Source organism: Actinoplanes sp. NBRC 101535, assembly GCF_030269225.1.
In the GTDB taxonomy this organism is placed as follows: Bacteria; Actinomycetota; Actinomycetes; order Mycobacteriales; family Micromonosporaceae; genus Actinoplanes; species Actinoplanes rectilineatus.
Genome location: NZ_BSSY01000025.1, coordinates 55,869 through 112,047, shown reverse-complemented (window position 1 = coordinate 112,047; position 56,179 = coordinate 55,869). Strand labels below are relative to the sequence as shown.

58 protein-coding genes (2 of these 58 only partly in view) are annotated in these 56,179 nt (G+C 70.5%); 27 read left to right on the top strand and 31 right to left on the bottom strand.

Translation table 11 applies throughout. From position 1 onward, the window contains the following. The 3 genes from QSK32_RS41390 to QSK32_RS41380 form a co-directional block, all read left to right on the top strand. Positions 1-298: the end of an IS1380 family transposase gene (locus tag QSK32_RS41390; protein ID WP_285475054.1), read on the top strand. 1,100 nt of this gene lie to the left of the window's left edge; the window shows 298 of its 1,398 coding nt (coding positions 1,101-1,398); its start codon lies beyond the left edge, outside the window; the stop codon is at positions 296-298. A gap of 581 nt (positions 299-879) precedes the next feature. Next, on the top strand, positions 880-1,980 hold the full coding sequence (locus tag QSK32_RS41385) for an LPXTG cell wall anchor domain-containing protein (RefSeq protein WP_285475053.1): 1,101 nt from the start codon (positions 880-882) through the stop codon (positions 1,978-1,980). 204 nt (positions 1,981-2,184) lie between these two features. Further along, positions 2,185-2,601, top strand: coding sequence for a hypothetical protein (locus QSK32_RS41380; protein WP_285475052.1), 417 nt, complete (start codon positions 2,185-2,187; stop codon positions 2,599-2,601). Positions 2,602-2,640: 39 nt separating this feature from the next. On the opposite strand, the gene QSK32_RS41375 is transcribed toward QSK32_RS41380, so the two are convergent. After that, positions 2,641-3,666 (bottom strand): ABC transporter permease, encoded by a 1,026-nt coding sequence (locus QSK32_RS41375; RefSeq protein ID WP_045743958.1) that lies wholly within the window; start codon positions 3,664-3,666, stop codon positions 2,641-2,643. An 89-nt stretch (positions 3,667-3,755) separates the two neighbouring features. On the opposite strand from QSK32_RS41375, the gene QSK32_RS41370 reads away from it, so the two are divergent. Next, on the top strand, positions 3,756-4,382 hold the full coding sequence (locus tag QSK32_RS41370) for a TetR/AcrR family transcriptional regulator (protein WP_285475051.1): 627 nt from the start codon (positions 3,756-3,758) through the stop codon (positions 4,380-4,382). Between the two features lie 93 nt (positions 4,383-4,475). Here QSK32_RS41370 and QSK32_RS41365 read toward each other — a convergent pair whose 3' ends face one another. The 5 genes from QSK32_RS41365 to QSK32_RS41345 all read right to left on the bottom strand — a co-directional run bounded on the left by QSK32_RS41365 (position 4,476) and on the right by QSK32_RS41345 (position 9,296). Next, on the bottom strand, positions 4,476-5,342 hold the full coding sequence (locus tag QSK32_RS41365; RefSeq protein WP_285475050.1) for a hypothetical protein: 867 nt from the start codon (positions 5,340-5,342) through the stop codon (positions 4,476-4,478). Then, complete coding sequence (locus tag QSK32_RS41360) at positions 5,339-6,667, bottom strand: hypothetical protein (RefSeq protein ID WP_285475049.1); 1,329 nt, start codon at positions 6,665-6,667, stop codon at positions 5,339-5,341. The genes QSK32_RS41365 and QSK32_RS41360 overlap by 4 nt, the downstream gene beginning before the upstream one ends. Then, the gene (locus QSK32_RS41355; protein WP_045743954.1) at positions 6,664-6,963 is read right to left on the bottom strand and encodes a DUF6403 family protein; all 300 of its coding nucleotides are present in this window, start codon (positions 6,961-6,963) and stop codon (positions 6,664-6,666) included. The genes QSK32_RS41360 and QSK32_RS41355 overlap by 4 nt, the downstream gene beginning before the upstream one ends. 99 nt (positions 6,964-7,062) lie before the next feature. Beyond that, positions 7,063-8,280: a sialidase family protein gene (locus QSK32_RS41350; protein ID WP_285475048.1), complete on the bottom strand. Its 1,218-nt coding sequence runs from the start codon at positions 8,278-8,280 to the stop codon at positions 7,063-7,065. A gap of 218 nt (positions 8,281-8,498) precedes the next feature. Then, positions 8,499-9,296 (bottom strand): SDR family NAD(P)-dependent oxidoreductase, encoded by a 798-nt coding sequence (locus tag QSK32_RS41345; protein ID WP_285475047.1) that lies wholly within the window; start codon positions 9,294-9,296, stop codon positions 8,499-8,501. Between the two features lie 81 nt (positions 9,297-9,377). Here QSK32_RS41345 and QSK32_RS41340 point away from each other — a divergent pair, with 81 nt between their 5' ends. Then, entirely contained in the window at positions 9,378-10,286 is a 909-nt protein-coding gene (locus tag QSK32_RS41340) for a LysR family transcriptional regulator (protein ID WP_285475046.1), read from the top strand. 40 nt (positions 10,287-10,326) lie between these two features. Here the strand turns inward: QSK32_RS41340 and QSK32_RS41335 are convergent, their stop codons facing one another. Further along, positions 10,327-10,476, bottom strand: a complete 150-nt coding sequence (locus tag QSK32_RS41335) for a hypothetical protein (protein WP_285475045.1) — start codon at positions 10,474-10,476, stop codon at positions 10,327-10,329. Between the two features lie 361 nt (positions 10,477-10,837). Between QSK32_RS41335 and QSK32_RS41330 the strand changes: the two genes are divergently transcribed. Next, positions 10,838-10,993: a hypothetical protein gene (locus QSK32_RS41330; RefSeq protein ID WP_285475044.1), complete on the top strand. Its 156-nt coding sequence runs from the start codon at positions 10,838-10,840 to the stop codon at positions 10,991-10,993. A gap of 738 nt (positions 10,994-11,731) precedes the next feature. Here the strand turns inward: QSK32_RS41330 and QSK32_RS41325 are convergent. Both QSK32_RS41325 and QSK32_RS41320 read right to left on the bottom strand, forming a co-directional pair. Continuing rightward, positions 11,732-12,178, bottom strand: a complete 447-nt coding sequence (locus QSK32_RS41325; protein ID WP_285475043.1) for a hypothetical protein — start codon at positions 12,176-12,178, stop codon at positions 11,732-11,734. A 207-nt stretch (positions 12,179-12,385) separates the two neighbouring features. Then, complete coding sequence (locus QSK32_RS41320) at positions 12,386-13,141, bottom strand: SDR family NAD(P)-dependent oxidoreductase (RefSeq protein ID WP_285475042.1); 756 nt, start codon at positions 13,139-13,141, stop codon at positions 12,386-12,388. Between the two features lie 49 nt (positions 13,142-13,190). On the opposite strand from QSK32_RS41320, the gene QSK32_RS41315 reads away from it, so the two are divergent. Next, positions 13,191-13,760, top strand: a complete 570-nt coding sequence (locus QSK32_RS41315; RefSeq protein ID WP_285475041.1) for a hypothetical protein — start codon at positions 13,191-13,193, stop codon at positions 13,758-13,760. A 269-nt stretch (positions 13,761-14,029) separates the two neighbouring features. Here the strand turns inward: QSK32_RS41315 and QSK32_RS41310 are convergent, their stop codons facing one another. Then, positions 14,030-14,926, bottom strand: coding sequence for an SCO6745 family protein (locus tag QSK32_RS41310; RefSeq protein ID WP_285475040.1), 897 nt, complete (start codon positions 14,924-14,926; stop codon positions 14,030-14,032). Positions 14,927-15,033: 107 nt separating this feature from the next. Here QSK32_RS41310 and QSK32_RS41305 point away from each other — a divergent pair, with 107 nt between their 5' ends. Next, positions 15,034-15,216, top strand: coding sequence for a hypothetical protein (locus QSK32_RS41305; protein WP_285475039.1), 183 nt, complete (start codon positions 15,034-15,036; stop codon positions 15,214-15,216). A 52-nt stretch (positions 15,217-15,268) separates the two neighbouring features. Beyond that, on the top strand, positions 15,269-15,703 hold the full coding sequence (locus tag QSK32_RS41300; RefSeq protein ID WP_045743973.1) for a PPOX class F420-dependent oxidoreductase: 435 nt from the start codon (positions 15,269-15,271) through the stop codon (positions 15,701-15,703). Here the strand turns inward: QSK32_RS41300 and QSK32_RS41295 are convergent. Beyond that, positions 15,678-16,304 (bottom strand): TetR/AcrR family transcriptional regulator C-terminal domain-containing protein, encoded by a 627-nt coding sequence (locus QSK32_RS41295; RefSeq protein WP_045743945.1) that lies wholly within the window; start codon positions 16,302-16,304, stop codon positions 15,678-15,680. The genes QSK32_RS41300 and QSK32_RS41295 overlap by 26 nt on opposite strands. A 198-nt stretch (positions 16,305-16,502) precedes the next feature. Here QSK32_RS41295 and QSK32_RS41290 point away from each other — a divergent pair, with 198 nt between their 5' ends. After that, positions 16,503-18,083, top strand: a complete 1,581-nt coding sequence (locus QSK32_RS41290) for a methyl-accepting chemotaxis protein (protein ID WP_285475038.1) — start codon at positions 16,503-16,505, stop codon at positions 18,081-18,083. Positions 18,084-18,140: 57 nt separating this feature from the next. On the opposite strand, the gene QSK32_RS41285 is transcribed toward QSK32_RS41290, so the two are convergent. Continuing rightward, positions 18,141-19,028: a helix-turn-helix domain-containing protein gene (locus QSK32_RS41285; RefSeq protein WP_285475037.1), complete on the bottom strand. Its 888-nt coding sequence runs from the start codon at positions 19,026-19,028 to the stop codon at positions 18,141-18,143. Positions 19,029-19,197: 169 nt separating this feature from the next. On the opposite strand from QSK32_RS41285, the gene QSK32_RS41280 reads away from it, so the two are divergent. From QSK32_RS41280 to QSK32_RS41270, 3 genes are read left to right on the top strand one after another with little or no spacing between them, the layout of a single operon-like run. Further along, a complete protein-coding gene (locus tag QSK32_RS41280) occupies positions 19,198-20,085 on the top strand; it encodes an MBL fold metallo-hydrolase (protein ID WP_285475036.1) in 888 nt (295 codons plus the stop codon). Beyond that, complete coding sequence (locus tag QSK32_RS41275; protein WP_285475035.1) at positions 20,082-21,464, top strand: carboxylesterase/lipase family protein; 1,383 nt, start codon at positions 20,082-20,084, stop codon at positions 21,462-21,464. The genes QSK32_RS41280 and QSK32_RS41275 overlap by 4 nt, the downstream gene beginning before the upstream one ends. Positions 21,465-21,467: 3 nt before the next feature. Further along, positions 21,468-22,187, top strand: coding sequence for a hypothetical protein (locus QSK32_RS41270; RefSeq protein WP_285475034.1), 720 nt, complete (start codon positions 21,468-21,470; stop codon positions 22,185-22,187). Positions 22,188-22,231: 44 nt separating this feature from the next. Here QSK32_RS41270 and QSK32_RS41265 read toward each other — a convergent pair whose 3' ends face one another. Continuing rightward, complete coding sequence (locus QSK32_RS41265; RefSeq protein ID WP_285475033.1) at positions 22,232-22,786, bottom strand: fasciclin domain-containing protein; 555 nt, start codon at positions 22,784-22,786, stop codon at positions 22,232-22,234. 603 nt (positions 22,787-23,389) lie between these two features. Here QSK32_RS41265 and QSK32_RS41260 point away from each other — a divergent pair. Further along, on the top strand, positions 23,390-25,750 hold the full coding sequence (locus tag QSK32_RS41260; protein WP_285475032.1) for an NACHT domain-containing protein: 2,361 nt from the start codon (positions 23,390-23,392) through the stop codon (positions 25,748-25,750). Positions 25,751-25,817: 67 nt separating this feature from the next. On the opposite strand, the gene QSK32_RS41255 is transcribed toward QSK32_RS41260, so the two are convergent. Beyond that, the gene (locus QSK32_RS41255) at positions 25,818-26,369 is read right to left on the bottom strand and encodes a hypothetical protein (protein ID WP_285475031.1); all 552 of its coding nucleotides are present in this window, start codon (positions 26,367-26,369) and stop codon (positions 25,818-25,820) included. Positions 26,370-26,681: 312 nt separating this feature from the next. On the opposite strand from QSK32_RS41255, the gene QSK32_RS41250 reads away from it, so the two are divergent. After that, positions 26,682-27,152: a hypothetical protein gene (locus QSK32_RS41250; protein WP_157411165.1), complete on the top strand. Its 471-nt coding sequence runs from the start codon at positions 26,682-26,684 to the stop codon at positions 27,150-27,152. Between the two features lie 280 nt (positions 27,153-27,432). On the opposite strand, the gene QSK32_RS41245 is transcribed toward QSK32_RS41250, so the two are convergent. The 6 genes from QSK32_RS41245 to QSK32_RS41220 form a co-directional block, all read right to left on the bottom strand. Then, on the bottom strand, positions 27,433-28,461 hold the full coding sequence (locus QSK32_RS41245; protein WP_285475030.1) for a 2-hydroxyacid dehydrogenase: 1,029 nt from the start codon (positions 28,459-28,461) through the stop codon (positions 27,433-27,435). A gap of 273 nt (positions 28,462-28,734) precedes the next feature. Continuing rightward, the gene (locus tag QSK32_RS41240; RefSeq protein ID WP_285475029.1) at positions 28,735-29,898 is read right to left on the bottom strand and encodes an ABC transporter substrate-binding protein; all 1,164 of its coding nucleotides are present in this window, start codon (positions 29,896-29,898) and stop codon (positions 28,735-28,737) included. Continuing rightward, positions 29,895-30,662 carry an ABC transporter ATP-binding protein gene (locus tag QSK32_RS41235; RefSeq protein WP_285475028.1) on the bottom strand — a complete coding sequence of 256 codons (768 nt, stop codon included), beginning with the start codon at positions 30,660-30,662 and terminating at the stop codon, positions 29,895-29,897. The genes QSK32_RS41240 and QSK32_RS41235 overlap by 4 nt, the downstream gene beginning before the upstream one ends. Further along, positions 30,655-31,419, bottom strand: a complete 765-nt coding sequence (locus QSK32_RS41230; RefSeq protein WP_045743934.1) for an ABC transporter ATP-binding protein — start codon at positions 31,417-31,419, stop codon at positions 30,655-30,657. The genes QSK32_RS41235 and QSK32_RS41230 overlap by 8 nt, the downstream gene beginning before the upstream one ends. Further along, entirely contained in the window at positions 31,416-32,423 is a 1,008-nt protein-coding gene (locus QSK32_RS41225; protein WP_045743933.1) for a branched-chain amino acid ABC transporter permease, read from the bottom strand. The genes QSK32_RS41230 and QSK32_RS41225 overlap by 4 nt, the downstream gene beginning before the upstream one ends. Continuing rightward, positions 32,420-33,283, bottom strand: coding sequence for a branched-chain amino acid ABC transporter permease (locus QSK32_RS41220; RefSeq protein WP_285475027.1), 864 nt, complete (start codon positions 33,281-33,283; stop codon positions 32,420-32,422). The genes QSK32_RS41225 and QSK32_RS41220 overlap by 4 nt, the downstream gene beginning before the upstream one ends. A 533-nt stretch (positions 33,284-33,816) precedes the next feature. On the opposite strand from QSK32_RS41220, the gene QSK32_RS41215 reads away from it, so the two are divergent. Next, on the top strand, positions 33,817-34,866 hold the full coding sequence (locus QSK32_RS41215; RefSeq protein ID WP_285475026.1) for a D-alanine--D-alanine ligase family protein: 1,050 nt from the start codon (positions 33,817-33,819) through the stop codon (positions 34,864-34,866). A gap of 172 nt (positions 34,867-35,038) precedes the next feature. On the opposite strand, the gene QSK32_RS41210 is transcribed toward QSK32_RS41215, so the two are convergent. Beyond that, positions 35,039-36,121 carry an esterase-like activity of phytase family protein gene (locus QSK32_RS41210; RefSeq protein ID WP_285475025.1) on the bottom strand — a complete coding sequence of 361 codons (1,083 nt, stop codon included), beginning with the start codon at positions 36,119-36,121 and terminating at the stop codon, positions 35,039-35,041. Between the two features lie 22 nt (positions 36,122-36,143). On the opposite strand from QSK32_RS41210, the gene QSK32_RS41205 reads away from it, so the two are divergent. The 9 genes from QSK32_RS41205 (at position 36,144) to QSK32_RS41165 (ending at position 44,779) form a co-directional block, all read left to right on the top strand. Further along, a complete protein-coding gene (locus tag QSK32_RS41205; RefSeq protein ID WP_285475024.1) occupies positions 36,144-36,317 on the top strand; it encodes a hypothetical protein in 174 nt (57 codons plus the stop codon). Between the two features lie 140 nt (positions 36,318-36,457). Further along, positions 36,458-40,138, top strand: a complete 3,681-nt coding sequence (locus QSK32_RS41200; RefSeq protein ID WP_285475023.1) for a S8 family serine peptidase — start codon at positions 36,458-36,460, stop codon at positions 40,136-40,138. Positions 40,139-40,196: 58 nt separating this feature from the next. Further along, the gene (locus QSK32_RS41195; protein ID WP_285475022.1) at positions 40,197-40,676 is read left to right on the top strand and encodes a DUF3421 domain-containing protein; all 480 of its coding nucleotides are present in this window, start codon (positions 40,197-40,199) and stop codon (positions 40,674-40,676) included. Between the two features lie 70 nt (positions 40,677-40,746). Continuing rightward, entirely contained in the window at positions 40,747-41,643 is an 897-nt protein-coding gene (locus tag QSK32_RS41190; protein ID WP_285475021.1) for an alpha/beta fold hydrolase, read from the top strand. A 277-nt stretch (positions 41,644-41,920) separates the two neighbouring features. Next, positions 41,921-42,292, top strand: coding sequence for a phage holin family protein (locus QSK32_RS41185; protein WP_285475020.1), 372 nt, complete (start codon positions 41,921-41,923; stop codon positions 42,290-42,292). Next, the gene (locus tag QSK32_RS41180; protein WP_045743926.1) at positions 42,289-42,558 is read left to right on the top strand and encodes a DUF4235 domain-containing protein; all 270 of its coding nucleotides are present in this window, start codon (positions 42,289-42,291) and stop codon (positions 42,556-42,558) included. The genes QSK32_RS41185 and QSK32_RS41180 overlap by 4 nt, the downstream gene beginning before the upstream one ends. Positions 42,559-42,699: 141 nt before the next feature. Continuing rightward, positions 42,700-43,185: a hypothetical protein gene (locus QSK32_RS41175; RefSeq protein ID WP_045743925.1), complete on the top strand. Its 486-nt coding sequence runs from the start codon at positions 42,700-42,702 to the stop codon at positions 43,183-43,185. 85 nt (positions 43,186-43,270) lie between these two features. Further along, entirely contained in the window at positions 43,271-44,152 is an 882-nt protein-coding gene (locus QSK32_RS41170) for an SDR family NAD(P)-dependent oxidoreductase (RefSeq protein ID WP_211275426.1), read from the top strand. Between the two features lie 18 nt (positions 44,153-44,170). Next, the gene (locus tag QSK32_RS41165; RefSeq protein ID WP_045743923.1) at positions 44,171-44,779 is read left to right on the top strand and encodes a TetR/AcrR family transcriptional regulator; all 609 of its coding nucleotides are present in this window, start codon (positions 44,171-44,173) and stop codon (positions 44,777-44,779) included. Positions 44,780-45,030: 251 nt separating this feature from the next. Here QSK32_RS41165 and QSK32_RS41160 read toward each other — a convergent pair whose 3' ends face one another. From QSK32_RS41160 to QSK32_RS41140, 5 genes are read right to left on the bottom strand one after another with little or no spacing between them, the layout of a single operon-like run. Next, positions 45,031-46,704 (bottom strand): serine/threonine-protein kinase, encoded by a 1,674-nt coding sequence (locus QSK32_RS41160; protein ID WP_285475019.1) that lies wholly within the window; start codon positions 46,702-46,704, stop codon positions 45,031-45,033. A 9-nt stretch (positions 46,705-46,713) separates the two neighbouring features. Then, positions 46,714-48,228 (bottom strand): serine/threonine-protein kinase, encoded by a 1,515-nt coding sequence (locus QSK32_RS41155; protein WP_285475018.1) that lies wholly within the window; start codon positions 48,226-48,228, stop codon positions 46,714-46,716. Positions 48,229-48,238: 10 nt separating this feature from the next. Continuing rightward, positions 48,239-48,484, bottom strand: coding sequence for a hypothetical protein (locus QSK32_RS41150; RefSeq protein WP_285475017.1), 246 nt, complete (start codon positions 48,482-48,484; stop codon positions 48,239-48,241). Then, positions 48,481-48,858, bottom strand: coding sequence for a DUF1622 domain-containing protein (locus tag QSK32_RS41145; RefSeq protein WP_045743921.1), 378 nt, complete (start codon positions 48,856-48,858; stop codon positions 48,481-48,483). Before QSK32_RS41145 ends, QSK32_RS41150 begins: the two co-directional genes overlap by 4 nt. A 50-nt stretch (positions 48,859-48,908) precedes the next feature. Then, complete coding sequence (locus tag QSK32_RS41140; protein ID WP_285475016.1) at positions 48,909-49,757, bottom strand: helix-turn-helix transcriptional regulator; 849 nt, start codon at positions 49,755-49,757, stop codon at positions 48,909-48,911. Positions 49,758-49,896: 139 nt separating this feature from the next. Here QSK32_RS41140 and QSK32_RS41135 point away from each other — a divergent pair, with 139 nt between their 5' ends. Then, positions 49,897-50,748, top strand: a complete 852-nt coding sequence (locus tag QSK32_RS41135) for an SDR family NAD(P)-dependent oxidoreductase (RefSeq protein WP_285475015.1) — start codon at positions 49,897-49,899, stop codon at positions 50,746-50,748. 6 nt (positions 50,749-50,754) lie between these two features. On the opposite strand, the gene QSK32_RS41130 is transcribed toward QSK32_RS41135, so the two are convergent. The 3 genes from QSK32_RS41130 to QSK32_RS41120 all read right to left on the bottom strand — a co-directional run bounded on the left by QSK32_RS41130 (position 50,755) and on the right by QSK32_RS41120 (position 54,199). Further along, on the bottom strand, positions 50,755-52,071 hold the full coding sequence (locus QSK32_RS41130) for a cation:proton antiporter (protein WP_285475014.1): 1,317 nt from the start codon (positions 52,069-52,071) through the stop codon (positions 50,755-50,757). 206 nt (positions 52,072-52,277) lie between these two features. Next, positions 52,278-53,672, bottom strand: a complete 1,395-nt coding sequence (locus tag QSK32_RS41125) for a metallophosphoesterase (RefSeq protein ID WP_285475013.1) — start codon at positions 53,670-53,672, stop codon at positions 52,278-52,280. Positions 53,673-53,770: 98 nt separating this feature from the next. After that, the gene (locus QSK32_RS41120; RefSeq protein WP_052720672.1) at positions 53,771-54,199 is read right to left on the bottom strand and encodes a MarR family winged helix-turn-helix transcriptional regulator; all 429 of its coding nucleotides are present in this window, start codon (positions 54,197-54,199) and stop codon (positions 53,771-53,773) included. 90 nt (positions 54,200-54,289) lie between these two features. On the opposite strand from QSK32_RS41120, the gene QSK32_RS41115 reads away from it, so the two are divergent. Next, positions 54,290-54,640, top strand: coding sequence for a DoxX family protein (locus tag QSK32_RS41115; RefSeq protein ID WP_045743917.1), 351 nt, complete (start codon positions 54,290-54,292; stop codon positions 54,638-54,640). A gap of 172 nt (positions 54,641-54,812) precedes the next feature. Here the strand turns inward: QSK32_RS41115 and QSK32_RS41110 are convergent, their stop codons facing one another. Next, on the bottom strand, positions 54,813-55,724 hold the full coding sequence (locus QSK32_RS41110; protein WP_285475012.1) for a dioxygenase family protein: 912 nt from the start codon (positions 55,722-55,724) through the stop codon (positions 54,813-54,815). Between the two features lie 93 nt (positions 55,725-55,817). Next, positions 55,818-56,179, bottom strand: the 3' portion of a protein-coding gene (locus QSK32_RS41105) for a YciI family protein (protein WP_045743915.1). It continues 184 nt past the right edge of the window; only the last 362 of its 546 coding nucleotides appear in the window; its start codon lies off the right edge, out of view; it ends in the stop codon at positions 55,818-55,820.

The following is a 56,179-nucleotide window of genomic DNA, read 5'->3' as shown; positions in this document are numbered from 1 at the left end:
CGGCAAGAACACCGGCTTCGGCCGGTTCCCGTCCCGGGTCTTCGCCATCAACCAGGCCTGGCTGCAACTCGCCCTGACCGGCATCGACCTACTCGCCTGGACCCAAACCCTGCTGCTGGACGGCGACCTGGCCACCGCCGAACCCAAGAAACTGCGCTACCGGCTGCTGCACGTCGCCGCCCGGATCACCCGCACCGCCCGCCGAACACGCCTCGCCATCGACGCAGGCTGGCCATGGACCGACGCCCTGAACAGCGCCTTCAACCGCCTCACCGCACTGCCGCAACCCACCGGCTGACCCTGCAGCCCGCGCTGCGACCAGCAACACGGAGGAACCCGGCCACGCGCCGGGCCCTCACCATGCCCACAAAACCGCAGCAAGAAGACGCATCGAATTCATCGAACGGCGGCTATGAATCGGCGTCTAAATGAAAGACCGAGGCTAAGGAGCACGAACGCCCGACACGGTAGCGCGGACATCAACACTCCCGGCCACGACGTCATGCCCCCGCTTCGACCGGCCTTCGACACGTCTGGTGGCGTGCGTCGCGTTCCTGCTCCCACCGCCACGTCGGCCGTCGCTGCCGCATCCGTCGAGGACAACGGCGACGGAACCGGCGAAGACGAACAGCCGGGGGTCTGCCGATCACCGGCAGTGCCACCGCCTCGATGGTGGCCGCGGGTGTTTTGCTCGTCGTGGGCGGGGCTGCGGCCCCGGTCACCAGCCAACGTCGGCGGGTTCTCTGATCAGCGGGCTTTCACGCGTACCCCAGGACGGGGTTGATCGGGGATGCATGGTGGTGATCTATGTCTGGACCGTGAAGAGGGTCCAACGGCTTCGGTAACAGCGGGTTGCGGGAGCGTGCCATACTCCCGCACATGACGTCACGGTTCCGCCACGAACGGTCCTTTGCCCTGCTCGCTGCGGCTGCCGTTGTTCTGATCGCCGCGCCGGCCGCGGCCGCGCCACCCGAGACCGTTGACATGCGCACCGCCGTCTCGGGACCGGCCGAAGTGGTCGCCGGGGAGATTCTCGGCATCGAGATCGGCACGACCGTTCCCGGGCCGCCGCCCCCGACCGGCGTCAAGCTGACCGTCACACTGCCCGAGGGTGTGGGCTACGAGGGTGAGGGCGGCGGATCCGGCCCGTGTTCGGGTGAGGCGGGTGGCCGGGTCGTCGTCTGCATCCCCGACCCGGAGGTGCCGGATCCGGGCAACCGGTCGTGGGGGCTCGGCGGGCGGGTCGCCGCGTCGGTGCCGGCCGGGACCACGCTCACCACCACGGTGGTGGTCTCCTCCGACAGCGAGGAGACGAACCCGGCCGACAACACGGCGCAGCTCGTCACCACTGTCGTCGACCGGGCCGCCGAGTCCCTCACGGTGACCGGTCCGGCCGATCCGATCGTTCCCGGACAGCCGTTCCGCGCCACGGTGAAGGCCCGCCACGGCGCCGGCCAGCCGCTGAAGAACTTCCACCTGATCACGTCGTTCGGTGACTGGTTCGAGGGCGGCCGGATCGTGAACCTTCCGGAGGTCGAGTGTTCGGCCGACCCGGGTTCGCTGCTGTGTGAGACCGGCAAGACCTTGGAGCCGAACAGCGAGCTGTCCTTCGAGTACGAGTTCCGCACCAGCGCCGACCCGAAGGACTATCCGGAGAGCGCCGTCACGCTGGGGTTCCGGAGTTACTCGTACAGCCAGGACTACACGGTCTCCGCGAGCACGCTGATCCATTTCGCCAAGGCGCCCGCCCCGTCGACGTCGGTGTCGGTGTCGCCGTCGGCTTCCCGGTCGGCATCGGCGTCACCGTCGCCGTCGCGTTCGGTTTCGGCCAGTCCCAGCGTCAGCCCGTCCGCGACCGGGACCGGTGGCGGTCTGCCGATCACCGGCAGTGCCACCGCCCCGCTGATGGCCGTCGGCGCGCTTCTCGTCGCCGCCGGCACCGGTGCGCTCCTGGCTACCCGGCGGCGCCGCACTTTCTGACAGCCCGCACCTCTGGCCGCCCGCGCCTCTGACCGGTAAGCCCGGAATCCGTTGCACCGCAACGGATTCCGGGCTTTTCGGTGTCTCCGCACATCGAGGAATCGGGGCCACTTCCGGGCGTTCTCATGATCTACGGTCTCGATCACAGCCGTTCAGTGTTCTGAATGGCCAGTTCGCCGATGGCAACATTGAGGGGACGACCACGTGCATACAAACATCAAGCGGGCAATCGGCGGTGTGACGGCGACCGTCACCGCGATCGGCCTCGCCACCGCTCTGGGAGCGACGCCCGCTCAGGCGCAGTCGAATGTAACCGCCTACAGCAACGCCCGGGGCGGATACACGAGCCAGGCCGCGGTAACGCGATTCACTGCCTACGGTGACAAGATCACCCTTTTCGACCAGGCGGCGGACGGCGCCGGCGTCCATGGGGACTGGTTCTACACCGACGTGAACGGCCGGGAGTACGAGCAGACCGATCTGTACTGGGGTGGCGGCGCGGGTACCTCCCACACCTGGGACTTCGATATCCCCGAGAACGTCATCGTGACCGTCATCGCCTGCATCAGGGACAACGGAGACATCATCGTTGTCACGTGCGACGTTCAGCACAGCAGTTGATACACCCCACGCTCTGAAGGACGGAGAATCTCTGCCTTCTCAGACCGCCAGGGGAACCGCGGTCTCCTTCGGCGCTTCGGCGGTGATGGCGGCCGCGGTGCGGCGGCTGCGGACTCCGCCGGCGACGCAAAGCGCCAGGCCGACGGCGAGCCAGGCTGCCAGCACGATGATCGCGTGGGCGCTGCCGTGGCCGTCGAAGAAGGCGACGGAACGCAGCAGCTGACCGCCGGCACCCGGGGGAAGCAGCTGGCCGAGGGCCCCGGACCAGCCGGGCAGCATCTCCGGGGCGGTCGCGCTGCCGGAGAGCGGGTTACCGATCAGCATCATGATCACGGCGCCGAGGCCCAGGCCCGGGTAGCCGAGCAGGGACTCCAGGCCGAGCAGGGTGAACGACGTGGCGGCGACGGTGAGGCTGATGGCGCCGACGTTGGTCAGGTAGGAGCCGTCCAGCGAGCCGAACCAGAACTGCAGGATGGCCGTGATGGCCAGGCCGCCGGCGACGGCGAAGGCCAGCGCTCCGACGATGCGGCGGCCGGTGCCGCGTACCAGCCGGGTCATCAGGACCGCGGTGAGCATGCCGCTCATGACCAGGGGCAGGGCGGCGGCGGCGAGTCCGGCGCCGCGCGGGTCGTCGGCAGGCAGGGCGGCCAGGTCGCGAACCGTGACGGTGGTGCCGGCGTCCGGTGCGGCCGCCTGGCTGAGGGCGGTGCCCACGCCCTGCAGGGTCTGTGCGACCGAGGCGCTGGCCGCGGAGGCGGTCAGGATCTGCGGGGCGCCGGTGCTGAGGTCGATCGCCCCGTAGACCTCCCGGTCGAGGATCAGTTGTTCGGCGGCGGCGGTGTCGGCGACGACGGTGACCTCGAAGGCGTCCGGCATCTTCGCCTCCAGCGCGGAGGTGACCTGCTCGACCGCGGCGGCCGGGCCGGCGACGGCGATCGGCACGTCGTGCACCGACGAGCGCACCGACGGCCAGGCGAACGCGGTGAGCAGCACGCTGATGATCACCGTCAGGAGGGCCGCGGCCCCGAACACCTTCGGCCAGGGCGTCGGATCGGTTTCGGTCATCACATCTCCTTAGGGAACGATCGTTCGTTTTTAGAATGCGCGCACCGGGCCTGCTTGTCAAGAACGATCGTTCGCTTTAGCGTCGGATCATGCCTCGCGTCTCTGAGCAATACCGGGCCGACCGCCGCACCGAGATCCTGGTCGCCGCCACCCGCCTGTTCGCCGTCAACGGGTTCCACAGCACCTCGATGGCCGACATCATCACCGAGTGCGGGCTGTCGGCCGGGGCGGTCTACCGCTACTTCAGCAGCAAGGAGGAGCTGATCGCGGCATCGGCGGAATCCGCGCTGTCAGCGGCGAACGAGACGTTCCAGGCGCTGCTCGCCGACGGCGCCACGCCATCTCCCGAGCAGGCGCTGACCGCGCTCATCGAGACGATCGACAAACGCATCGTCAACCATCGGGCCGACGGTGCCGACCTCACCCGCATCGGCGTCCAGGTGTGGGCCGAGGCCCTGCGCAGCCCGGCGCTCGCGGCCCAGGCGAACACGGTGTACCAGCAGCTGCGGGGCAACTTCGCGGAGGTGATCCGGCGCTGGCAGGCGGCCGGCCACACCCCCGCGGATCTCGTGCCGGAACACGCGGGCGGGGCCATGCTGAGCCTGGTGCAGGGCTTCATCCTGCAGCGCCTGCTGGTCGACGGCACCAGCACCGAGGCCTACCTGTCCGGCGTACGCGGTCTGCTGGCCTCCGCCTCCGCTGCTGACGCCACATGACGGCACCGCCACGCCACCGGACGCCGGGACACGGTGCCGGCCGCGTCCCACACCGCTGACGGTCGCGTGTCCGGCGGCCGTCAGCAGCGCCGGCTAACGCAGGGCCGCCAGCTGGGTGGCCCGGGCCGCCAGGCGATCGACCCGTTTGCGGGCTTCGGCGTCGTCGCCGGACTCCAGGTCGCCGAGGAGTGCGACGTAGTCGCCGGCCAGGGCGGCGTAGTGCGTCCGGAAACCGCGGCTGCCGGTGCGGTAACCGGCGTCCAGGTCGATGATCTGCTGGGCGACCGCGGACGCCGCCGCACTCAGGGCCACCCGGTCGTCGGTGGCGGCGTCCAGACGTTCGCGGCGGTCCAGCGCCGCCCGGGCGGCGCGACGGCCCGTCAGCCACAGCAGCAGCGAACCCAGCACGACGGCCGATACGGCGGCTCCGGCGATCAGGTAGCGCGGCAGGTACGGGTTGATGGTGCGCGGCCCGTCCGTGAGGAGTCCGGTCTTGACCAGACGGTCGTAGTTGACCGCGACGACCTTGACGGTGGACAGCGGGTCACCGCCGAACTGCTGGATGCCGGTGCCGATGGTGGCCTCGATCGTCATCAGTTCGCCACCGCCGGGGAACATCGCACAGCCGTACCGGTTCCAGCCGTCCCCCCGAGGGCGCAGCGCCAGGACCAGGACGCCGTCGGCGGCGCGTTCCAGCGAGTCGCAGACCGGAGCCGGATCGCTGGTGCTCTGGTCCAGGAAGAGCACGATGAGACGGCGATTGCCGATGATCTGCTCGGCGGCGGGGACGTCCAGGTCGACGCCGGGTGCGGCGTACACCGACGAGGTGCGCACCTGCCGGGCGATCGGGCCCTCGAACAGGCCGCCGGTCCACAACGCCCAGCCGGCCAGGACCAGGCACGCCAGCGAGGCCAGCGTGAACGGCGACACCACGGCCCGCACGATACGGCGCAGTCTCACGCGAGCCGCCCCCTCAGGTATTCGGCCGGCCGGTACCCGCGGTACGGCAGCAGGCGGGCGGCACGGTCCAGCTCGATCTCCGCGTTACGCAGCATGGCGCGTACGTGAGCATCGGGAAGATCGGCGTCGACGGCGTCCCGCGCGGCGGTGAGGCTGACCAGCGCCCGGGCCAGCGGGGTCTCGCTGCGCTGATCCGCGAGTGCGGACATCTCCACCGCGAGGGCGGTCAGCGCGGCGAGCTGGGCGAGCGTCCCGGGAATCAGGCGGGCGACCTGCGGACCGGCCGGGAGCAGGATCGGCCGCGCCGAGATCACCACGAACAGCAGCACACACAGCACGAAGATCCACGGCAGGGCGGGCAGGGCGACCCGCAGCGGATCCGGCGGCTGGTAGGGCAACGGCCGGTCGAAGATCCCCGCGAACCGGATTTCGGTGACGCGCTGCAGATAGGTCTCCAGGACACCACGCTGTGTGTACGCGCTGCGCTCCATCACCGATGCGGCCTGCGAGTAGAAGCCGGCCGCCGCGATGTCGGCGAAGTCGCCGGCGAACGGGCCGGAGTACTCGATCCAGCCGCCGTACATCACCACGATAGGGGTGTCCGGAAACAGCTTCGCCAGCGCCGGGCCGTACTCCGGAACGGGTTTCCCGAGCGGCTGCACCGGCAGCGCAACGTAGAGCACACGCCCGTCCGGGAACGCCGTCGATTTCTGCGGCGCCTCCTCCAGCGCCGCGCCCTCGGCCCGGTGGAATCCGCCGGCCCGCAGATCGGCGGCGACCACCGCGGTCTCGGCGGCGGCCGGTTCCCGCCATCGCAGCGTCTCCGGCATCGCCGGCGCCGGCTGGTCGCGCAGGTCGGCGATGAGCAGGAGCAGCGAATTCGTCACGTCGGCGGTGGCGAACTCGTCCCGCCAGTCGGCCAAAGTCGAGCCGCCGACCGAGATCGTGCCGAGGGTCACCGCAGTGCCGATGATGCGCAGGTCGGCCGCCTCGACCGCGCGAAGCCGTTCGGTGGATGCCTCGTCGAGGCCGGGCGGCACGGCCAGGATCCGCAGTCCACTGTCCCCGATCGCGGCGTCGACCCGGGCGGTGTCCCACCGCGCGACGGTGCCCGGCAGCCGCACCACCGGCGACGCCCGTACCAGTCGGGTCATCTCCTCGACCGACGGCAGCGTCACGGTGCCGGCCGGGGCGACCTTGCCGTTACCGCCGGCCGGCGACCGGGCGTAGCTGACCTCGAAGTCGCTGCGCTGGCTGCCCAGGAACACGAGCATGGTGAGCGCGGCGACCGTGAGGGCGGCCCACCGCACCGTCTGGCTGATCATTCGCGCCACATCCGGTCGGCGGTCTCGGCGAGGTCGGTGGCCTCCCGGGCGGCGTCCGGTCCGCCTCTCGCGGCGGCGATGGTCTCGGCCCGGCGCAGCAGCCCGGTCGCCTCGGCGTCACGCGGCGCGCCCGCCCCGGCGGCGTCCCGGCTGATCGAGGCGGCGGTGATCGCGGCGTGCGCGGTGGACCAGGCGACCCGGCGTTGCAGCGCGCGTTCCCGCAGCCGGGGCACAGCGACCGCCGCGTACCCCGATCCCACCAGCACGACAGCCCCGATCCCCCAGATCAACCACATCGGTGCAGGGTAACGGGTTCCGACCGCACCGTTGATCGTGTCAGGGACCACAGTCACCGGGGTACCGGCAGCAGCCGGTGAGCGTGGCCAATGTGAAGGTCAACCCGTGATCCAGGCGAGGTTGACCTTGCGGAAGGCGATCGAACGGTGTGAGGTGGCGCTCGCGCCGGTGTCCTCGTTGACCTCGACCAGGGCGCCGACGAAGAAGTCGGCGGTCTTCGCCATGCTGGAGTAGCCGCCCTCGGCGACCGTGCCGGTGCCCAGTGCGGGCCAGGCCGGCAGTGGCGCGTCGCTCAGCGGGCGGCTGACCGGCCAGGTCGCCGCCTCGTCGGTGCTGATCCGGATCGTCATGTGCTGCCGGTTCGCCGAACTCGCCGAGTTGAGGAAGACGATCCGGGCCGGCGACGGCAGGTTGTACCGCAGGATCGACGCCTCGGCGTGCGGGTCGGGCAGGGCCTGCTCCGGGGCGTACGCGTCGAAGCCCGACTCGATCGTGCCGCGGCTCACCCAGCGGCTCTTCGCCGTCTCCCACACCGACTTGACGGCGGTGTCGTTGCGCATCAGCCGGCCGTCGGTCAGTTCGAGCAGGGTGCTCTCGCCGGTGACCTCGTTGCCGTTCGCCATCGGCGCGCTCGTCCACGTCGTGCCGCCGTCGTCGCTGTAGATGTTGCGGTTGGTGGCCGGCACGACCAGCCGTCCGGTCGTCGTCTGCACGCCGGTGCCCGGGCCGACCGCGTCCCACGCCCACACCTTGCCGTCGGCGTGCACCTTCGGGGTGACGTCGGCGGTCAGGTCGACCGGGCCGGTCCATTTCGTGCCGTCGTCGTCGACACTGCTGGTGAACAGTCTGACCCGCCGGTCACCCCACGCGGAGATCTCGGTGGTGCCGTCGGCGCCGTCGGCGCTCTTGTCGGCGGCGTTCCACGACACGAACAGGAAGATGGTGCCGGTGTTCCGGTCGACCACCGCGGTCGGGTTGCCCCAGGTGCCCTGGCCGGCCCCGACCACCTCGTCGATCGCGGACCAGGTCTTCCCGTTGTCGGTGGACCGCTTGAACATCAGGTTGATGTTGCCGTGGTCCCGGTTGGAGGAGACCCGGCCCTCGGCGAACGCCAGGAGCGTGTCCTTCGTGGTGCGGATCAGCGACGGGATCCGGAACGAGTGGTAGGTGACACCCGCGTAGGTCTCCCCGTTCCCGTCGAACAGGAGCAGTTCGCTGTGCTTGGCGTCCGCCGCGGCCGCGGGCGTGCCGGGCATGACGAGTCCGCAGAGCAGCATCACCGCTGCGCCCAGGGCGAGCCGCCGGTGCCGTCGCATGGAGGAGTCCTTCCGTAGATCCACAGTAGGGCCCCATCGTCACCCGGCGCCGCCGCCGGCGGTGTCCCGTTCGCTGTAGGTATCGTCACTGTCGTCGTCCCGGAACGGCACGATCCGGAACGACACGATCCGGGACCGCCGTTTCGGGGATCGAGACGCGGGAATGAGAGATGCCGGGCCTGTGGCGGCGTTTCCGGCAGCGGCAGAACGACCGCGGATCAGGCGACCCGGCTGCCGAACGCGTCGAGTGACACCTTCGCCCAGTCGCGCCAGGTGGTGAGGCGCTGCTCGTAGATGGCCTCGATCTCCGGCAGCACGTCGCCCATGACCAGGCGGCGTGGCGGGTTCTCGGCGTCGACCAGGGCGAGGAGCGCCGCCGTCGTCGCCGTCGGGTCGCCCAGGCGGAAATCGATCTCCGGGCGCGGGTACGCCGGCGACTCCGCACTCTGGTGGATCGCGCCCACGAACCCGGTCGCGTACGGGCCCGGCTCCACCAGCGTCACGTGGAACCCGAAGCCCGCCGTCTCCAGCGCCAGCGCCTCGGTCAGTCCTTCGACCGCCCACTTCGACGCGTGGTAGGCACCGAATCCCGGGTACGCCCGGACGCCGCCCTCGCTGGTCACCTGCAGCAGGTGCCCAGCATTCTGGCGGCGCAGGACGGGCAGGACCGCCTGGGTCACCCAGACCGCGCCGAAGAAGTTGGTCTCCATCTGCCGGCGCAGTTCGCGTTCGGTGACCTCCTCGACCATGCCGACGTGGCCGTATCCGGCGGCGTTGACGACCACGTCGATCCGGCCGAAGCGTTGGACCACGTGGTCGACGGCCGCGAACACCGCCTCCCGGTCGGTGACGTCGAGGGTCAGCGGCAGCACCGCGTCGCCGAACCGCTCGACGAGGGCCGGGTCGACGGCGCTGCGGGCGGCGACGGCCACCCGGTCGCCGCGTTCCAGGGCGGCCTGCGCCCAGAGCCGGCCGAAGCCACTGGACGCGCCGGTGATGAACCAGATCTTCTGCATGCCTGAAGTCTGCGCACCCGTCGGCCATGCCACCAGCGAATGTTTCGCATGGCAGGTATTCCAGGATGGCATACTCGGCCGATGGGACTGAACGTTCACCCGCAACTGCTGCTCGCCCTGCGGACCGTGCTGGACGCCGGTTCGCTCACCGCCGCGTCCGAACGTCTCGGGTTCACCCAGTCCGCGCTGTCGAAACAGATCGCCACCCTGGAGGCCGCCGCCGGCACTCCGCTGGTCCGCCGCGGCCCGCGCGGCGTCGAACCGACCGACGCGGGCACCCGGCTGGCGGCCCGGGCGGCGGCTGTCCTCGACCAGCTCGACGCCGCCCAGCGCGAACTCGACGACCTGTCCGCCCCGCTCGGCGGCTGGCTGACCCTCGGCGGCTTCCCCGCGACCGCGATGGAGCTGGCGCCGCGCACGCTCGCCCGCCTCCGCACCGAACACCCCTCCCTCGAGATCGACTTCTTGGAGTCGTCGACGGCCGTGCAGGTCCGGCGGTTACGGGCGGGCCGTCTGGATCTCGCGCTTCTCGCGACCGGCGAGGGCCTTCCGGGGTACGACCTGACGGGCATCGACATCGAGCGTCTGCCCGCCGGCCCGCTGATGGTCGCGGTGAGCCGCCGGCACCGGCTGGCCCACGCCCGGCGGGTGACGGTCGCCGACCTCGCCGGCGAGGGCTGGATCGTCGGCCGGGCCACCCGGTCCGAGCCGCAGTTCGGCGCCTGGCCCACCCTGACGAACGCCCGGATCGTCGCCGAACTGGGCGACTGGTCCGCCCGGCTCGGCTTCGTCGCGGCCGGCCTCGGCATCGCCACCGTCCCGAGCCTCAGCACGGGCGTACTGCCCGGCGACGTGGTCTGCCTCGCGGTCGACGACCCGTCGTGGACGGGACGAACGTTGAGCCTCGCCCGGATCGGCGCGCTCACACCCTCGGCGGCCGCGGTCCGGGCCGCGCTCCTCGCCGAGGCGCGCACCATGGCCGAGCGCTGATCTGCGGGGACGCCGCTTCACCCGCCCCCGCAGAAGAGTGTCAGCGGAAGACCCGGCCGGCACCGACCTGGGGAAACTGCGGCGGGCCGCCCCACGCCTCCCGGACGTCGGCGATCTGTTCCGCGGTGAGCCCGAACCCGTCCGCCCCTTCGCGGCGGAGCAGCTCCGCCAACTCCTCGATGCCGCGCATGGCTCACCTCATCGCAACGGCAGTTCGTCGCGGGCGCCGGGATGGAGCCAGCGCTCCGCCTCGGTGATGCGCAGGTCGTTGATGCCGGTGGCGGCCTGCACCGCGACGTCCGATCCGGCTCCGTCCGCGTCAACGTAACAGTCAAGGACGAGAAAAGGTGATCAGACAATCAGCGGCCGGTGAGGACATAGTTCCCACTGCCCTCACTACTGTGGCGCCCACCCGACGGGCACAGCCCCTGCCGCTGGCCACCTCCGCCACCGAACCAGAGGCCTTCGCAATAACGGCACCAGCGCCAATCCCTCTGACCACGGGGACGCATTGCCGAACTCAGGACGTAATTCCCGCTACCGTCCTTACTGTGCTCACCACCGACCGGGCACACTCCCCACCGCCGGCCGCCGCCGCCACCGAACCACAGACCTTCACATCGCCGGCACCAGCGCCACTGATCCTGACCGGCTATCTCTCCTACACCGTGAAGGCCGTAGTCACCACTGTCATCACGGATGTGTGATCCCCCTGCGGGACAGGCGCCCCAGGTAGCATGGCCACTGAACCACAGACCTTCGCAGCGGCGGCACCACCGCCACTCATACTGCTGGGCCAACGCCGCTTCCGCGCTGCCGAGAACAACCGCCGAGGACACTCCGGCAACAAAAAGGGATCCCCCGGCAACGCGAAGCAGATTCCGTCGAGAGAACGTCAGCATCATGCACTCCCCGATATCCAAATCCATCCGGCACGTCATGCTATGCCGGTTCCAGTGGAGGAGACCATCAAATGGAGCCCGCTGAAACCATTATGAAAAGGACGGAACTTTCGTTTCCCGGAATGCCACGAGAACCTGACCGCCGGCCACCGCTGTTGCATAGTCTTGTTAATTCTGGCAACTGTCGGGCTACCGGTGGTTACCGCGTCGATAAGGTCCTGTGGACGGCGGTTGGCGACTCGCGTTGCTTCGGCGATGGTGATGGGCCGTCGATGCGGTGGTATCCGATGGGGGCCGGGCAGCTCGGCGCGCCCGGTCCGGGCATGCACGAGCCCGAACCCTCTACCGCTGGGACACCCGGCCCACCACCGGCCGCCTCAAGTGACACCTCTTGCCGGTCGCTCTGAGGGCGTTCCCATGAGCAGCCATGGCCGCCGATACCGTTCAGGTTCGTGTCGCACCGTGCTGGCCTGGCCCGTTTCGGACACTCATCCGCCCCAGCTCAGGTGGTGCAGCCGGTAACGCGCCTCACGGCTCGTCGGTTCATGCCTTGAATGCCCGGGAGGAGAGGCCGCAGGTGACGATTTTGTCGGCGACGTTGCCGCTCGCGCCCGCCTCGTAGGAGCAGGCCTTGATCTGGATCTCGGAGCCTTCCTTGAAGTTCATGTTGCAGCCGCCCTGGACATCTTTGCCGCGCTTCTCGACGCACGCGCCGCGGCGGTAGAGAGCGCCGTCCACGAAGTTCTGCCAGACGATGGCGGCGGAGTGGCCGTCCGCCGCCTCATCCACGAGTGTGAGTACATCTCCGTCCCTTTCGAAACAGCCGAACGCGACGAAGTCGAGGCTGGCGCATACGCCGCCGTCAACCGCCCGGGTGCCGGAGGCGATGGTCTCCACCCATGCGGGGGCAGCCGACGCGGGGGCTTGGCCCGCGGTGACGGCGACAGCCAGACCGGTCATGACGGAGGCGAGCAGTGTCCGGAACTTCATCGAGACTCCCAAGATCGACAGACCATGACGGTAGTACATGGACAGTCGACGGCGCGGCCTGCGATTCCCCGGAGTGCAGATCCGTTACGGTGGCGGCGCTGACACTCGCCGGCAGAGCGCCGCCGGGGACGGGGCCCCGGAACAACACCGGGGGCTCCGTCACTGGGGAAGGCGGGACTCCGATTGCGCGTACCCCCGAAAAAAGCGTCAGCGGAAGACCAAGCCGGCGCCGACCTCGAGGACCTGGCCGGTTATGGCGGCGGAGCCTTCCCCGGCCAGCAGCCGCACCGTCGCGACCAGATCGTCCGGAGTGAGTGCTCGGGGGATGGCCTGGCGGGAGACGACCGGGGTCTGGTGGTTGCCCACGCCGCGGCCGGCTGCGTGTTCGGCGCGTTCGAGTTCGTCTTCGCCTTCGGTGCGGATCGCGCCCGGGGAGAGGGCGTTCACGGTCACGCCGCCGGGGCCGAGCGCCCGGGCGAGGGAGCGGGTGAGGCCGATGAGGGCGGCTTTGCTGGACACGTAGGCGGGGCCGGACGGGCCGCCGAGCGCTACCGTCGGTGAGACCACGTTGATGATGCGGCCCCACCCGCGGGCGGACATCCCTGCTCCGAGCGCTTGGGCGAGCAACATCGGGGCGGTGACGTTGACGGCGAAGACCGCCTGCCATTCGTCGACGTTCATCGCGTCGATCGGGACGTTCGAGGCGCGGGCGGCGTTGTTGATGAGTACGTCAATGTTGCCCGCGCGATGGGCCAGATCGGTCACGGCGGACGAGTCGGCGAGGTCGGCGTCGAGGGTTTCGGCCTGTGCGCCGAGGTCGCGGCAGCGGCGGGCCACCTCTTCGGCCTCGGCGGTGGCGTCGAGGTGGTGCAGGAGCAGGGTGACGCCGGGGGCGGCGAGACCGGTGGCCAGGGCGGCGCCGATCCCACGCCGGGCGCCGGTGACGAGAATGCGCTGATCCATCCCGCCATCGTCGGGGAACCGGGGCGGGCCGCGCCACGTCTGAGCTGTTGTGCGTATACGACTGATCGCCGCGCTGCTGCTCCTCGGCGGTTGCGCGAGCCCGGAGATGGCAGCGAGCCCGGAACCGGAGATCCACAGCTCCTGGGAATCCTGCGGTGACGTGGCGAAGACGGATGAGGGCACGCTGCCGCACCTCGATGACAGCTTCCGGCCCGTCGCCGTCGTCATCTGCCGCGAGACTGATCGGGAACGGCCGGGCGGTGGCACCGAACGGGTCGCCGTCGAGGCCCGGGGCGACGACGTGAGTGCGCTGCTGCCGGCCCTACGGCTACCCGACGAGCCGGACACCGACCCCGGCACCCCCTGCACCGCGGACGGGCAGGTCGTCCTCTGGTTCGCGCTGCTCGACGCCGAGGGCCGTTGGATGCGCCCCGGCATCCCGGTCGACAGGTGCCACAAGTTCCGCACCGAGTTCACGACCGCCTACCAGAATCTGGCGACCCGCACGGTGAGCACGACGGTGGTCGGGCAGTTCACCTCCGACGAGGCCGCCGCGAGCGGATGCGACCAGGACCGGGCCTACTCCCCACCGTGTTCCGGCAGGGCAGCGACCGGCTGACCGCACTGCTGTTCTGGACCCGTTTCGTCATCAGGGTCCGCATGGTGACTTCAGCCGCCCATCCCGCCCGTAATCACCACACCCCCCACGGGTGTGGTGATTTGGGGCGTCCAGCGCGCCCGTATTCACCACACCCACAACAGCGTGGTGATTTCGGGTGTCCAGCGCGCCCGTAATCACCACACCGCCACGGGTGTGGTGAATTGGGGCGTCCAGCGCGCCCGAAATCACCACGCGGACGGGCTTCGCACCCTGACCACGACACGTGTCTAGCTCTTGGCGAGGATCGCCTTGGTGGGGTCGAGCAGCCCGGCATCGACGACCGCCCTGCTCATCGGCCGGGTCAGTTCGGCCAGCCGGGCGCAACCCTCCACGCCCAGCACCGTGTACGCGGGCACGGCCAGCCGGTCGGTCGTCGCCTCCACCCAGGCCCGCTGCGCCCGGCCGGAGTCGCTCAGCGCCGGCTCGTCGCCCTCGATCAACCCACGCTTGCGGAGGCCCTCGACGGCCGCCGACCACTGCTCGTCGCTCCACCCGCGACTGCGGCGCAGGAACTTCGCGGGCACCTCACCGGTCGCGGTGTGCAGGATCAGCGCCTCCAGCCCGGTCAGTCCGGCCATCAGCAGCGCGGCCAGGTGCCCGTCGCCGCGGAACTCCCGCAGCAGCGTCTGCGCGTGCCAGAGCACCGGCAGCGGTTCGTCCGGCCAGGTCAGCGTCGCGTGGGCGGCGAAGAGGACACGCCCTTCGGGGTACGCCGTAGCCGACTCCGCTGCCCGACGGGCGAGATCGGCGGCCTCGCGCATCTCGGCGGAGTCCACCCGGTCGCCGAGTGCCCGGGTCAGCGCCGCGACGGCGCCCTCCCGGCGGGCGGCGAGGACGGCCTGCGGTGTCGTCGTCTCCCACACGGCGGGCAGCGCGCGGGCGACCAACGCCGGGTTGAAGTTGAAGAAGGCCCCGGCGACCGCCCCGGCACCGACCGGGCCCATCGGCGCCGACCGGGACGCGAAGTATCCGGCCGCCGGGTCGATGCCCAGCGCCGCGTACCGCTCGTGGGCCTCCGGAACGAAATAGATCATCCCGTGCAGCGGTTCGGCGGCCCGCCAGGCGCGACGCCCGTGCACGGGTTCGATCGTGGACGGCGGCAGCCAGTCGGTCGGATCGGTCATGGCGTCACCTTCCGTCGGGACTGTTACCGCTCGGTAGCGTCGCACGCGGCTCCTGCCCGTGTCACCAACCGCCGCCGGACCCCGCCGATCGTCACCCGAATCCGCCTATGGGGAAGCCCGGCGGGTCGGCCGGTGATCTGTTCGCGGAGATGGCCGCCCGCCTGGCGCCGGCCACCTTCGACGCGGCGATGGAACGCCGGCCGGCAGCGACGTCACCGCCCGACCCGCACGCCGTGAGCGAACAGACGTTCGTGATGCTCGACCCGGCGCTGCCGCATGGAGTGTCATGAAACACTGTGGACGGGGCAACCGGGCCGCACGGGGATCGATAGCGTGGTCCTCGTGCATCTGCCGGAATCATTGCGCGAACTGATCGCCTCGGGCCCGCTGGTCCACCTCAGCACCGTCAACGCGGACGGCAGTCCGCAGGTCAGCGTCATCTGGATCGGCGTGGACGGCGACGACCTGGTGAGCGGCCACATGGGACGGTATGCGAAGCTGCGCAACATCGAACGTGACCCGCGAGTGGCGCTCTCCTTCGAGGGGCCGCGGGACCCGTCGGTCACGCTGAACCCCTACGCGGTGCTCTACGCGCATGCCACCGTCGAGCCGAGCGACCGTGCCTGGGACGTGCTCGACGACCTGACCAAGGTCTACCAGGGTCCGGACGTCACGTTCCCGGCACCGAAGGGCCCCGGTTACCTCATCCGTTACCGGGTGGAACGGATCAGCGGCGTCGGCCCCTGGACGGTCACTTCCGCTGAGCCCCGGCCGTGACGGCGGCGCCCTCGATCACCACGTCCAGGCAGTCCCGGAACAGGTCGTCCACGGTGCGGCCCGGCTCGAAATAGGCGGCGACCGCGGTCGGATGCCGTTCGGTGAACGCGGCCATGTCGAAACCCTTCAGCGTGTCGGCGTCCGGGCGGGGAGCCTGTTCCTCGAGGACGTGCCCGACGGTGAACCGTTCGACCGTCAGCACGATCACCCGGGCCTGCCGTAACGGGATGCCGCGCGCCACCAGGGTGCTCATGGCCAGTTCGGAGATCGCCGCCATGGTGTGCGAGAGCTGCGACGCGGAGACGACCCGGGCGCCGTCCGGGTGTGCCAGGAGCGCCCGGCGCAGTCGTCCGGCGAGGTCGCTGAGCCAGTCCTGCCAGTGCTGATCGGGCCCGGGCGGTGTCATCTCGCCGAACTCCTGGTCGAGGATCGCGTCGGCTATCGCGGTGACCAGGGCCGCCTTGTTCGGCAGATGCCAGTAGAGGGTCGGTGACCGCACGCCCAGCCGCGCGGCGAGCCGCCGCGTCGTCACACCGTCGAGGCCTTCGGCGTCGAGCAGGGCGACGGCCTCGGCGACGATGCGTTTTCTGTCCAGCGCCAATGCGGGTACCTCCCTCGGCACTCTATCAGCGATAGATTGGTCATCACCGAAGAGGGAACGCGCGCTGACCTCGCATGGCCGAGCGGGGCTGTACTCCGACAGAAGTCGAGAACGCCTCACCCACGGGGGGCAGTCGCTCAACACCGCTGGATCCCGGCCGAAGAGCAGAGGGGTATCGGAGCGAAAGAGGTGCAGGACGTGGGACTCGCCACGCTGTTCGACGACAGGTCGTTGCGTACCAAGATCAGCTCCGCCCTGGTGGTCGCGATGGCGAGCGGGGTGATCGTCGCCGTCGTCGCGGTCGTGGCGCAGCGTACGCAGACCGACGAGACCGCGGCGGCGCAGCGCAGAACACTGGCGGTGGCGACCGCGGCCGGATCGTTCGGGAAGAACCGTGAGGCGTACATCGGGTATTTGAACGCCTTGAAGCTGTATCCGAGTCTCACCGATTCGATCAACGAGCAGATCTCCGCGGCCGAGGAGGGTGCCAACGCCGCGTTGAGCAGCCTGGCGACCACGCTCGCCGGGGACAGCGCGGGCGCCGCCGCCACGGCCCAGGCGACCACGGACTGGCAGACCCTGCTGGAGTTCGAGAAGCAGGACTTCGGGAAGATGACCGCCGCCCAGCTGGCCGAGGCGTCGGACGCCTACAACAAGATCATCGCAAGTCTCGTCACCGACGAGACCGCGCTGCAGGACAGGGCCGGTGCCCTCTCCGAGGAGAGCATCGCCCATTCGCGGAGTTCCGGTACCCGCAACACCTGGACGGTGATCCTGCTGCTGGCGGCCGGGCTGCTGCTGAGCCTGCTGGTCGGTCTGCGGGTGGTGGGACGGATGAGCCGCGCGGTGCACGGGGTGTCCCGGCTGGCCAGCGGGATCGCCGAGGGCGACCTGACCGGATCCTCCGGAGTGACCAGCCGCGACGAGGTCGGCCGGATGGCCGCAGCGCTGGACGGCGCGGTCGGCCGCCTACGCCAGGACATGACCCAGCTCGCCGGAGCAGCCGGCACGCTGGGCAACGCGGCCGGGCGGCTGACCGCGGTCTCCGACGAGGTCGGCTCGGCCGCCTCCCAGGCGTCCTCCCAGGCCGGGGCGGTCTCGACGACCGCCGGTGACGTGTCCAGCAATCTGCGGGTGGTCTCGGACGGCTCGCACGAGATGGACTCGGCCATCCGTGACATCAGCGTGTCGACGACCGAGGCGTCCCAGGTCGCCGAGCAGGCCGTGCAGATGGCACAGCAGACCAACGAGATCGTCGCCCGGCTCGGCACGTCGTCGACCGAGATCGCCCAGGTGGTGAAGACGATCACCGCGATCGCCGAGCAGACCAACCTGCTCGCGCTGAACGCGACGATCGAGGCGGCCCGGGCCGGCGAGTCCGGCAAGGGCTTCGCCGTGGTCGCCGGCGAGGTCAAGGACCTGGCCCAGGAGACCGCGAAGGCAACCGAGGACATCTCCCGGCGGGTCGCCACGATCCAGTCCGACACCGAGGGCGCGGTCGGCGCGATCGGCGAGATCTCAGCGATCATCGAACGGATCAACGGGATCCAGACGACCATCGCCGCTGCGGTCGAGCAGCAGACCGCGACGACCCAGGAGATGAACCGGACCCTGTCGGAGGCGTCCGCCGGCGCCGACCGCATCGCCGAGACGATCCGCACCGTCTCGAACGCGACGGAACGAACCAACGGCGCGGCCGGCAACACCCGCGAGGCCGCCGACGAACTGGCCACCACCGCCGGCCAGTTGCAGGGACTGGTGTCGAAGTTCCGGTACTGACCGCACCCCCGGTCGCTCCCTACCGCAGCGACCACCGCGGTGCGGTCCGGGCGATCGTCACCCGCCTCCCCCGGCGGGACGGGCGTGGTACGGGTGACCGCAGGCCTGATACAGCATGGTCAGGGCTGCGGCGGACGCCGAACCCTCTTCGGCGGTGACCGTCACCAGGGACTGGTGAGGCTCCTGCGGCACCCGCAACGTCTGCTGCGCCACCGTCAGCTCGCCGACCAGTGGGTGTGTCAGGTCGTAGACGTCGCGCCCGCACGGCAGAACAGTGTGCTCCGCCCACATGGTGGCGAACTCCGGGCTCTCGATGGCCAGCTCGCCCACCAGCGCCGCCAGGCCCGCGTCCCCCGGGTTGCGGGCGGTCATCACGCGCAGGTTGCCGACGACCGCCCGGGCCTTGGTGTCCCAGTTGCGGTAGAGGCCCCGGGTGTGGGCGTCCAGGAAGACCAGCCGGGACATGTTGGGGCGGGTTTCCGGGCTGCCGGGGGCGGCGAAGTCGAGGTGCCCGGCGAGCAGGGCGTGTCCGGCCCGGTTCCAGCTGAGCACGTCGTTGCGGCGGCCCACGACCAGCGCCGGCACGTTGTGCATGGCGGCCAGCAGCGTACCCAGACCGGGGTCTGCTTCCTCGTCCGGTGGGATGGAGGTGCGCACCCGGCGGGGCACGGTGGCCGACAGGACGTGCAGGTGCTCGCGTTCGGCGGTGGTCAGCTGCAGGGCGCCGGCGATCGCGTCGAGGACCTCGGCGGAGGCGTTGAGTGACTGGCCCTGTTCGAGGCGGGTGTAGTAGCCGGCGCTGACCCCGGCGAGCATCGCCAGTTCCTCACGGCGCAGGCCGGGTACGCGACGCCGCTCCCCGTAGCGGGGCAGGCCGACGTCGTCGGGGCTGATCCGCGCCCGCCTGGCCTGGAGGAACTCGCCGAGCGGCGACTTGGCGTCCATGCCGGCAAGTATGCGCGGCTCCCGGGCCCGGCTGCCTGCACCTGTCAGGTGTAGGCAAGAGCGGGTCTGGTTGGCCGGTCCCGGCACTCCCCAGGATTCTCGGCATGACTGCTGTTTCCGCCATCTTCACCACCGCCCACCCCGCGAAGAACCCGGCTGGGGAGATCGCATGACCGACACGATCCAGCTGGGCGACGTGACCGTCACCAGGGTGTGGGAGTACTACGGCACCGTCGAGATGACACCGGGCCAATTCTTCCCGGACAGCTCGGCGGAGCCCTGGGAGGGCATCGACCCGGCGTTCCTCGACCCGGCCATGAACATCGTCAACTCGGCGATCCAGACCTGGGTGCTGCGCAGCGAGGGCAGGACCATCCTGGTCGACACCGGCGTCGGCAACCACAAGGAGCGGCCCTACGCCCCGGTGTGGGCCCACCACGACTCGGACTTCCTGGGCAACCTGGCCCGCGCGGGTGTCCGCCCCCAGGACGTCGACGTCGTCGTCAACACGCACCTGCACATCGACCACGTGGGCTGGAACACCTACCTGGACGACCGCGAGTGGGTGCCGACGTTCCCCAACGCCACCTACCTGATGCCGAAGGCCGACTTCACGTTCTGGGATCCGGCGAACGACAACCCGACGGTTCTCGGGCGGGGCAACCAGAACGTCTTCGAGGACAGCGTGGCGCCCGTACACCAGGCAGGTCAGACCTTGCTCTGGGAGGGTGGCCACCGCATCGACGGCAACCTGGCGCTGGAGCCGGCGCCCGGGCACACCCCGGGTTCCAGCGTGCTGACGCTCACCTCCGGGACCGACCGTGCGCTGTTCGTGGGTGACCTCATGCACAGCCCCGTGCAGATCCTCGAACCGCACGTCAACAGCTGCTTCTGCGAGGATCCGCAGGGCGCGATCGCCACCCGCCGCCGTCTGCTGGGCCAGGCCGCGGACACCGGCGCGCTGGTCGTACCCGCGCATTTCCCCGGCGGCGGCGCGCTGGAGGTCTCCCGCGACGGTGACCGGTTCGGCATCAAGGAATGGGCGCCGTTCCGTTGACCGTCATCACCACCACCACAGGCAAGATCAACGGCTTCTTCAACATTCCGTACGCCGCAAAGCCCACCGGCGCGGCCCGGTTCGCGGCTCCGCAGCCGCACGAGCCGTGGGACGGTGTGCGTGACTGCACCGCGTTCGGGCCGAACGCGCCCCAGTCACCACGCCGACTCGGCGACGTCGACATGACGCACTACTTCGGCGACGGCTGGCACCGGGGCGACGACTACCTGACCGTCAACATCTGGACCCCGGACGCCCACGGTTCGGGCGCGCCAGTGATGGTGTTCGTCCACGGCGGCGGGTTCGTCGCCGGCTCCAACCGGGCCGCCCAGTACGACGGCACCGCGTTCGCCCGGGACGGCGTCGTGCTGGTCACCGTCAACTACCGGCTCGGGATCGCCGGTTTCCTGGACCTTCCGGGCGCGGCCGCCAACCGGGGGCTGCTCGACGTCGTCGCCGCGCTGCGCTGGGTCCGGGACAACATCGCGGCGTTCGGCGGCGACCCGGACAACGTCACGCTGTTCGGGCAGTCCGCCGGCGCCACCATCGTCGGCGGGATCCTCGCCACCGCGGAGGCGGCCGGACTGTTCCGCCGGGCGATCGTCCAGAGCGGCAGCGGGCTGGGCGCGTTCAGCCCGGAACAGGCCGCCCGGGTCACCGCCGCCGCGGCCCGGGAACTGGGCGTCGCACCGACCGTCGAGGCGTTCGCGGAGATCCCCGACGAGCGCCTGGTCGACGCGGCCGGAGCACTGGCCGGGATCGACCTGCGGACGGCGGCCGACACCGATCCGCTGATCGGGCTCAGCCCGTTCAGCCTGGTGCTGGAGCGGCAACCGGCCGACGCCCGCGTCGTCGACGCCGAACTGCTGATCGGGACCAACACCGAGGAGGGCAACCTCTATCTGATCCCGGTCGGCAGGTACGACGGCTCGACCAGCGCCGACGTGCTGGCCGCCGCAACGGCGGTACATCGCGAACCGGAGCGGCTCGTCGCGGCATACCGCGCACATCGCCCGAAGGCCACCGAGGCCGAGTTGCGGTCGGCCATCATGGGCGACGCGCTGTTCGGCGCCGGCACCTGGGCGCTGGCCGACACCAGGACCCGATCAGCAACCTGGATGTACGAGTTCGGCCATCGCGACGAACGTCTCGGCGCCGCCCACACGATCGAGCTGCCGTTCGTCTTCGGCCCCGGCCCCATGCACGACGCGTGGGTCCGGTTCGCCCGCACCGGTGACCCCGGCTGGCCGCCGTACTCCCCGGGCCGTCGCACCACGATGCACATCGGCCGGACGTGGCAGCAGGTCGACGACCCGCGCGGGCCGGAACGCCGGGCGTGGCGGCGGACCATGCAGTCGCCGCCGGGCGTGTTGGACTGACCGATGGTGCTGCTCGCGCCGTTCCTGGCGGTCTTCGACTATTTCGCGATGAGCACGGTCGCGCCGCTGGTGTGGCAGCACCCCGAACTCATCCTGGCCGTCTTCTCCACCGTGTACGCCGCCGGCCTGGTCACCGGCGGCGTGCTCGCGACAGCCCGCGCGTTTCCGCCGCCTTCTTCGCCTTCTTCATCCCTCGACCCGGCCGGGCTCACGCTCGGCGTTCTGCTACCGCTGTCAGTGCTGGGACCACTCACTCTGGTACGCCTCACCGACGTCACGCCACTGTTCCTGCTGTTCGCGCTGACCGTGGTGCCGCTCGGTGTCGCGTACCGGAGAAGGGCCCGGCGGGTGTTCGCAAACCGGACGGCTCTGCTGGCGGCGGTGGGTACGGGGGCGGCGTACGCGGGACAGGCGGCCGTTCTCCTCCTGGCGGCCCCGCGGCCGGAGGCGGTCGGGTACGGGATCGCCTTCGCGGTGTTCTCGCTGCTGCGCCGCCCGATCCCGCAGGCCGCGGTGACGGTTACGGCCCTGACGCTGCTCGCGGTCGCCGGCTACTCCGGGATCCCGCTCGTGCTGTGCGGTGCTGCGATGGGAGCGATCCTGCCCCGGCTGACCGCGAGTGCCCTCTCCGGCGCCGTGCCGGGTGCGGCCTCGGGCGCCCTCGCCACCGTGCAGCAGTTCGCCGCGGCCGCAGCCGTCACCCTCACCGGCTGGCTCCGCTGACCGGACAGCGGTGACGTCACACCGCCACCCATTTTCAGCATTTCTCATTCCATCATTTTTTCGACGATATGAATCGTCGCATTCAACGTCTGTATATCACTGCAGATGATGCGAGCACGATTGACAACGACACTCCCGTTCTCCGCGGAGCCTGAGATGGTTCCATGTCCGATGGTTTCATGCCGCCCAACGATCTCCCGGCTCGACAGGCGTTGCGGAATGATGCTTGCATCGAGCAGAACCCTTGACTTCTTCGAATTCTTCGACAGATCGAAGTACCTTTCCGGTCCCATATCGGCAAAAGCCCGGTTCGAGGGGACGATAATGGTCGCTTCCTGCATCGAGTCCACTTCGCTCCGGGCGCCTGTCAAACGCAGCACGTCACCCATCATTGAGTAATCAAAGTTTTCCTCGAGGGCAGTGCCGGCTGATTTTTTTGCCATCAGACGCAAATTCGTCAGCGTTGCCGGCGCGAGAGCCTCCGTGTCGCAGACAGATTCCTTCGGGATCACCTCTGCGGGAGGGCTCGCCGTGGAGACTCGGGTGTCAACCCTTTGGGTGACACAACCATAAAGTGCGGTTGATACGACAACCGCCAACCATGCACCTAAGCGCCTGAAACACATGGACCGCGCCCACCATCCTGATATCCCGGCCACCCGATGCCGCAAACGAGCCCGCATACGACAACACCTCAGACACCCTCGGCCAGGGCACCAGATATTGGTCACCCAGGCCCTCACATACCCTCGAATTCGCTAGCCAGATATTACCCCCTTAAGGGCTGAAAATCCCCTTTTCGGACAACTCTCCACCGCCCGCAGCGCTCAGCGGCAGCGGCATTCGGATTGCTACGGTCGGCCAGCAACGTGTAAAGGCGTGCATCCTGGACATCAACGCCTGGCACCGCCGCCGTGGTGACATGCCCGTGGCGGGCTACCGCAGTTGTGCCGGCTGTCGTCCGGCTCGGGGCCAAGGACATCGGTGAACGGGACAGCACTGACGTCCGGTCGGTGCTGCGCGTTCGCCGTCGCCACCCGCATTCCGGGCAGCGCGACCACCACCCCACCACCACAGGGGGGAGCCGCTCGCACACACCCGTGCGCGATGATCCACAACGAGACCGACACCTACCCGGTGAACGTTCGTGGACACCGCATTAGAGTCTCGCCTCACTGTCCTCAATGCACGGTGGGAGTGAGATGCGACGCCCGTCCCCGATCGCGGCCACGGCGCTGTCCGTGGTGCTGGCTCTGTTGACCAACCTGGCCACCGGCACGATCGAGGTGGCCGGACCGTGGGGTGTCACGGGGGTGTGGGTGCTCACCGCGCTGTGTGGTCTCGCCGCGCTGGTCGTCGAGGTGCGGCACCGGCGGCAGTGGGCCGTGCCGCACTGGGGCGACGACCGGGACAGCACCCTGGATCAGCTCGCCCAGGCGGTCGACCTGCAATGGCGTACCGCGGAACGCCAGCGCCGCATCAACGACCCGGTGGCGTTGCCGGTCCGCTGGGTGACCGCGCCCGCCACGGTCATGGATCACTGGGCGAACATCGGGCTGGCACCGGCCGGGCAGGACGCCGGGCCGCTCGACCTGGACGGTGACCTGGACCGGCTCGCCGACGTCTACCAGCGGATCCCGTCCGGCCGGCTGGTGCTGCTCGGCCCGGTCGGCAGCGGCAAGTCGGTCCTCGCCGCCCGTCTCGCGCTGCAGTTGCTGGAACGCCGCGAGCCCGGTGGCGCGGTGCCGGTGGTGTTGAGTGTCGCCTCGTGGACGCCGGTGAACGACGGGCACACCGACGGGCAGTCCCTGCCGGAGTGGATCGCCGGCCGACTGGTCCGCGACCATCCCGGGCTCGCGGGCGCGGCCGGTGACGGGCGCAGCACCGCGCGGATGCTGATCGACGACGGGCACCTGCTGCCGATCCTCGACGGCCTGGACGAGATGCCGGCCGGCCTGCACGCCTGGGCGCTGCGTGGGATCGGCGAGGCGGGACTGCCGGTCGTGCTCACGAGCCGGCCCCACGAGTACGCCGAAGCGGTGTCCGCCACCGCCCCGCTGGCCCGGGCCGCCGTCGTGGAGGTGCAGCCGCTCTCCGGCGACGACCTGCTGGTGTACCTGCCCCGGTCGGCGAGCCCGGCACGCGGCGACGACTGGACGTCGATGCTGCACGGCCTCGACGAGGACGCCCCGGTGCGCCGGGCGCTGGCCAACCCGCTGATGGCACACCTGGCCCGGGTGGTCTACGCGGAGTCGGGCCACCGTCCGCCGGCCGAGTTGCTCGCCTTCTCCCGGGTGGCCGAGGTCGAACGGCACCTGCTGGGGGCGTACCTCCCGGCGGTCTACCCGCACCGGTCACGGCGGGCCGTGCAGGGCTGGCTGTCGACGCTGGCCCGCTACGCCCAGCACCGCCGCTCCCCCGACCTGGAGTGGTGGCGGCTGTCCCAGGCCGTGTCGCTGCCGGTCGCGGTGCTGCTGTACTTCCTGCTCATCGGCGGGCTGACCGGTACCTTCCTGCTGCTGGGTCACGCCGGGCACCTCGATCAGATCCCCGTTCGGGGGTACGCCGTGGACGCCGTCCTCCGGTACGGCCTGGCCGGCATCCTCCCCGTCGGCTACGCGTTGTTCACGGCCCGGTCCGGCGCGGTCGGGCGTACCCGCTTCCTTGTCGTCTGTGTTCTGTGGGCGTTCGCCGGGGCCGTGGCCGGCACGCTGGCCACCCGCCTGCGCTGGTATCTGGAGTACGGTCCCGAGGTGTTCCTGGGGCAGCAGGGCATCCAGACGACCGTGATCGGCGCGGTCGCGTCGGCGGCACTGCTGGGTCCGATCGCCGGTCTCGCCCTCGGTATCGCCGGCCCGCGGCCCCGGCCCAGCGCGACCCGGCTCGGCGTGCACAGCCGGCCCGAGCGGCTGCTGCGGTCGGTGCTGACCGGCGGCGCCCTCGGCTGCGCGGCGACGCTGTTCTACTGGCTGGCCACAGAGGCCGTCTTCCGGGCCGCCGGAACCTCCGGGATCCTGGCGGTCGGCATGGACGCGATGCTGTTCGACCTGGTGGACCGGCCGCTGCTGCTGCTCGGCCTGGGCGCGGCCCTCGGCATGGTGTGCGGCCTGGCCGTCGGCTCGCGGGTGCCGCTGGACGTCTGCGAGGAGGTCGGCCCGCTCCGGTCGCTGTCCCTGGCACGGACCAGCGCGCTGCTGCAGATGCTGCTGATCGGGATGGTCGCCTCGGCCGCCATCGGTATCGCCACGGCGTTCGCCGACCCGTCCGCGTCGCCCTGGCAGGGGCTGACGTCCGGGATGCTGCTGGCGCTGCTGTTCGGCCTCTGCGCCACCGTGTGGGGGCAGTGGCTGATCCTGGTCCGGGTGTGGTTGCCGCTGACCGGCCGGTTGCCGTGGCGGCCGACCCGGTTCCTCGCCGACGCGTACGAGCGCGGCGTGCTGCGCCAGTCCGGCACGGCGTGGCAGTTCCGGCACGCCCGCCTGCAGGAACACCTGGCCGTCACGCCGACCGCCGACGACACCGGGGCCGAGGCGGAACGCCGGAGGGCCGCTTCACGGCGGTGACGGCCCGACTGCGGTACTTCGACCGGGCCGTCGGCCAGCGGGCTTTCGTTCACTCGTACCCGATGAATCAGGAGATCAGGCTGTCGCTCCAGATCCAGAGTCCGATCGCGGCGGCAGCGATGGCCAGGTTGACCCAGTGCACTCCGAGTCGACGGCGGCCGTCGTCCGGCAGCCGTCCCACCTGTTCCAGCGCCCCTGCCAGCCAGCGCAACGCATCCCGGTCGGCGCGACGGTGGAAGAAGGACTGCAGCGCGGCCATGTCCACTGCGGGATGCCCCTGAACGGCGATGAAGCTGTCGTTCGGGCTCTCCGGGTCGGGGAAGGTGGCGATGCTGCGGGCGATCCGCCAGCGATGGAAGGTGTTGTTGACCACCACCTCGGCGGGTGTGACGACAACGCTGACCGCGGGCCCGAACAGGAAGAGGATGAGGCCGACGGGTCCGATGATGGAGATGGCGAGCATCGTCTCGCCGGGCCACTCCAGCCAGAGAACACCTACCATCACGACGGCCCAAAGTCCGAGAAGGATCAGGACCTGGCCGTCGCGTCGCCGATACACCCGCCGCGTGTGAGACACGGCGGGATCGTAGAGGATGAGCGTAGCCACAGCGGCGGCCACATCACCCCGGGCTCCTCGGTCGTCCCTCGCCGGCGCGAGCCTGATCACGACCATTGGAGTGCGCCACCGGCGCCGAGGATGCACGGTTCGCCGCGGCCGCCTGTCGACGAACGCCCAGCGCGGCTTCCGTCCACCCCTACCCGCCAGCCGGAAGGGAACCATTCAGGGTGATCCTCAGTGGAATTGCGGCAACCAATCCGTTCCTTTCTATTTGCGATTCTCATCCCATTTTGATCGGTAAGGCGCGTGTCCACGGCCGGGCGCCAATAGCCTGAATCGCCTATGTCCACCGCCTCACTCATGGGAGTCGAAGTGTCGAAGAGGAAAGTGTTGCTGTCGGGGGCCGCGGCCGTGGCGTTCGGGGCCGGGATCCTGGGTGTGGTGCCCGCCGCTTCCGCCGACGACAGCCCGAACGACAACAACCTGATCGGCCCGGTTCCGAAGAGCTGCCAGGTGGCCGGCAAGAACGTCGACGTCAAGGTCTGGCTGCGCTGGAAGCCGCAGAGCACCGACTACCGCGTTGATCGCCTCTGGTGGGACGCCGACTTCACGGCGGCGAAGCTGACCGTGACGTCGAGGACCACGGACGGCAGCGACATCGACGACATCCGCTCCTGGGGCGGGACGACGGCCACCGAACACGACGTGGCGGCCAAGGGCGACACCGGCCACAACTGGGAGCAGACCTGGCACAAGATCTCACACAACCAGGTACGCGTCCGCTTCTACCTGAACGCGGAGCGGTCATGCTGGGTGAACATCAAGCCCAGCACGTACTGGTGAACCGCCGGCCCGGCCCGGCCGACGAGATCCTCGACACCATCCGGGTGACCGCCGACCGGTAGCCGGGATGTCACGGGATGGATCCGGACCGGCAAGCTGGGCTGACCGGTGTGGCGTCCGCCGTCGCGGACGCCACACCGAGCCGTTCAGGAGAGGGGCGACCGTCCTGCCGGTGGCACCGTCGAGGCGGTCCCGGTACTGACCTCGGAGGAGTTCAGAACGCTACGGCGATGGCGGCTACGCCCGGTGCGACGGCTGCGGGCCGGTCCGTCGCCCGGGCTCAGGCCGACGCCCGCGGCAGGTGCCCGTCCCATGGGCGCACCCGGTTGACCAGCGGCAGCCCGGCGAAGTAGCGCCGTGCCTGCTCGCCCGCGAGCCGATAGACCCGATCGTGCATGCTCTCGGTGAGGGCGGCGACGTGTGGGGTGATGAGTACGTTCGGGATCGCCCACAGCGGGTCGGACGGCGGCAGCGGCTCGGGGTCGGTGACGTCCAGCACGGCTGACAACCGTCCGGATTCGAGTTCGCGGTACAGGGCTGCGGCATCGGCCACCGGCCCGCGGGCAGCGTTGACCAGCAGCGCGCCGTCCGGCATCGCGGCCAGGAAGGCTGGTCCGGCCAGTCCACGTGTCTCGTCGGTCAGAGGTACCAGCAGTACCACCACATCGGCACGGGGCAGAAGGTCCGGCAGATCAGCGACAGCGCGTACCCCGTCCGCCGGGCGCGCCGTACGGGCGACCATCGTCACCTCCACCTCGAAAGGGCCGAGGCGGCGCGCGACCGCTGAGCCGATGTTGCCCGCGCCCACGATCAGTACACGCCTGCCCGCCAGTTCCCCGGTGGGGGCCGGCGCGTCGTGTGCCCACCGGCGTTCCGCCTGCGCCCGCTGGAACTGCGGGAAGGAGCGAAGGCTGGTGAGGATCGCGGTGATCACCCATTCCGCGGTGGCCGAGTCATGGACTCCGCGGGCGTCGCAGAGTGTGATCCGGGAGTCCGGGAGGGGCGTCCAGGCGTCCGATCCTGAACTGGGTAGTTGCAGCACACGCAGGTCGGGCAGCCGCCCCACGAGGGTGTGCATCGGCGCCTGGTTCAAGAAGGTGGGCATCCAGAACTCCACACCGCCGGGTTCCGACGGCAACAGATCCGGATGGTCCGCCACCTCGACGAGCACGTTGTCCGGTAGTCCGTGGAAGTAGGCGAGGCCGGACTTGTGTGGTATCCAAAGTTTGCGGGGTGTCGGCCCGGCAGCGGCGCCGGGCGGCGTTCCTACTATCAGCACGGCATCACCGTCGCCGATCGCATTGATCATGTGACAGGTCAGCGATGCTCGGCTCGTTCAGACGGACGGTCCCAGGCTTGAACGGCCCACGTCCGCCGGCCGGACCGGCCGTGCGGGCCCGACAGCGACGGCAACGACAGTCAGCGCCGCCTGGTGACGATCCAGGCGGCGCTGAGTCAGCACACGGAGTGCTGGTACCTCGCCGGCCGCGAGAACGACATGACCGGTGTGTCCAGCGGAGTCAGCCCGGGGCCCGGGTCAACGGTGCGAGCCCCGCCACCGGTGGCGGCAGGACGCCGGTTCTCACCGCGCCAGGTGCCATTCGCCTTGCCGGACCGTCAGGACGCCCAGTGCCTGCGGCTGCAACCCGGAGTGCTCGGTGGCGCTGAAGCGGACGGGCCCGCTCGCCCCGTCCAGGGCCGCGGTCTCGATGGCGTCGCGGATCCGCTCGCTGTCGGTGTCCCGGCTGGCAGCGTCGGCGATGACCTGGAGTGCGTCGGCGGCGAACGAGGCGAACCCGGAATAGGTGCCGTGGGCCTGTTCATAGGCGGTGACCCACTGCTTCTGCACCGCTCCGGCGGCCGTGCTCGCGTCGATCTCGTCGGTGGCCAGCACTCGGGGGAAGGCCATGTTGGTGCCTTCGGCGGTGTCACCCGCGCCCTTGACGAACAATTCCGCACCCGCGCCGGCGTCGAGGTAGACGGCGCCTTGGAAACCGGCGTCGTGCAGCTCGCGCACGATGGTGCCCGCTGCCGGCATGACGGCCCAGATGACGACGGCGTCCGGCTTCGCGGCGATGACCTTGCCTACTTGGACGGTCATCGTGGTGTCGGTCTGCGCGAACTGCTCGGCGGCGACGACATCGATGCCGAGCTTGGCGCTCTCCTGCCTGATCGACGTCTCGCCGTCCTGACCGTAGACGTTGTTGACGGCGATGAGTCCGATTTTCTTGATCGATGCGGCGGCCACGTGGGTGGCGATCACCGTGGCGTCCTGTGCCGGATTCGGGGCGATCTTGAAGACGTACCGGCGTTCGGTGACGGGTGTGGTGATGGCGCTGGCCGAGGCGAGCGCGATGGTGGGCATGTGATTCTCGGTGATGGCCGGCATCGCCGAGACGACGCAGGCGCTGCACCCACCGGTGATGAGCGCGGCCACCCTCTCGTTCTTGATCAGGTCGTTGACCGCGGCGACCGCGGTGTTGTTGTCGGTCCGGTTGTCCCGGATGACGAGCTTGATCTTTCTGTCGCCGAGCGTGCCGCTGTCGTTGAGCTGCTGGGCCTTGAGTTCCAGCGCCTTCTTGTACGTGCTGCCGATCGATGCTGTCGGGCCGGAGAGTTCGAGACTCGCGCCGATGACGATCTCGGCGCCGGCCTGCGCGCCGGTTGCCTCGTCAGCTGCACAGCCCCCGGCGGAGGCCGCCAGGATCACAGCGCTGACGGTTGATACGAGGGCAAGTGGCCTCACGGTGTCACCTTTCGTGGAGATGGTAGTGGTAGTGGTTCTTGGGACCGGGATGTTTCACCCAGATAGGCCGCCCGGACCTCGGGATCGGTACGGAGATCGGCCACGTCACCGGTGCGCCGGATCAGCCCGCGGTCGAGTACGTAGCCGCGCTGCGCCACCCGGAATGCGGTCTCGGTGTTCTGCTCGACCAGCACGATCGCCGTGTGGCCACCGGTCAGTCCGGTGAGGATGTCGGTCACCTCGGCCACCACGATCGGGGCCAGGCCGAGCGTCGGCTCGTCGAGCAGCAGAACGTCGGGGGCCGCCATCAGAGCACGCCCTATCGCGACCATCTGCTGCTCTCCGCCGGACAGCGAGCCGGCCCTCTGCCGACGGCGCCGCGCCAGCACAGGGAAACGGTCGTAGACATCGACCAGGGCGCGGCGGACTGCCGTACGCCCGCGGCCGTGGCCGCCGATCAGGAGGTTGTCCTGCACGGACAGGCCGCTGAACACGTGGCGCCCTTCCGGTACGAGCGCCAGTCCGGCCCGCGCGCGCTTCTGCACAGGCCACCGGGTGACGTCGTGGCCTCTGAGCCGTATGCTGCCGCGGGTCGCCGCGACCAGACCGACGAGCGTCTTGAGCAGGGTCGTCTTTCCCGCCCCGTTGGCACCCACTAGGGTGACCGCCTCACCCGCACGGACCGTCAGGTCGACTCCGTGCAGGGCTTCGATATGGCCGTAGCCGGCGGCCACGCCACGGGCTTCGAGCACATACTCAGTCATCGTGGCTCCCGTCGCTGCCGAGGTACGCCGCACGCACCGCGGGATCGGTGACGATGTGCTCCGGGGCTCCGTCGGCGAGCACCGTGCCGTGGTGCAGGACGATCACGCGGTCGCTGATCCGTAGCACGCTCGGAACGTCGTGCTCGACGAGCAGCACGGTCACACCACGTCCGGGCAGGCGGGCGAGCAGGTCGAGCAGGTCCGCGCTCTCGCCGAGGGTGAGCCCGGCGAGCGGTTCGTCGAGTAGCAGCAGCCGGGGCGCGGTGGCGAGCGCCCGGCCGATCTCGAGACGGCGCTGCAGGCCGTACGGCAGTTCCGCGGCGTACCGGTGCGACTGCCCGCCCAGCCCGACCTCCGCGAGGATCGCCTCGCCCCGAGCGCGCCTGTCCGCCGACCGGATACCGAACCGGTCGCGCAGCCTGCGGGTGTCGTCCGTACGTCGATACGGCACGAGCACGTTGTCCAGCACACTGAGTGAACCGAAGATCTCCAGGTTCTGGTAGGTCCGCGCGACACCGGCACGGGCGATCCGGTAGGTCGGCAGCCGGCTGATGTCCTGTCCGTCGAGCCGGATGGTTCCGGCGGTGCCGTGCAGCACCCCGGAGAGCACGTTGATCAGGGTGGACTTGCCGGCACCGTTCGCCCCGATGAGGCCGACGACACCACCGGCCGTGTGCCGCAGCGAAACCCCGGCGAGCGCGGTCACCCCACCGAAGCGCACGGTCAGGTCGTCGATCTCCAGCAGCGCGCCGGTCATGACAGCGCTCTCGCGGTGGCGGCGGTCCGGCGGCGCTCCACGGTATGCCGCACCGTGCGGCCGGCCGCGGCGAAGGCGCCCACGAGGCCGTCGGGCAACAGCAGCAGTGTCAGGATCAGAGCAGCGCCGTAGATCGTCAACTCGTAGGTTCCGCCGGTGCCGGGTAGGTACTGTTTGGACAACTGCGACAGGGAGATGACGGTGAACGCGCCGAGCGCCGGTCCCCAGACGGACCGTGTTCCGCCGACGGTGACGATGATGAGCAGTTCGACGGAACTGAGCAGACCCATGATGCCGGGGTCGATGTAGCGGTACCAGTACGCGTATCCGCTGCCGGCTATCGAGGCGAGCACCGCGGCGAGCACGAACGCGGCACGCCGGAGCCGGGCGATGTCCACCCCGCTTCCAGCGGTGGCCAGAGGGCTGTCGCCGGCGGCGGTCAGCGCACGGCCGAACCCCGAACGCAGCAGGCAGTCGACCGCGAGGACGCAGAGCACCAACATGCCGGCGAACGCGTAGAACACCGACAGGTCGCCGTCGAGCCGGATGCCGAACGCCTCCAAGGGCGGGATCCCGGCGACACCGGCGTTGCGCCCGGTCACCGGCAGCTGTCCGGCGAGGGCGCTCAGCGCGATCCCCAGTGCAAGGGTTGCCAGCGTCAGGTAGTGGCCCTGGGCACGGAAGATGGCAAGCCCCAGCAGCCACGCCAGGGCACCGGCGAGTACCGCGCCGCAGGCCATCGCCGTCCACCCGTCGATGCCGTACCGGGTGGAGAGGACCGCCGAGGTGTAGCCGCCGATGCCGTAGAACGCGGCCTGACCGAGCGATACCTGCCGTGCCAGCCCGGTGAGCGGGACCAGCCCGAGGGCGCCGATGGCCAGCATCACCATGAGCACAGCGGTGGAGAGGGTGTAGAACGGCATCCGGGTGAAGAGGGCCGGAGCGGACAGGACGACAGCCGCGAAGACTCCGTGAGCCGCGCAGCGTTTCATACCGGGCGTCATGAGCCGCTCCGCCGCAGCAGGCCGTGCGGCCGCAGCATGAGGGTCAGCAACAGCACCGCGAAGACGATCACGTCGCGGTAACCGCTGCTCAGGTAGCCGGTCACGCCGGCCTCGACGAGACCGACCACGAGCCCGCCGACGACCGCCCCGAACAGTGAGCCGAGGCCGCCGATCACCGCGGCGGTGAATCCCTTGAGCCCGAGAGCGACACCGATCGTGGCGTCCGGGGGCTGCAGCGGAGCCAGGACGATCCCGGCGGCGGCTGCCAGAGCCGCGGCCAGCAGGAAGGCCAGCAGACTCATCGCCTGTGGAGAGACACCCATGAGTCGTGCGGTGTCCCGGTCCATGGCCGTCGCGCGCAGCATCCGGCCCCACGACGTACGGTTCAGCAGAAGCCACAGTCCGGCGACCGCCCCGGCCGTGAGCACCGCGCACCAGACGTACTGGGTGGAGAACGACGTGGTCAGAAACTGGACCCGGCTCTCACCGCTGAACGGTGGCGCGAAGTGCTGATCGGCGCCGAAGGCGGTCAGGCAGAGGCCCTGCACGAGGATCGACGCACCGATGGTGAGCATGATGAGCCGGTCGGGACCCGCCGCACGGGCGGGAGCGATGATCAACACCTGCATGGCCACACCGGCGGCCACCGTCCCGGTCACCGCCAGCGAGATCGCAAGCGAGACCGGCAGGCCGCCCTCGTAGCCCAGGGCGTAGAGCAGCGCGCCCAGCATCACGAACTCCCCCTGCGCGAAGTTGATGATGCCGGTGACCTGATGGACCAGAGCGATGCCGACGCCGACCAGGGCATAGGTGGTGCCGGCCGCCAGGCCGGCGACCGTGAAGTCCACGAGTGGGGACATGAGATGGGTTTTCCTTACGAGATCCGGGCAGGCTGCCGCACGGCACGGTGCGGAGCAGACGGCCGGTGACGCGCCAGGGTCGGCGCAAGGTCATGATTTGTCGCGAAGACGATCAGAAAGAAGGCCACGCATGATCACTGGCTCGGCGAGCGCGAGAACTCCCGCGGCGCTCGTGCTGACGGCTCGTAGGTCCCGCGCGTAGAGCTCATGGGCAGCGCGGTCGCGGCCAGGCCGAGCCAGCCCACCGGTGCCGCCGCGTACGGCTGGAAGTACGGTGCTGCTCTCGCGCACGATCCACGGGGTCGCACAGGCGGCACCCACGAGCAGGCCGGCGGCGGCCGGCAGGATCGCAACGCCATACGCTGGGCGATCATGGTGTGGTCGGCGAAGGGCCCGCCGCGGGGTGAGTGAAGTGACGACGCAGCCGTGGACGGCCGCGTACGACGGCGACAGCCCCTGGTGGGCAGGGGTGGAACGGCACGTGAGCACTCGGAGCTGCCACATTCACAGCCTCATGTCTGTGGAGGTAAGAGATGACATTCGACCCCCGGGGCGGCAGAACCACGGTCGCCGTCGTCTTCGGCGGTTCCGGCACCGGCTACCAGGACTCCTGCGAATCCGCAGCGAACGTGCTGAACAATCTCGACCGGCAACACTTCGCCTGCCTGCCGGTCTGTGTCACCCCGCAGGGCAGGTGGAACGTCGGACGTGAGGTGTCCGACGCGATCCTGCTCGACGGCACGCTGCTGAGCGATCTCACCGACCAGTGGGCCGTCGAGCAGTTCCACTTGCCCGACGACATCGCGAGGACGGCGGCCGCGCTGGCCACCGTGGATGTCGCCCTGTCCTGCGTACGTGAGTGCGACAGCAGGGCGGGCATCCTGCGCGCGATGCTGGAGATCGCCCATGTCGCCCAGGCGGGTTTCAGCGCCACGGCCACGCTGGTCGCCGCGGACCGGGAACGCGTCCGGGAGTACCTGACCGCCGACGGCATCAGCGTGATGCCCGGCACCGTCCTGCACGACGACTGGACGGTGTCTCCCACCGACCGCACCGCCTTGGGCCTGCCCGTCTTCGTCAAACCGTGCCGCGTCCGACGGGGTCCGGGCCTGAGCCTGGTGACCGACTGGGCGGACTTGGCCGACGCGATCGGTCTGGCCCGCACGGTCGACAGCAAAGTACTGGTCGAGGCCGCCACGACCGGGCCGCGGGTCAGCGTGGCGGTGCTTCAGCACGCCGACGGCCGGCTGTCGGCCAGTCCCGCGTTCGAGCCCGGTACCTCCGGTGGCTTCGCGGTCGCTGCTCTGCCGCCCGGCATCCACGAACGGCTGGCGGACCTCGCCTGCGCGGTTTTCCGGTCCCTGGACTGTGCCGGCCTGTTGCACGTCGAGTTCACCCTGCACCACACGCCCGCCGGCATGTTCCCGGCCGTCCTCGAGGTCGACGTGGCCCCCGGCCTGCATCCGACCGCGCCGGTTCCCCGAATGTGGGCCGAGGCCGGTGTCCCGCTCGCCCGCATTCTGGAGACGGTGCTGTCCACTGCTCTGGTCAACCGTTCACGTCAGGACTGGGTGAGCCTCTGAACCGCTGAGCAGATCTTCCAGAACCACCTGGTGTGCCGAGAGGGCCGCGGCAATGCTGCCCACGGGCCGTCCAGGTGGGACTGTGGTCCAGTCGCCGCTGCAGGTCGTTCATGGACGCCGACACGGCGTGCCGGCCGGCCCACGCGGTGGAGTCCGGCCGGCGGGACCGAGATCAGCGGAGAGCCAGGGCGACGAACTGGGTGACCTCCCGCGGATGGAAGCCGTCGTCACTCACCAGAAGCAGAACCCGCTCACCGGTCGGCAGGAGCGGTCCCCAGGCCATCCCTTCGAGGTTGTCGAGCCACGGCAACGGGAGTTCGTCGAAGTCGATCAGCAGCCGCTTGCGCAGTGCCACCCCGGACACACCGGCGAGCGCGTCGACGTGCAGGACGTCCACCGCCCCGTGCAACGTCACCTCGAAGAGCCACACCTTGAATCCGTGGCCGGGCATGAAGGTACGTTCCAGCACGAGCAACCGGTCCACGGAGCCGGGATAGGCGAGAACCGCCGACACACCGTGGGCGGGGCGGCCCTCGGTGGGCGGCTCGGTGAAGAGCGGCTCCTGCCGGTAGGCATACTGGCCGAGTGTCCGGCCCCGGCGGTTCTGCACGGATATCCGGGACAGCGCCCCGACTTCGGTCGTCGACAGCGGACCGTCCTGGAGCAGTGGCCCTTCGAGAGCGCTGATGAACAGCGCACCCCGGGCCGCGAAGGTGATGGACTCCAGCGAGTAATTGCGCCGTGGCCCGATCGATTCCCCATGTTCCAGATAGTTCGCGGGTAGCGGGAAGAATCCGCGGTGGCGCCCGTCGGGTGCGGCGATGTGGACGGAACAGGCGGCGATCTCCTCGCCGTCCTCGGTGGCCTCCCCGCGCGTGCCCTCCTGGGACCACCAGTAGTCTCCGGTCCGCGGATCGACGCGGATGTCCTCCGGGTCGATCGAAGCGGCACCGGCGGCCGAGAACGCCGGGAACGGTTGCCCTTCCGGGTCGAGCAACGTGTGAACGCCGGTGATGCGGACCTCACTGGGCCCATGCTCGTCGACATCGATGACAGCCGTGTAGAACCGCGCCGGATGCAGCTCGGAACGATCGTCGCTGATGATCACCCATCGTCCCGACCGGTGGTCGAAGTCTATTCCCGAGAGGCCCCCCACGGTGGTGCCCTCGAACTGCATACGGTGCGGGAGGATCCGTTCTCCCAGGAAACGGATTCCGGCCACGCCGTCACGTTTCTCCGGATCAATTGTTCGCATGCCGCGAAGCTAGGGACGCGGGGTGTCCGAAGTGGAGTTCGTGACGGCTCACCCCGACGGCTGCGGGGGCGCCCACTCGGCAGTACCGGATTCGCTGGGGTTCGCCGCGATCGAGACGCCGGGCGACATGCGCCGCCGCCACCTGAGCCCGCTCCTCGACGGCCTCGACCCGCCCCGGGCGCAGCCGCTCCCCTGATCCGCTCCGTTTCGGGCGGCTACGCATTCGGTTGCATTCCCGTTACCGGAGGAGATCGACGATCAAAATATCGATCTTCAGGATTGGTACGTCTATAGCGTCGACCCCACTTCAGGCTTCTGACCGATTTGGAGTCTCCGTTGACGCTCTCCTCCCCCGGCAGGTCCGTGCCGGTTCTCCTCGCCGCCGTGACCGCGCTGGCCATGCTCCCACCGGGCCCGGCCGCCGCGACAGAACCGGCGGCCGTCGCCGAAGAACAGGCAGCCGCCGCAAAGGTGCGGGCAGCAGCCGCGACGGGACAGACGGCCGCCGTCAAGGAACAGACGATCACGCTGATCACCGGCGACAAGGTCACCGTCCGGCCCGGCGGCACCACCGTGCAGGGACCGGACGGCGAGCAGATCGGCGCCCGCATCACCACGATCGGCCCGGACACGTACGTCTATCCGGAGAGCGCCCTGCCGTATGTCGGCACCGGGCTGCTCGACAAGCGCCTGTTCAACATCACCCTGTTGACCCGGGACGGGTACACCGACAGGCTGCCGGTCATCCTCGGGTACGAGAACGCCACGCTCGCCAAGCGTTCCGGCGCACTGCCCGACGCCGCCACCGAGGTCCGCGCGCTGCCCAGCATCCACGGCCGGGCGGTGAACACCGACCGTTCCCGGGCCGGGGACTTCTGGACCTCGCTGACCGGGACGGCACCGGCCACCGCCACGGCGAAGGCGAAGGCGACGACGGGCGCCACCTTCACCAACGGCATCACCAAGGTCTGGCTGGACGGCAAGGTCCACACCACTCTCGCCGACAGCGTCGCCCAGATCGGCGCCCCCGAAGTCTGGGCCGGTGGCAACACCGGTGACGGCGTCGACGTCGCCGTCCTGGACACCGGCATCGACCCGGAACACCCCGACTTCGCCGGCCAGATCGAGTCGGCCGTCAGCTTCGTACCCGGGGAGGAGGTCGCCGACGGGAACGGCCACGGCACGCATGTCGCGTCCACCATCGCCGGCACCGGCGCCGCCGCCGGTGGCGTCGAGAAGGGCGTCGCGCCCGGCGCCGACCTGCAGATCGGCAAGGTCCTCGACAACAGCGGCTCCGGCCAGGACTCGTGGATCGTGGCCGGTATGGAGTGGGCCGCCCGCGACCGCAAGGCCAAGGTCGTCAGCATGAGCCTGGGCGGTGACCCGACCGACGGCACCGACCCGATGAGCGTGGCCGTCAACGAGCTCAGCGCCGAGACCGGCGCCCTGTTCGTGATCGCGGCCGGCAACAGCGGACCGTTCGAGCAGACCGTCGGGTCGCCGGGCGCCGCCGACGCCGCCCTGACCGTCGGCGCGGTCGACGGCGACGACGAACTCGCCTCGTTCTCCAGCCGCGGGCCGCGGGTGGCCGACGGCGGGCTCAAGCCGGAGATCACCGCGCCCGGCGTGGACATCGTGGCCGCCGCCTCGCACTACACCGGCATGGGCGACGACAAGTACCGGACGATGAGCGGCACCTCGATGGCCACCCCGCACGTGGCCGGGGCCGCCGCGCTGCTCGCCGCCCAACACCCCGCCTGGACCGGTACGCAACTCAAGGACGCCCTGGTCAGCACGGCCAAGGAAACCCCGGACTACGACGCCTACACCGGTGGCAGTGGACGCCTCGACGTCGCCGCGACCACGAAGGCCACCGTGTTCGCGAGCGCATCGGCATACCTGGGCATCCACCCGCTCGAGGACGAGCCGACCGGCCGCACCGAGAAACCGATCACCTACACGAACCTGGGGGCGGCCGACGTCACCCTGGCGTTGAAGATCGACGCTCCGGGCGTACCCGAAGACCTGGTCTCTCTGTCGTCGCCCAGCGTGACCGTCCCGGCGGGAGGGACCACGACGGTGACCCTCAGTGCCGACCTGGACGGGCTGGCGGCGAAGGGCCGCTGGACCGGAAGTGTCGTCGCCACCAACGCCGCCGGCACCCGGCTGGCCGACACCATCATCGGGATCAGCACCGAGAACTCGCCGAAGCACCTGGTCATCGCGCCGACCGACCGCAGCGGCAAGCCGATGCCCGCCGACATCAACCTGATCCGGGAGGGCGACGAGCCCGGCACCTACTACAACATCGTCACCCTCGACGGCAGCCCGGTCGACCTGCTGCTGCCGGAGGGTAAGTACTCGGTGTGGACGTGGGGTGCGGTCGAGGGCAGCCACGGCCCGAACTCCCGCGGCATGGCCCTGCTGACCGAACCCGACCTGATGGTCGACGGCAACACCACGCTGGAGATGACGGCCAGCACCACCCGGGAGATCCAGGCGATCACGCCGAAGCCGTCCGCGACCGCCGAGCTGCGCCTCGACTACCACCGCGAGCTGGGCGACTCCGCGTCGGCGACCGACTCCTACCTGCTCCCCCGCTACTACGACAGCATCTGGACCACGCCCGGTGTGACGGCCGACGACGGCGACATGTCGATCACCGCCCGCTGGCGCAAGATCCAGCCGACGCTCGCCGTCGACGACTTCGACGACCTGCTCGTGCTGCCCGGCACCACCCTGCCCGCCGAGGGCACGCGGCGCATCGAGGCCGTGTTCGCCGGCACCGGAACAGCAGCCGAGTTGGCGGCCGCCAAGGCCAAGAACAAGATCGCCGTGGTACGCCAGAACGACCTCGACGAGCAGGTGGCGGCAGCCGAGGCGGCCGGTGTGGCACTGCTGCTGGTCGTGACCAGCGAGACCGGTCGCTGGGAGGACGCGACCAGCCGGACCCCGCTCGCCGCGGCCGCGCTCACCAAGGACGGCGGCGAGAAACTGATCACCCGGCTCGGCAAGGGGCGGGTCACGCTGACCGTCACCGCCCACCCGACGACCGACTACCTGTACGACCTGGTCCGCTACTGGCCGTCCGGCGTACCGAAGTCACTCGTCTACCGGCCGGGCGAGCGTGACCTGGCCCGCGTCGACGTCGACTTCCAGAACACCTCGGACCGGGCACTGCAGGAACGCCGCTACGACACCAACCCGGACACGACGTTCAAGGTGGGCACCACGCTGCCGATGCTGGCCGACCGGTTCCGCACCGACTGGCTGACCCCCGGCGACGACATCCGCTGGTCGGCCGAGATGAACGACATGCAGACCTCCCAGCGCAGCGGCAGCACCACCTACCGGGCAGGCAGCCGGACCAGCGAGAAGTGGCTGGCCGCGATCGTCCGCCCGCGGATCACCGACGCCGGCACGCTCCCCCGCCGCGACGGCGACCGGATCGTGGTCGAGGTCCCCGGCTGGGGCGACTCGGGCGCGAACCACGCCGGCGACACCGTCCCGGAGGGCGGCGGCCAGACGGTGACCCTCAGCCAGGGCGACACGGTGATCGAGAACAACGGGTGGGGCTGGATCGACAGCAACCGGAACCTGAACCCGGCCCGGCTGCCCTACCGGCTGACCACCACGACCACCGGAACGCTGCCCACGCGTACCGACTGGGACTTCGTGTCCGGGGAGGGCACTGCCCGGCTGCCGCTGATCCAGCTGGACTACCTGGTCGACACCGACCTGGCCGACAAGGCGTCCCGGACGGCCGGCATCACCGTCGTACCGTCCCACCTGCCCGGCGCCCCGAGCAGTTCCACCATCACCACGGTGACGCTGGACGTGTCCTACGACGACGGCGCCCACTGGACGAAGGTGAAGCTGACCAGGACGAAGGCCGGCTGGACGGGCGGGCTGCGGGCCCCGAGGAGCGCACAGACGGTGACACTGCGGACCGCCGCGAAGGACACCGGCGGCAACCGGGTCGAACAGACCATCACCCGGGCCTTCGGTCTGAAGTGACATCGCGGGGCCGCCCCACCCTCGTCGACCAAGATCGATAGGCTCTGCCGTTGTGAAGATGGCATTCGATCCGAACCGGTCCACGCCCCCGACGGACGGCTACCGCTGGGCCCGGGCAAGCGGCGGTCACATCCCGCCCGGCGCGGTCCCGCACGGTTACGAACAGGACGGAACCCCGCTCTGGGTGTGCCGGGCCCACATGTACGGCGGGCTGCACCCCGGCAAGGTCCGGCCCGCCCTGGGCATGGCCGGCATCGCCTGGGACGGCGAAGAGCTGGGCGTCCCCGACTACGAGGTGCTGATGGACCGCGGCGTGTGGGGCATCGCCCACGGGGGTGAGGTGCCCGCGGACGCGTACCAGGTGGGCTGGGAGAGCAGCGGCGAACCGCTGTACACGGCCCGCGCGGCGGTCGACGGCAGCAACCTGCAGCTCGGCAAGCTGCGGCGCGAGTTCGGCGCGGCCAACATCGGCTACGGCAACAGCGAGCACAAGATTCACGCGTACGAGGTGCTGCTCCACCCCGCACCCCGGTACTGAAACGGCCGCCCCGGCGATCGAGGTCTCCACGGACCCGGTCGCCGGGGCGCCGCTACGCTGGGGCGGTCCGATGCTGGTCACCTGGTTGTGGGAGCACATGTCCTACCTGCGGATCGACTCCTCCCTCCGGGACGACCCCTCTCTCCGGGACGACTCCCCACTCCGGCCCGGCGGTTCTCTCCGGAACGACTCCTCGCTCCGGGCCGGCGGCTTTCTCCGGATCGGCGGCGTCGATCTCTACTCGGAGATCGCCGGAGACGGTGATCCCGTGCTCCTGCTGCACGGCGGTTTCTGCTCGCTGGAGTCACTGCGTGCCCAGTCCGACGCGCTCGCGACGGACCACCGGGTCCACGCCTTCGAACGGCCCGGTCACGGCCGGTCGGCCGACATCACCGAGGAATACGGGTACGCCCGGATGGTCGCCGACACCCTGACCTACCTCGACGCCGTGGGCCTCGAATCGGCGCACGTCGTAGGCTACAGCGACGGCGCGATCATCGGGCTGCTGCTCGCCCTCGACCACCCGGCCCGGGTCCGCTCCCTGACCATGATCAGCGGCAACCTGGACCCGTCGGCGTTCACCGACGCCGCCGGGGCACTCGGCGAACTCACCACGACGGCGGAGCCCGGCCCGGACATGGAACGCCTGCACTACGAACGCCTGTCGCCGGACGGGCCGGAGCATGCTGACCGCGTACTCGAGAAGCTCTTCCGCCTCTGGAACACCGAACCGCACATCGACCCGCAAGAGCTGGCCCGCATCACCGCGCCGGTGCTGGTGATGTCCGGCGACCGGGACACCATCCGCCCCGGCCACAGCCTGCTGATCGCCAGGTCGATCCCCGGCGCGCAGCTGTGTGTCGTGCCGGGCACCAGCCACAACCTCGTCGCCGAACGTCCCGCCCTGATCAGCATGATCATCCGCGACTTCCTCGCCGCTCACCACAGCGCCCCTGCCGGCGGTTGACAGTCGACCCGTCCCGCCACCACACCTCGTCCCGCCGCCACCACACCTCGTCCCGCGGCGTCCCGCCTCCCGCCGCCGATCGTGGCGCACTGACCCCCGCCGGGGGTGGCTGACGCACCACGATCGTTGCTGGGCCGCCCGCCGGCAGTCCCCCGTCCGGGTGTTTCAGCAGGTCGAGGGACGGGCACCTCACCAGCAGCGAGCTGGGAGGTAAGTTGTGACGACAAATGCGGCGCATGGCGGCGGGCCGGCCGGATCACCCTCGACGGGCGATCTGGTGAACCAGGCAGCAGCGCAGATCTCCACACTGGTACGCGACGAACTCGCCCTGGCCAAGCTGGAACTGGCCGAGAAGGGCAGACGAGCAGGCGTCGGCGGCGGCCTGGTCGGCGGAGCCGCGGTCCTAGGCTGGTTCGGCCTTGGCCTGCTGGTGACCCTGGCCGTGGTATTGCTGGACCTGGCGTGGCCGCTGTGGCTGTCCATCCTGGCCGTCATGGTGGTGGTGTTCGCCGCCGCAGCGGTCGCCGCGTTCCTCGGCCGGCAGAAGCTGACCGCCGCCGTCCCGCCGACCCCGACCGACGCCGTCGCCGGCGTGCAGGCCGACGTGCGCACCGTCCGGGACGCGGCGAAGCAGGGACGGCACGCATGAGCAAGGCTGCCAAACTCGCGTACAAGCCGGTCGGTCTGCTCCTCGGCGCGGGCGCCGGCCTGGCCGCAGGCCTGATCTTCAAACAGATCTGGAAAGTCGCCGGCCACGACGACGACGCGCCGCACGCGACCGACCCCGACCGCGGCTGGGGCGAGATCCTGCTCGCCGCCGGCATGCAGGGTGCCATCTTCGCCATCGTCAAGGCCGCCGTCGACCGGGCCGGCGCGGTGGGCGTCCACCGAGCCACCGGCGAGTGGCCCGACTGACCAGTTCCCGCCGCGTACCCCCACGATCAACACCAAGTGGGGGTACGCCCGGAGCACCGTCCCCTCCCCACGGCTGAACCGGTCGCCGGCGGACCTGGCCGAAGGCTGACGCATCGCCGGGCTGATCGATACCCTCCGGCGGTGACCATCGAGGATGCCGAGGAGCTGCTGTCGCGGCCCTTTCCCCGCGAGCTGCCGGACGTCGGCGACTGGCTGGAGGGCGCAGCGCAGAGCGGGGCCAACGCACACTTCGTTCCCCTCGCGGTGTTCGCGAGCCTGCACGACACGCCCGCCGACTACGACGACACCGCATGGCCGCAGCACGTGGAGGCCTTCCGCCGGTTCGAGCAGCAGCGGCAGGAGATCGTGGTGGCGCTGACCGCCCGGTGGGGACCGCCCCGGCAATACTCGTTCCGCACGGCATTCGAACGGGTCGTGGCCGGCGACGACAGCGTCTCGAGCCTGGAATTCGACCTCGCCATGTTCGCCGGCGACCAACCGGTACCGGCCTGGCCGCACGGCGATCGCGTTGTCGCGCTGCTCCTCGGCCAGATGGACAAGGAATTCCCGATCGTCCTGACCGTCGCCGCCATCAGCGCGGATGTCAGCGGGCTTGCTGCCGTGTGAGGCACGAACGACGAAGCCATCTGGCTTTTTGCGACAGTTCGTCGCAATGTTTACGACAGGTTGTCGCATAGAGAAGGGTGGCGTAGTGGCAAAGCAGGCAATGAGCGCGGGTGCGGGCAAGCTGGTCGTCGTGACCGGGGCCTCCACGGGCATGGGGGCGGCGGCCGCCCGCGAACTGGCCCGCCGGGGATTCCACGTCCTGGCCGGCGTGCGACGGGACAGCGACGGTGACGCCATCCGGGCGGCCGGCGTCGAACCCGTCATCCTCGACATCACCGAGCCGGAGCACGTGGCCGCGCTCGCCGCCCGGATCGCCGCCGACACCCGTGCGGTGCACGCGCTTGTCAACAACGCCGGCATCCAGGTGAACGGGCCGGTCGAAGCGCTGCCGATGGAGCAGTGGCGATGGGTGTTCGAGGTCAACCTGTTCGGCCACATCGCCGTCACCCAGGCGCTCCTGCCGGCACTGTTGCGCAGCAGGGGCCGCGTGATCAACATCAGCTCGATCGGTGGCCGGGCCGCCATGGCGACCTACGGTGCGTACGCCGGCGCGAAGTTCGCCCTGGAGGCGGTCAGCGACTCGTTGCGCCGGGAGGTCGCGCCGCTGGGCGTCGACGTCATCGTGGTCGAGCCCGGCGGCGTCCGCACCGAGATGGCCGCCCGCGGGGTCGCCACGGCGAACGACCTGGCCGCGCGGATGACACCGGAGCAGGCCGAACGCTACGACGGTTTGGTCCGGGCGAACAACGCCCTGATGTCCTCGGGCACCGCATCGGGCCTGACCGCCGAGGCCGCCGCCCGCGTCGTCGTGAAGGCCGTGACGACCCGCAGGCCACGGTCCCGCTACACCGCCGGACGGGACGCTGCCATGATCATCCCGCTGACCCGGATACTGTCCGACCGCACGCTCGACCGTATTCTCGCCGCCAACCTGCGCCGCCACTACCCGAAGCAAGCCGCCGCGTAGCGAAGAAAGGGAGTGAGAATGCCGCGTATCCGGGGAGTCAACCTCGAGGAGCACCACGAGCTGGTGTGGGCCGACCTCGCCGAGGCGATACGGCAGCTGCTGCTCGAACGCGACTACGAGTCGATCAACATGGGCCACATCGCCGCCCGGGCCGGGCTCGCGCGCAACACCCTGTACAACTACGCGACCGACAAGAGCGCCCTGATCCTTGCGCTGACCGAGCGGCGGGGCCGGCCCACGGTCGAGCGCGTGACCGGCATCGCCGCGCGGGACGCGGAACCGGCGGCACAGCGCATGCTGAAGATCATCCAGGTGGTCCTGGAGGCGTTCCGGGACCCCGCCATGCAGTTGATGTTCCGCCCGGGCTCCCACATGCCCACCGCCGGGGCGCCGAAAGGACCGGGCAATCCGTTCCACGCCGTCGTGGTCGAGGTGGAGCATGTTGTACGCGACGGAGTGGCCCGCGGCGAATTCCGCGACGTCGGCGACCCGCACCTCACCGTGGAGCTGCTGTCCGGTGTCATGCGCGCCGGCGCGGAGCGCATCGGCCGTGACCCGGCCGCCTTCGACGCGACGGTCCGGGCAGTCCAAGAGATGATCTTCGCTGCCCTGACCACTCAAGCCTAGACACGTTCCGTGGTCAGGGTGCGAAGCCCGTCCGCGTGGTGACTTCGGGCGCGCTGGACGCCCGAAGTCACCACACCGGTGGGGGTGTGGTGAATACGGGCGCGCTGGACGCCCCAACTCACCACACCCGCGGCGGTGTGGTGAATACGGGCGCGCTCCACGCCACAAATCACCACACCCGCGGCGGTGTGGTGAATACGGGCGCGCTGGACGCCCCAACTCACCACGCGGACCCCGATGACGAAACGTGGTTAGAACGAGGTGATGCGGGCGTCCCGGAAGGTCACCGTGGGGGTGCCGTCGGGGTCGAAGCCCATCGCGCCGAACGTGACCCGTCCGGCGTCCGGGGCGTCCAGGCCCTCCTTCTCGAGGTCGACGTTCAGGGCGTTCTTGTCGTCGAGGGAGATGGTGGCTCCGGCACCGATCATGATGATCTGGAGGCGGTGTTCGCCAGGGGTTCCGAACTGTATCTGGGACGCTCCCACGGTGCCGGTGTCGACCCAGGAGTCCTGGATGTATTCGCCGTCGATCTGCCGGCCCAGGTGGATGATCTCGGGGCAGACGTAGAGGGCGTAGCCGTCGCCGGCGGCGTCACGGCGGAAGTAGGCCGTGGCGCACACGTTGTCGCCGATGTCGACCGTCACCTCGATCATCACGTCGGTGAAGGACCTGGCCGGTCCGGTGCAGGCCACCTCGTTGCGGGCCCGCACGAGCAGGCCGTCGTCGAAGCGGCAGCCCGCGGTGCCGGTGCCGGATTCCTTCCAGGACTTGCGGGCGGTCAGCGGGTCGACGATGTCGGCTATCTCGTCGGCGGTCACGGGCCGGCCTTCGCCGCTGTCGTCGCCCGCGTCGCCGACCACCGCCGGCGACGCCACGGGCGACGACACGGGCGACGCCACGGGCGACGACGCAGCGGACGAGGACTGCTGGGCGAGGGTCGTCCCGGCCCAGGCGCCGGCCAGCCCGAGCACCAGAACCACCGCGACGGACCCCGCCACCAGACCCCGCCGACGGCCTTTTCGCAAGGCGGACGTCGGCAGCACCGTGGTCCGCTGGGCCGCCTCGGAGGCGAGACGCACGTCCACGGGCAACGGCGCCTCGGTGTCCGTGCCCGTGGTCAGCAACAGGTTGAGCAGTTCCGGCGCGGTCGGGCGGCGGCCCGGGTCCTTGTCCAGCGCGCGCTCGACGATGCCGGCCAGCCGGGGCGGCAGGCCCTCCAGCGACGGCGGCTGGGTGAGGATCCGGCCGGCGATGGCGACCGGGGTGTCGGCGTCGAACGGGCTGCGGCCGGTTGCCGCGTACGCGATCAGCGCCCCCCAGGCGAAGATGTCCGCCGCCGGTGTGGGCCGCTGGCCGGTGTCCGGGTCGAAACGCTCCGGTGACATGTACGCCAGGGTGCCCACGACCTCCTGCGTGCCGGTGAGGTCGGTGGCGGCGTCGACGCCCTTCGCGATCCCGAAGTCGATCACTTTCGGCGAGCCGTACGCGAACATCACGTTGGCCGGTTTCAGGTCACGGTGGACGATGCCGGTGCGGTGGATGGCGACCAGTGCGGACGCCACTCCGACGGCGACGCTGTGCAGGCTGCCGCCCCGCAGTGGGCCGTTGCCGCGGACCACGTCGGCGAGGCTGGGCCCGTCGACGTATTCGACCACCAGGTACGGGGTGTCGTGTTCCGGGTCGGCGTCGAGGACTTCCGCGGTGCAGAACGACGGGACTTCGCGGGCTTTCGCCACCTCGCTGCGGAACCGGGCCCGGAACTGTTCCTGCCGCGCGTACTCCGCCTTGATGACTTTGATCGCGGCCTGTCGCCCGTCGCCGTCGCGGCCGAGGAAGACCGCGCCCATGCCGCCTTCGCCGAGGCGGGCGACGAGCTGGTAGCGGCCCAGGAACCGCGGGTCGTCCGGGCGCAGGGGTGTGGGCACGCGGACACTCTAGGCGGTGATCCGGACGTCCCGGAAGGTCACCTCCCCGGACCATGCGACGTCCTGAACCTCCGATGTACGCACCGCGCCGAAGGTGACCCGGCCCCCGCCGCTCGCCGGCAGGGTGCCGCGTACCGCCTCCGTGCCGTCCACGGACACGACGGCCACGTCGCCGGTCACGTGGATGTCGATGAGGTTGTCGCCGGTGGCCGGGCGCAGCGGCTGCTCGGCGACATCGTCCTCCCCGGACGTCAGGGCGACCGTGGTGGGACACACGCGGACACCGTCGGCGGCCCGGAACCGCACGATCGCGCAGACGTCCGCGCTCAGCAGCGCCTGCACCTGGATGTGCTGGTCGCCGGCGAGCACCGGGCCGGTGCCGGGCTTGCAGATCACGGTCGCCGCGTCGACGGTCCGGACCAGCAGCCCGTTGTGGAACCGGCAGCCCTTCTCACTGTCTCCGGAGGCGACCCAGGTCCCCTGTTCCTGCAGCGAGTCCTCGACGACCAACGAGGCGCTGGGCCGCGGTGGGGTTGGCGACGCGGCGTCGGACGCACCGAGCCGCAGGCCCACGCCGGCACCGACCGCGGCGAGGACCGTGAGGGTCGCGAGCACCGCCACCAGCCGGCCGGGACGCCGCCGTGGCCTGCGCGACGCCGCCTTCGCCGCCCGGGTCACCGCGATCGGCATGGTCGCCTCCGCACCGGGATCGGCGCCGAGCAGCATGTCGAGCAGTTCCGGAGCGCTCGGGCGCTGCCGCGGATCCTTCGCGAGGGTCCGTTCGACGATCTCTTTCAGCGGGTACGCGAGACCGTCCAACCGTGGCTGCTGGGTGAGGATGCGGGCCAGTGTGACGGCCGGGGTGTCGCCCGCGAACGGGGTGGTGCCGGTCGCCGCGTACGCGATCAGGGTCCCCCACGCGAAGATGTCGACGGCTTCGGTCAGTTCCCGGCCGTATTCGGGGGAGAGGCGTTCCGGGGCCATGTAGGCGAGGGTGCCGACCACCGTGGACGTGCGGGTGTGGTGGCTCGTCGGGTCGACGGCCTTGGCGATGCCGAAGTCGATCACCTTCGGGGAGCCGAACGCGAACAGCACGTTCGCCGGTTTCAGGTCGCGGTGCATGATGCCGGCGCTGTGGATGGCGACGAGCGCGGACGCCACGCCCACCGCGGCGCTGTGCAGGTTGCCGCCGGTCAGCGGCCCCTGCCGGCGGACGAGGTCGGCGAGGCTGGGCCCGTCCACGTATTCGACCACCATGTACGGCGGGTCGTGGTCGGGGTCGGCGTGGAGGACCTCGGCGGTGCAGAACGCGGGGACCTCGCGGGCCCGGCTCACCTCGCTGCGGAACCGTCCCCGGAACTCCCGGTCGCCGGCGTGCTCCGGCTTGATGATTTTGACGGCGACGAGGCGGCCGCCCGGGTCGCGGGCGAGGAGGACGGCACCCATGCCGCCCTCGCCGAGACGTCCCACCATCTCGTACTTGCCGAGCGACCGCGGATCCCCGGGGTGCAGCGGTGAACTCACGCCGCGCACCCTACCGGTCAGGCCGGGCGCGCGGTCGGGGCCCGGTCAGCAGCCGGGCCGCCATGACCGCCACGGCCGCCGGCAGCTGCCACGGCGAGAACGGCAGGGCCAGCTGGATCAGGGCCGCCGCCAGCAGCAGGTCCAGGGCGGTGCCGAGCGCCGCCCGCACCCGGCGGGTGATCAGCAGGGTCACCGTGCCGGACACCAGACCGGCCAGGACACAGACCATTGCGGCGTACGCCAGGACGGTGGTCACCGCCGTGCCCGTTCGTCGTCGTGATCCAGTTCGGCCCGCTCCTGCTTGATCTCGCGGTCGAGGAAGAAGTTGAGCGCGGTCCGGATCGCCGCGACCGCCGCCAGTTCGGCGATCTCCCGCAGCGTCGGTGCGATCGCGGTCCGCAGGATGTCCGAGGCCAGCTGGAACTCCAGGCCCAGCGCGAGGAACCGGCCCAGGCCCAGGCGCACCGGCACGAAGCTCGCGGCCCGGCGGTCGCGCAGCCCGACGACGACGAACCGTCCGAAGGCGATCATCGCCCCGACGAAGATGATCAGCGCACCGGCGACCTCGACCACCCGGACCAGCATGTCCACGGCCTGCGACAGCCACGGCTCCCCGAAGATCTCATCCATGTCGCGGGGACTGCCCGTTCGCGGCGGTGGTCAAGCCTGCCCGCGCGGGTTCAGCCGGTGGACGCCGGGAACGTGTCGGAGCCCAGCACGGTGAGCAGGGCGAGTTTGTCGTAGCTGTCGGTGCCGGGGGTGGCGGTGAAGATCAGCAGCGATTGGCCCTGGTCCGGGTCGAGCAGCGTCTGGCAGAACAGGTCGAGGCGCCCGACCTCGGGGTGGACGAACCGTTTGGCGTTGCTCCAGCGCAGGCCCACCTCCTGGCGGTCCCACAGCGCGGCGAACTCGGGGCTGAGCCGCCGCAGGTCGGTCACGAGCGCCGCGGCGGGCGAGCCGGCGCCCTGCGCGGCGCTGATCGCCCGGGCGATCGACACGTACACCCGGCTGTTCTCCGGGTGGTCGTCGGCCAGGTACCGGGACCGGGAGGCCGGGTCGGTGAACCAGCGGTAGAGGGCGCTGCGGTCCCGGCCGGCGTACCGGGTCTCGTCGCCGAGCAGCGCCACCGCCGGGGGTGTCTGCCGCAGCGTCTCGCCGAGCGGGCCGATGACCTGCGCCGGGGTGTCCTGCAGCCGATCCAGGACGCGCAGCAGACCCGGGCTGATGTGCGCGTCGCCGAGGGTCCGCGACGGCAACCGGTGCCCGCACAGCAGGAACAGATGGTCCCGTTCGTCCGGGGTCAGCCGCAGCCCCCGGGCGATGGCCGCGGCCATCTGCGGCGACGGCTGGGATCCGCTGCCGCGTTCCAGCCGGGCCAGGTAGTCGGCCGACATGTCGCACAGCTCGGCGACCTCCTCCCGGCGCAGACCGGTCGTGCGCCGGCGCGGGCCGCGGCGCAACCCGACGTCCTCGGGTTGCAGGGCCTCACGGCGGCCACGCAGGAACGCGGCCAGGGCGGTGTTCGTCATCGGCTTCCCCTCTCCCACCCCATCGTCCGGCAGGCGTACGCCGTTATCCACGCCCTGTCGTTCAGTGGCTGAGCTGGTCCTTCATCCGCCCGCCCACCGGAGCGTCCACTGGTGGGCACCCCGACCGAAGGAACCCGCCGTGAAGAACTGGACCGCCGACCGCCTGCCCACCCTGACCGGTACCACCGTGGTGATCACCGGTGCGACCGGGGGCATCGGCCTGATCACCGCCCGCGAACTGGCCCGCGCCGGCGCCACCGTCGTGCTGGCCGCCCGTGACGTCGACAAGGCGCACCGGGCGATCGCGAGCCTGCCGGGTGACGTCACCGTCCGCCGGCTCGACGTCGCCGATCTGGATTCGGTGCGCGCGTTCGCGGACGCGTACCCCGGAAGGATCGATGTTCTGATCAACAACGCCGGGGTGATGGACATCCCGGCGGCGCGCACCCCGCAGGGCCTCGACGTGCAGACCGCGACGAACTACTTCGGGCCGTTCCTGCTGACCACCCTGCTGCTGCCGCGGATCACCGGCCGGGTGGTGACCGTCGGCAGCCAGCTGCACCGCTTCGGCAGGCTCGACCTCGACGACCTGGACTGGCGCACCCGTAGGTACAACGGGCTGGCCGTCTACGAGGCGTCGAAACTCGCCGTCGTCCTGTTCTCCCTGGAGTTGCAGCGCCGCCTCGACGAGGCCGGCAGCACCGTCCGCTCGATCGTCGCGCACCCCGGCATCGCCCGGACCGGCCTGGTCGCCCACTCCCCCCTCGGGTTCATCAACCGGGTGCCGTTCCTGGTCCAGGACGCCGAGCACGGCGCGCTTCCGCTGTTGTACGCGGCCACCCAGGACGTGCCCGGAAACGCCTACGTCGGGCCGGACGGGCTGTTCGGCTTCACCGGGTACCCGCTGGTCCGCAAGCCCAGCCGGGCCGGACAGGACCCGGCCGTCGCCCGCCGGCTGTGGCAGGCGACCGCCGCGCTCACCGGAGCCTGACCCGGTTCACCGCACGGCGTTGAGCCGCTCGTCCTTCTCGCGCCGCAGCACCTCGTCCGCGTCCACGTCGACCCGGGCCATCGCGGCACGCAGGATGGGCGGCCCCATCAGCGACGTCACGATCGCGATGAGCACGATCACGGTGTACATCGCGGTGCTCAGGATGCCGAGGCGGACCCCGACCATCGCCACCACGACCTCGACCACGCCGCGCGCGTTCATGCCAGCGCCCAGAGCCAGGGACTCCCAGCGGTTGAGCCGGCTGAACCGGGCACCGACGAACGCCCCGGCGAACTTGCCGACGATCGCGATCGCCAGCAGGATCACCCCGGCCAGCAGCACCTGCGGATCGGCGAGGGCGGCGAGGTTCATCCGCAGGCCGGCGACCGCGAAGAAGATCGGCGCCAGCACGGCGGTGACGACCGCCCGCAGCGAGGCCATCCGGGTGAGCACCTCGGTGCCCGCCGACGCCACCAGCATGCCGGCGACGAGAGCACCGAAGATCGCCTCCAGGCCGAGCAGGTTGGTGACCGCGCTGAACAGCAGGATGATCACGACGGCGGCGCTGACGGTCACCCCCGCCGACTCGGACCGCAGGGTGCGGCGCAGCAGGAACCGGACGGCGAGCCGGCCGGGCAGCGCGGCGAAGGTGATGAACAGCAGCAGGGACAGCACCGCCCGGGTCACGCCCGCCCCGGTCAGGCCGACCGTCGCCATCGCCGTCACCAGGGACAGCCCCAGCCAGCCAAGGACGTCGTCGATGGTGCCGCTCATCAGGATCAGCTGACCGATGTTGCGGTGCAGCAGGTTCATGTCCATCAGCGTCTTCGCGATGACGGGGATCGCGCTGACACACATCGCGACGCCGAGGAACAGGGCGAAGATCGTCCGGTCGGTGCCCTCGGTGATCAGCGCGGCGGGCAGCAGCAGGCCCGCGCCGATGCCCAGGCCCAGCGGGATCAGCAGGCCGGGCAGGCTCACCCCGGCCGCGGTCGCCGCCCGCCGCCGGACCAGGGCCATGTCCAGCTGCATGCCGGTGATGCCGACGAACAGCACCACACCGAACTGGCCGACGGCGTCCAGCAGGTGCGCCTGCCCGGGCTGCTGCGGGAAGAGCCAGCCGGCGGCGCCCGGGGCGAGCCAGAAGAACAGCGACGGTCCCGCGATCACCCCCGCGGTCAGCTCACCGACGATGGCGGGCAGTCCCAGCCGGGTCGCGAGCCGCCCGAGCAGCAGCGCCAGGCCGAGCAGGACGGCGATCTGGAGGAGCAGCAGGGTCAGGGCGGTGCCGCCCAGCGGCGGCAACGGAGTCTCGGCGTGCACGGGCACCTGCCTGTCCGGGTCGTGGTGGCGAACAGATCCGCGGGCCGGCCACGGTTCCATTCATGACTACCATTCCCCGGATGGCCGTTTCGGCCGTCCAACCAGGCAGAACCACATCGACGGAATGCGATATATAAATGGCCACCGCACGGGGCGGCAGGCACTGGTTCGTATCGCATTTCCGTCGATGCAGTTGGACGCGGCGGTCACGCCTGACGGGAGGCAAGCTCCACGACGGTGATGTCGGACGGGGCGCCGACACGGACCGGCGGGCCCCAGGCGCCCGCGCCGCGGCTGACATACAACTGCGTGTCGCCGTACGCCTCGAGCCCCGCGTTGGTGGGATTGGCCGCCGCGGCGATGTAGTTGCCCGGCCACAGCTGACCGCCGTGGGTGTGCCCGGACAGTTGCAGGTCGACGCCGTGCGTGACCGCGTCGTGAATGACCACCGGCTGGTGGGCCAGCAGCACCAGCGCGCGCGACGGATCCCGGTCGTCGAGGGCCGCCGCGAAGTCCGGGCCACCGCCGTCGGACTCGCCGGCCACGTCGTCGACCCCGGCCAGGTCCAGGTACGGCAGCTCGGCCCGGGTGTTCCGCAGCGGCTGCATGCCCAGTTCACGGACCTTGGCCACCCACGGCTCGACGCCGGAGTGGTACTCGTGGTTGCCGGTGACGAAGAACGTCCCCAGCCGGGACTGCAGTCCGCGCAGCGGCTCGACGGAACCGGCCAGCGTCTCGACGTCACCGTCGATCAGGTCGCCGACCACGGCGATCAGGTCCGGTTGGGTGCCGTTGATCGTGTCGACGACCCGCCGGCAGAACCCGGCGCCGAGCACCGGGCCGAGGTGGACGTCGCTGACGACGGCGATCCGCAGGCCGTGGGCGGCTCGGGGCAGGCGGGCGAGCGGGACGGTCAGGCGTTTGACGGACGGGCCGTTCAGTACTCCGTAGGCGCCTGCTCCGACGGTACCGACGGCGACGGCCGCTGCCGCTCCCCCGACGACGCGCGACACGAACACCCGCCGCGACAACACCGGCGGCGCAGGCGGGGTTGCAGGCACGGTCGCAGACGGGATCCCAAGCGGGGTCTCGGGCGGAGTCGCAGACGGGATCGCGGACGGGGTCTCGGGCAGGGTCGCAAGCGGGGTCTCGGGCGGAGTCGTGGGCTGCGCCCCGGCCGGCGGCGTGGCCTCCGCCTCCGCGTGCGGCCCGGTCGAAGCCAGGGCCGCCGATGCCGGCGCCACGGCCGCCGGTGTCGGTGACGACGCGGGCCGGGTCGTCGCGCGGCGTTCCAGCCACCAGGTCAGCAGGGGACGGATCACCTCGCCGGCCAGCACCGCGAGGAACAGGTAGAGGAACAGTGCCAGCCACAGGTAGCCGGGCCAGGCGAGCACTCGCTTGACCAGCAGCGGAACGGCGAGCTGCTCACCCATCAGGGCACCGACGGCGAGAAGCGGCCCGGCGGCGAACAGTGCCGTGCCGGCCCGGCGCAGCCCCGATCCGGCGGGGGTCGTGTCGCGGATGAGGCGGCGCCACAGATACCAGTGGCCCGACCCGAGCACAGCCAGCGCCACGAGGGCCAGCAGAAGAACGATGATCACCGGTACGAGGGTAGGCGCGCCGTCGTTCCGGAACCTCCCCCGGCCCTCCCCGGTCCGCCCCCGGGAAGTGACACCGTCCGTTCTTCACCTGAGGGCCGTCAGTCGCCGGCGCCGCAGGCTTCCGTCTCGGCGACCTTGTGCAGCAACTGCGCGAGCTGATCGCGCTCGGTGGCGGAGAGCGCGGCGAACAGGTCGTCGTCGGCGCCGGTCAGCGCGGTGCCGACCGCGTCGAGAGCCTCGGTGCCTTTGCCGGTGATGGTGACGATGTGCCGGCGGCGGTCGGCCGGATCGCGGTCTCGCGACGCCAGGCCCAGGCTCTCCAGCTCGTTGAGGACGGCGACCAGGGCGCTCGGGTCGACGCCGAGCAGCTCGATCAGCGCCTGCTGGCCGACCGGGCCGCCGGCGAGGTGCGTGAGCGTGAAGTGTGACCGCTGGGTCAGCCCGTGGCCGGCGAGGGCGTTGCGGACCCGGCCGCCGGCGACCGCACCGCGGCCGGCGAGGAGCACGCCCAACTCGGTCGTTGTCATGGGACTCATGATACCAACGGCCGGATTGTTGGCCGCGAGCAATCGTTGTAAGCTTCCAACGATTCGAGCGAACAGATCATTGGAGTAGTCATGTCCATCGCTTACACCGTCGTCGCCGTCGTCTACGGACTGGCCAACGTCGCCTCGGCCACCGCGAAGATCCGCGGCGTGGAGCGGGTCGCCGGGATTCTCAGCGCGGTCGGCGTGCCCACCTCGTGGTTCCTGCCCCTGGGGTTGCTGCAGGTCGCGGGTGCACTCGGACTGTGGGGCGGGATCGCGTGGCGCCCGCTGGGGATAGCCGCGGCGACCGGCCTGGTGCTGTACTTCGGCGGCGCGGTCGTCGCCCACCTGCGGGTCCGCGACTACCAGGGCATGCCGATGGCGGCCGTGCTCGGTGCCCTCGCCGCGCTCACCCTCGGGCTGGCCGTCGCCTCAGCATGACGCGCCCGTGCCCTTCTCATACCGGCGTGCACCAGGAAACCCGCATCCTCCGCCGGGGCGGGCCGGGTCGGGGAGCCAGCCGGGCCGGGGAGCCGGCGGTGCGATCGATCAACCGCAACGTGATCGAGCATGCACCGGCGGCGCCCCTTCGACGGCTTACCCTCCGACGGCTTTACTCCGCCGACGCCGACGCCGACGCGGACACGGACGGCGAACTGCTCGGCGGCGGGCCGCCCGGAGCGCCGCCGCCGGTCTCCTCCTCGTTCTCCGGGTCGACGGTGATCGTCAGCGTGGCGACGTAACCGCTGGTCACATCGCCGGTGACGGTCGCCATCTGGTGCTCGGCGGAATCCTCCCCGAAGACGTTGTCCGTCTCCAGGGTGATCTGCTCCATGTTCGACACGCTCAGCTCGTAGCCGTCGGCCTCCGCGTACACCGTGTCGGAGACGTCCTCGGGCAGCGCGATCTGCGACGTCTTGCGGATCGGGCCGGCACCGCTGGTGGCGTCGTCGAGGCTGGCGTACACCTCGAAGTGGATGTGCGGCCAGCGCCCCAGATAGCAGGCGGGGAAGATGCTGGTGAAGGTCACCGTGCCGGTGTCGTCGGTGACCTGGATGCCGCGCAGGTAGTTCTCGTCGGTCACCCCGTCCGAATACAGCGAGTACAGGCCCTCCCGGTCGCAGTGCCAGGCGTAGACAGCCGCCCCGACCAGGGGATTGCACTCCAGGTCCTGCACGACCAGGGAGAATTCCAGGGGTACGCCTTCGGCCACCGTCGACGAGTCGCCGTAGGACGACCGGATGTCCCGCCGCACGATCCCGTCCTCGATCCGCACGTCCGGCCCGTTCGACCCGTCACCCGGGTAGGGCCCGGCCGTCTCGGACGCCACCTCTTCGAGACAGGTCGCGTCCTCGGTGGCGGCCGACGCGTCGCCGCCGACGACAGCCCGGCCGATGAATGCCAGCGCGCCGGCCCCGCCGACCGCCGCCAGTAGGCCCCGCCGGGTCAGTGCCTTCCGGTCGAACCGCAACCCCTTGTCGTGGACTTCCCGGACGTACTCCGCATTGCTCTGTTCTTCGCGCATTGTTACCTCCAGTTCCGGATCGTTCTCCGATTCCGGAACATGAAAGCCAATCGATCTATGAATGCGGTAGGAACGCCCTGTGGGCACCTGTGGCTATCGGCGGCCGCCGAATCGCCAGCGGTGCGCCTCGACGGTGGTGTAGCGGCTTCGGGTCAGGACGGCGGCGGCCTCTTCCGGGCTGGGGGCGGCCAGCAGCACCGCCGTCCCCAGCCAGGTCGCGCCGTCGTCGGAGAGCAGCGGCCCGTACGCGATGAGATCCTTCGGATCCGACGGCACGGCGAGGTCGGCGGGCTCACCGGAACCGAGGCCCAGGACCAGGTAGCGGTCGCCGCCGTCGGCCTCGCCGGGGAAGTCCCACATGGTCCGGCCGAGCGTGTTGCGCCACCGCCGCAGCAGCACGTCCCGGTAGACCCCGGCCTGGTAGTTGGGCTCGTCGAAGGCGAACGCGCGGGCCG

Bases quoted from the DNA above. Each gene is read 5' to 3' on its own strand.
- QSK32_RS41385 (WP_285475053.1), top strand. From the start codon at position 880: ATGACGTCACGGTTCCGCCACGAACGGTCCTTTGCCCTGCTCGCTGCG.
- QSK32_RS41375 (WP_045743958.1), bottom strand. From the start codon at position 3,666: ATGACCGAAACCGATCCGACGCCCTGGCCGAAGGTGTTCGGGGCCGCG.
- QSK32_RS41370 (WP_285475051.1), top strand. From the start codon at position 3,756: ATGCCTCGCGTCTCTGAGCAATACCGGGCCGACCGCCGCACCGAGATC.
- QSK32_RS41360 (WP_285475049.1), bottom strand. From the start codon at position 6,667: ATGATCAGCCAGACGGTGCGGTGGGCCGCCCTCACGGTCGCCGCGCTC.
- QSK32_RS41355 (WP_045743954.1), bottom strand. From the start codon at position 6,963: ATGTGGTTGATCTGGGGGATCGGGGCTGTCGTGCTGGTGGGATCGGGG.
- QSK32_RS41350 (WP_285475048.1), bottom strand. From the start codon at position 8,280: ATGCGACGGCACCGGCGGCTCGCCCTGGGCGCAGCGGTGATGCTGCTC.
- QSK32_RS41345 (WP_285475047.1), bottom strand. From the start codon at position 9,296: ATGCAGAAGATCTGGTTCATCACCGGCGCGTCCAGTGGCTTCGGCCGG.
- QSK32_RS41340 (WP_285475046.1), top strand. From the start codon at position 9,378: ATGGGACTGAACGTTCACCCGCAACTGCTGCTCGCCCTGCGGACCGTG.
- QSK32_RS41335 (WP_285475045.1), bottom strand. From the start codon at position 10,476: ATGCGCGGCATCGAGGAGTTGGCGGAGCTGCTCCGCCGCGAAGGGGCG.
- QSK32_RS41325 (WP_285475043.1), bottom strand. From the start codon at position 12,178: ATGAAGTTCCGGACACTGCTCGCCTCCGTCATGACCGGTCTGGCTGTC.
- QSK32_RS41320 (WP_285475042.1), bottom strand. From the start codon at position 13,141: ATGGATCAGCGCATTCTCGTCACCGGCGCCCGGCGTGGGATCGGCGCC.
- QSK32_RS41310 (WP_285475040.1), bottom strand. From the start codon at position 14,926: ATGACCGATCCGACCGACTGGCTGCCGCCGTCCACGATCGAACCCGTG.
- QSK32_RS41305 (WP_285475039.1), top strand. From the start codon at position 15,034: ATGGGGAAGCCCGGCGGGTCGGCCGGTGATCTGTTCGCGGAGATGGCC.
- QSK32_RS41285 (WP_285475037.1), bottom strand. From the start codon at position 19,028: ATGGACGCCAAGTCGCCGCTCGGCGAGTTCCTCCAGGCCAGGCGGGCG.
- QSK32_RS41280 (WP_285475036.1), top strand. From the start codon at position 19,198: ATGACCGACACGATCCAGCTGGGCGACGTGACCGTCACCAGGGTGTGG.
- QSK32_RS41270 (WP_285475034.1), top strand. From the start codon at position 21,468: ATGGTGCTGCTCGCGCCGTTCCTGGCGGTCTTCGACTATTTCGCGATG.
- QSK32_RS41260 (WP_285475032.1), top strand. From the start codon at position 23,390: ATGCGACGCCCGTCCCCGATCGCGGCCACGGCGCTGTCCGTGGTGCTG.
- QSK32_RS41245 (WP_285475030.1), bottom strand. From the start codon at position 28,461: ATGATCAATGCGATCGGCGACGGTGATGCCGTGCTGATAGTAGGAACG.
- QSK32_RS41235 (WP_285475028.1), bottom strand. From the start codon at position 30,662: ATGACTGAGTATGTGCTCGAAGCCCGTGGCGTGGCCGCCGGCTACGGC.
- QSK32_RS41230 (WP_045743934.1), bottom strand. From the start codon at position 31,419: ATGACCGGCGCGCTGCTGGAGATCGACGACCTGACCGTGCGCTTCGGT.
- QSK32_RS41225 (WP_045743933.1), bottom strand. From the start codon at position 32,423: ATGACGCCCGGTATGAAACGCTGCGCGGCTCACGGAGTCTTCGCGGCT.
- QSK32_RS41220 (WP_285475027.1), bottom strand. From the start codon at position 33,283: ATGTCCCCACTCGTGGACTTCACGGTCGCCGGCCTGGCGGCCGGCACC.
- QSK32_RS41215 (WP_285475026.1), top strand. From the start codon at position 33,817: ATGACATTCGACCCCCGGGGCGGCAGAACCACGGTCGCCGTCGTCTTC.
- QSK32_RS41210 (WP_285475025.1), bottom strand. From the start codon at position 36,121: ATGCGAACAATTGATCCGGAGAAACGTGACGGCGTGGCCGGAATCCGT.
- QSK32_RS41195 (WP_285475022.1), top strand. From the start codon at position 40,197: ATGGCATTCGATCCGAACCGGTCCACGCCCCCGACGGACGGCTACCGC.
- QSK32_RS41190 (WP_285475021.1), top strand. From the start codon at position 40,747: ATGCTGGTCACCTGGTTGTGGGAGCACATGTCCTACCTGCGGATCGAC.
- QSK32_RS41180 (WP_045743926.1), top strand. From the start codon at position 42,289: ATGAGCAAGGCTGCCAAACTCGCGTACAAGCCGGTCGGTCTGCTCCTC.
- QSK32_RS41165 (WP_045743923.1), top strand. From the start codon at position 44,171: ATGCCGCGTATCCGGGGAGTCAACCTCGAGGAGCACCACGAGCTGGTG.
- QSK32_RS41145 (WP_045743921.1), bottom strand. From the start codon at position 48,858: ATGGATGAGATCTTCGGGGAGCCGTGGCTGTCGCAGGCCGTGGACATG.
- QSK32_RS41140 (WP_285475016.1), bottom strand. From the start codon at position 49,757: ATGACGAACACCGCCCTGGCCGCGTTCCTGCGTGGCCGCCGTGAGGCC.
- QSK32_RS41120 (WP_052720672.1), bottom strand. From the start codon at position 54,199: ATGACAACGACCGAGTTGGGCGTGCTCCTCGCCGGCCGCGGTGCGGTC.
- QSK32_RS41115 (WP_045743917.1), top strand. From the start codon at position 54,290: ATGTCCATCGCTTACACCGTCGTCGCCGTCGTCTACGGACTGGCCAAC.
- QSK32_RS41110 (WP_285475012.1), bottom strand. From the start codon at position 55,724: ATGCGCGAAGAACAGAGCAATGCGGAGTACGTCCGGGAAGTCCACGAC.